Annotated in this window: 50 protein-coding genes and 1 tRNA gene (1 of these 51 only partly in view); 20 read left to right on the top strand and 31 right to left on the bottom strand. The window is 64.8% G+C overall.

Annotated features, from left to right (window positions below; translation table 11 throughout):
- Positions 1-11, top strand: partial view of a DUF1737 domain-containing protein gene (locus tag AB4Z43_RS20880; protein WP_027047555.1) — the 3' portion only. The gene continues 196 nt to the left of window position 1, outside the view; 11 of the gene's 207 nt are visible here — the last part of the coding sequence; its start codon lies beyond the left edge, outside the window; the stop codon is at positions 9-11.
- Positions 12-173: 162 nt separating this feature from the next.
- Here AB4Z43_RS20880 and AB4Z43_RS20875 read toward each other — a convergent pair whose 3' ends face one another.
- A complete protein-coding gene (locus AB4Z43_RS20875) occupies positions 174-596 on the bottom strand; it encodes a metallopeptidase family protein (protein WP_019862133.1) in 423 nt (140 codons plus the stop codon).
- Between the two features lie 181 nt (positions 597-777).
- On the opposite strand from AB4Z43_RS20875, the gene AB4Z43_RS20870 reads away from it, so the two are divergent.
- The 3 genes from AB4Z43_RS20870 to AB4Z43_RS20860 are packed head-to-tail and all read left to right on the top strand — an operon-like array spanning position 778 to position 6,573.
- The gene (locus tag AB4Z43_RS20870; RefSeq protein ID WP_441938852.1) at positions 778-1,803 is read left to right on the top strand and encodes an ImuA family protein; all 1,026 of its coding nucleotides are present in this window, start codon (positions 778-780) and stop codon (positions 1,801-1,803) included.
- Positions 1,745-3,220, top strand: a complete 1,476-nt coding sequence (locus AB4Z43_RS20865) for a DUF6504 family protein (protein WP_441938851.1) — start codon at positions 1,745-1,747, stop codon at positions 3,218-3,220. Before AB4Z43_RS20870 ends, AB4Z43_RS20865 begins: the two co-directional genes overlap by 59 nt.
- On the top strand, positions 3,217-6,573 hold the full coding sequence (locus tag AB4Z43_RS20860; protein ID WP_441938850.1) for an error-prone DNA polymerase: 3,357 nt from the start codon (positions 3,217-3,219) through the stop codon (positions 6,571-6,573). Before AB4Z43_RS20865 ends, AB4Z43_RS20860 begins: the two co-directional genes overlap by 4 nt.
- A gap of 297 nt (positions 6,574-6,870) precedes the next feature.
- Here the strand turns inward: AB4Z43_RS20860 and AB4Z43_RS20855 are convergent, their stop codons facing one another.
- The 4 genes from AB4Z43_RS20855 to AB4Z43_RS20840 form a co-directional block, all read right to left on the bottom strand.
- Positions 6,871-7,116: a Trm112 family protein gene (locus tag AB4Z43_RS20855; RefSeq protein WP_019862137.1), complete on the bottom strand. Its 246-nt coding sequence runs from the start codon at positions 7,114-7,116 to the stop codon at positions 6,871-6,873.
- Positions 7,117-7,334: 218 nt separating this feature from the next.
- Positions 7,335-8,006 (bottom strand): LON peptidase substrate-binding domain-containing protein, encoded by a 672-nt coding sequence (locus AB4Z43_RS20850; RefSeq protein WP_027047556.1) that lies wholly within the window; start codon positions 8,004-8,006, stop codon positions 7,335-7,337.
- A gap of 121 nt (positions 8,007-8,127) precedes the next feature.
- Positions 8,128-9,135, bottom strand: a complete 1,008-nt coding sequence (gene trxA, locus AB4Z43_RS20845) for a thioredoxin (protein ID WP_027047557.1) — start codon at positions 9,133-9,135, stop codon at positions 8,128-8,130.
- Between the two features lie 81 nt (positions 9,136-9,216).
- Complete coding sequence (locus AB4Z43_RS20840; protein ID WP_441938849.1) at positions 9,217-9,714, bottom strand: prolyl-tRNA synthetase associated domain-containing protein; 498 nt, start codon at positions 9,712-9,714, stop codon at positions 9,217-9,219.
- Positions 9,715-9,926: 212 nt separating this feature from the next.
- Here AB4Z43_RS20840 and AB4Z43_RS20835 point away from each other — a divergent pair.
- A tRNA-Gly gene (locus AB4Z43_RS20835) sits at positions 9,927-10,001 on the top strand.
- A 631-nt stretch (positions 10,002-10,632) separates the two neighbouring features.
- A complete protein-coding gene (locus tag AB4Z43_RS20830; RefSeq protein ID WP_441938848.1) occupies positions 10,633-11,874 on the top strand; it encodes a M24 family metallopeptidase in 1,242 nt (413 codons plus the stop codon).
- A 74-nt stretch (positions 11,875-11,948) separates the two neighbouring features.
- Here the strand turns inward: AB4Z43_RS20830 and AB4Z43_RS20825 are convergent, their stop codons facing one another.
- The 5 genes from AB4Z43_RS20825 to AB4Z43_RS20805 all read right to left on the bottom strand — a co-directional run bounded on the left by AB4Z43_RS20825 (position 11,949) and on the right by AB4Z43_RS20805 (position 17,756).
- On the bottom strand, positions 11,949-13,388 hold the full coding sequence (locus AB4Z43_RS20825; protein WP_441938847.1) for an amidase: 1,440 nt from the start codon (positions 13,386-13,388) through the stop codon (positions 11,949-11,951).
- Positions 13,389-13,576: 188 nt separating this feature from the next.
- Positions 13,577-14,665, bottom strand: coding sequence for a Gfo/Idh/MocA family protein (locus AB4Z43_RS20820; RefSeq protein WP_019862142.1), 1,089 nt, complete (start codon positions 14,663-14,665; stop codon positions 13,577-13,579).
- Positions 14,666-14,849: 184 nt separating this feature from the next.
- Positions 14,850-16,013, bottom strand: coding sequence for an ABC transporter substrate-binding protein (locus AB4Z43_RS20815; RefSeq protein WP_441938846.1), 1,164 nt, complete (start codon positions 16,011-16,013; stop codon positions 14,850-14,852).
- 70 nt (positions 16,014-16,083) lie between these two features.
- Positions 16,084-16,926, bottom strand: coding sequence for an ABC transporter permease (locus AB4Z43_RS20810; RefSeq protein ID WP_038650727.1), 843 nt, complete (start codon positions 16,924-16,926; stop codon positions 16,084-16,086).
- Positions 16,923-17,756: an ABC transporter ATP-binding protein gene (locus AB4Z43_RS20805; protein ID WP_202361248.1), complete on the bottom strand. Its 834-nt coding sequence runs from the start codon at positions 17,754-17,756 to the stop codon at positions 16,923-16,925. Before AB4Z43_RS20805 ends, AB4Z43_RS20810 begins: the two co-directional genes overlap by 4 nt.
- A 308-nt stretch (positions 17,757-18,064) precedes the next feature.
- Between AB4Z43_RS20805 and AB4Z43_RS20800 the strand changes: the two genes are divergently transcribed.
- Together AB4Z43_RS20800 and AB4Z43_RS20795 are read left to right on the top strand one after the other, a co-directional pair.
- Entirely contained in the window at positions 18,065-19,006 is a 942-nt protein-coding gene (locus AB4Z43_RS20800; RefSeq protein WP_019862147.1) for a MurR/RpiR family transcriptional regulator, read from the top strand.
- 104 nt (positions 19,007-19,110) lie between these two features.
- Positions 19,111-20,898, top strand: coding sequence for a flavin-containing monooxygenase (locus AB4Z43_RS20795; RefSeq protein WP_202361247.1), 1,788 nt, complete (start codon positions 19,111-19,113; stop codon positions 20,896-20,898).
- Positions 20,899-20,924: 26 nt separating this feature from the next.
- Here AB4Z43_RS20795 and AB4Z43_RS20790 read toward each other — a convergent pair whose 3' ends face one another.
- Both AB4Z43_RS20790 and AB4Z43_RS20785 read right to left on the bottom strand, forming a co-directional pair.
- Positions 20,925-22,160: an amidohydrolase/deacetylase family metallohydrolase gene (locus AB4Z43_RS20790; RefSeq protein WP_038650736.1), complete on the bottom strand. Its 1,236-nt coding sequence runs from the start codon at positions 22,158-22,160 to the stop codon at positions 20,925-20,927.
- 32 nt (positions 22,161-22,192) lie between these two features.
- On the bottom strand, positions 22,193-22,558 hold the full coding sequence (locus AB4Z43_RS20785) for a RidA family protein (RefSeq protein ID WP_027047560.1): 366 nt from the start codon (positions 22,556-22,558) through the stop codon (positions 22,193-22,195).
- A 220-nt stretch (positions 22,559-22,778) separates the two neighbouring features.
- Here AB4Z43_RS20785 and AB4Z43_RS20780 point away from each other — a divergent pair, with 220 nt between their 5' ends.
- Positions 22,779-23,264: a hypothetical protein gene (locus AB4Z43_RS20780; RefSeq protein WP_441938845.1), complete on the top strand. Its 486-nt coding sequence runs from the start codon at positions 22,779-22,781 to the stop codon at positions 23,262-23,264.
- Positions 23,265-23,453: 189 nt separating this feature from the next.
- Here AB4Z43_RS20780 and AB4Z43_RS20775 read toward each other — a convergent pair whose 3' ends face one another.
- Entirely contained in the window at positions 23,454-24,521 is a 1,068-nt protein-coding gene (locus tag AB4Z43_RS20775) for a peptidase C39 family protein (RefSeq protein ID WP_441938844.1), read from the bottom strand.
- A 29-nt stretch (positions 24,522-24,550) separates the two neighbouring features.
- Positions 24,551-25,186, bottom strand: a complete 636-nt coding sequence (locus tag AB4Z43_RS20770; protein WP_019862154.1) for a methyltransferase family protein — start codon at positions 25,184-25,186, stop codon at positions 24,551-24,553.
- Between the two features lie 266 nt (positions 25,187-25,452).
- On the opposite strand from AB4Z43_RS20770, the gene AB4Z43_RS20765 reads away from it, so the two are divergent.
- The 4 genes from AB4Z43_RS20765 to AB4Z43_RS20750 all read left to right on the top strand — a co-directional run bounded on the left by AB4Z43_RS20765 (position 25,453) and on the right by AB4Z43_RS20750 (position 28,947).
- Positions 25,453-25,710 carry a hypothetical protein gene (locus AB4Z43_RS20765; RefSeq protein WP_027047561.1) on the top strand — a complete coding sequence of 86 codons (258 nt, stop codon included), beginning with the start codon at positions 25,453-25,455 and terminating at the stop codon, positions 25,708-25,710.
- A gap of 26 nt (positions 25,711-25,736) precedes the next feature.
- Positions 25,737-26,528 (top strand): COG4705 family protein, encoded by a 792-nt coding sequence (locus AB4Z43_RS20760; RefSeq protein ID WP_441938843.1) that lies wholly within the window; start codon positions 25,737-25,739, stop codon positions 26,526-26,528.
- 365 nt (positions 26,529-26,893) lie between these two features.
- Positions 26,894-27,577, top strand: coding sequence for a winged helix-turn-helix domain-containing protein (locus AB4Z43_RS20755; protein WP_019862157.1), 684 nt, complete (start codon positions 26,894-26,896; stop codon positions 27,575-27,577).
- Positions 27,574-28,947 carry an ATP-binding protein gene (locus AB4Z43_RS20750; RefSeq protein WP_441938842.1) on the top strand — a complete coding sequence of 458 codons (1,374 nt, stop codon included), beginning with the start codon at positions 27,574-27,576 and terminating at the stop codon, positions 28,945-28,947. The genes AB4Z43_RS20755 and AB4Z43_RS20750 overlap by 4 nt, the downstream gene beginning before the upstream one ends.
- Before the next feature lies 1 nt (position 28,948).
- Here the strand turns inward: AB4Z43_RS20750 and AB4Z43_RS20745 are convergent, their stop codons facing one another.
- From AB4Z43_RS20745 to AB4Z43_RS20730, 4 genes are all read right to left on the bottom strand, one after another.
- Positions 28,949-30,109, bottom strand: a complete 1,161-nt coding sequence (locus tag AB4Z43_RS20745) for a glycosyltransferase family 2 protein (RefSeq protein ID WP_441938841.1) — start codon at positions 30,107-30,109, stop codon at positions 28,949-28,951.
- A complete protein-coding gene (locus AB4Z43_RS20740) occupies positions 30,106-31,632 on the bottom strand; it encodes an ArnT family glycosyltransferase (protein ID WP_441938840.1) in 1,527 nt (508 codons plus the stop codon). Before AB4Z43_RS20740 ends, AB4Z43_RS20745 begins: the two co-directional genes overlap by 4 nt.
- A gap of 101 nt (positions 31,633-31,733) precedes the next feature.
- Positions 31,734-31,880 carry a hypothetical protein gene (locus AB4Z43_RS20735; RefSeq protein WP_155249142.1) on the bottom strand — a complete coding sequence of 49 codons (147 nt, stop codon included), beginning with the start codon at positions 31,878-31,880 and terminating at the stop codon, positions 31,734-31,736.
- Positions 31,881-32,049: 169 nt separating this feature from the next.
- Positions 32,050-32,487 (bottom strand): Lrp/AsnC family transcriptional regulator, encoded by a 438-nt coding sequence (locus AB4Z43_RS20730; protein WP_441938932.1) that lies wholly within the window; start codon positions 32,485-32,487, stop codon positions 32,050-32,052.
- A gap of 170 nt (positions 32,488-32,657) precedes the next feature.
- Here AB4Z43_RS20730 and AB4Z43_RS20725 point away from each other — a divergent pair, with 170 nt between their 5' ends.
- Positions 32,658-33,761: a saccharopine dehydrogenase family protein gene (locus tag AB4Z43_RS20725; protein ID WP_019862163.1), complete on the top strand. Its 1,104-nt coding sequence runs from the start codon at positions 32,658-32,660 to the stop codon at positions 33,759-33,761.
- A gap of 158 nt (positions 33,762-33,919) precedes the next feature.
- Here the strand turns inward: AB4Z43_RS20725 and lpdA are convergent, their stop codons facing one another.
- Genes lpdA through AB4Z43_RS20705 form a run of 4 tightly spaced genes read right to left on the bottom strand, consistent with a single transcriptional unit; the run spans position 33,920 to position 38,928 of the window.
- On the bottom strand, positions 33,920-35,329 hold the full coding sequence (gene lpdA / locus AB4Z43_RS20720; protein WP_441938839.1) for a dihydrolipoyl dehydrogenase: 1,410 nt from the start codon (positions 35,327-35,329) through the stop codon (positions 33,920-33,922).
- 15 nt (positions 35,330-35,344) lie between these two features.
- Positions 35,345-36,661 (bottom strand): dihydrolipoamide acetyltransferase family protein, encoded by a 1,317-nt coding sequence (locus AB4Z43_RS20715; RefSeq protein WP_069090572.1) that lies wholly within the window; start codon positions 36,659-36,661, stop codon positions 35,345-35,347.
- 17 nt (positions 36,662-36,678) lie between these two features.
- Positions 36,679-37,692 (bottom strand): alpha-ketoacid dehydrogenase subunit beta, encoded by a 1,014-nt coding sequence (locus AB4Z43_RS20710; RefSeq protein WP_019862166.1) that lies wholly within the window; start codon positions 37,690-37,692, stop codon positions 36,679-36,681.
- Positions 37,693-37,695: 3 nt separating this feature from the next.
- Positions 37,696-38,928, bottom strand: coding sequence for a 3-methyl-2-oxobutanoate dehydrogenase (2-methylpropanoyl-transferring) subunit alpha (locus AB4Z43_RS20705; RefSeq protein ID WP_441938838.1), 1,233 nt, complete (start codon positions 38,926-38,928; stop codon positions 37,696-37,698).
- A 321-nt stretch (positions 38,929-39,249) separates the two neighbouring features.
- Here AB4Z43_RS20705 and holA point away from each other — a divergent pair, with 321 nt between their 5' ends.
- Complete coding sequence (gene holA, locus AB4Z43_RS20700) at positions 39,250-40,293, top strand: DNA polymerase III subunit delta (RefSeq protein WP_019862168.1); 1,044 nt, start codon at positions 39,250-39,252, stop codon at positions 40,291-40,293.
- A gap of 33 nt (positions 40,294-40,326) precedes the next feature.
- Here holA and AB4Z43_RS20695 read toward each other — a convergent pair whose 3' ends face one another.
- From AB4Z43_RS20695 to mnmE, 6 genes are all read right to left on the bottom strand, one after another.
- On the bottom strand, positions 40,327-40,950 hold the full coding sequence (locus AB4Z43_RS20695) for a DUF1326 domain-containing protein (RefSeq protein WP_027047564.1): 624 nt from the start codon (positions 40,948-40,950) through the stop codon (positions 40,327-40,329).
- 488 nt (positions 40,951-41,438) lie between these two features.
- On the bottom strand, positions 41,439-42,326 hold the full coding sequence (locus tag AB4Z43_RS20690) for a ParB/RepB/Spo0J family partition protein (protein WP_441938837.1): 888 nt from the start codon (positions 42,324-42,326) through the stop codon (positions 41,439-41,441).
- Between the two features lie 81 nt (positions 42,327-42,407).
- Positions 42,408-43,205 (bottom strand): ParA family protein, encoded by a 798-nt coding sequence (locus tag AB4Z43_RS20685; RefSeq protein ID WP_441938836.1) that lies wholly within the window; start codon positions 43,203-43,205, stop codon positions 42,408-42,410.
- A 55-nt stretch (positions 43,206-43,260) separates the two neighbouring features.
- On the bottom strand, positions 43,261-43,893 hold the full coding sequence (gene rsmG, locus AB4Z43_RS20680; protein ID WP_019862173.1) for a 16S rRNA (guanine(527)-N(7))-methyltransferase RsmG: 633 nt from the start codon (positions 43,891-43,893) through the stop codon (positions 43,261-43,263).
- Entirely contained in the window at positions 43,890-45,779 is a 1,890-nt protein-coding gene (mnmG, locus tag AB4Z43_RS20675) for a tRNA uridine-5-carboxymethylaminomethyl(34) synthesis enzyme MnmG (protein ID WP_441938835.1), read from the bottom strand. Before mnmG ends, rsmG begins: the two co-directional genes overlap by 4 nt.
- 455 nt (positions 45,780-46,234) lie before the next feature.
- Positions 46,235-47,566: a tRNA uridine-5-carboxymethylaminomethyl(34) synthesis GTPase MnmE gene (mnmE, locus tag AB4Z43_RS20670; protein ID WP_441938834.1), complete on the bottom strand. Its 1,332-nt coding sequence runs from the start codon at positions 47,564-47,566 to the stop codon at positions 46,235-46,237.
- Between the two features lie 57 nt (positions 47,567-47,623).
- Here mnmE and AB4Z43_RS20665 point away from each other — a divergent pair, with 57 nt between their 5' ends.
- Positions 47,624-49,642, top strand: a complete 2,019-nt coding sequence (locus AB4Z43_RS20665) for a thioredoxin domain-containing protein (RefSeq protein WP_441938833.1) — start codon at positions 47,624-47,626, stop codon at positions 49,640-49,642.
- A 293-nt stretch (positions 49,643-49,935) separates the two neighbouring features.
- Here AB4Z43_RS20665 and rho read toward each other — a convergent pair whose 3' ends face one another.
- The 3 genes from rho to hemE all read right to left on the bottom strand — a co-directional run bounded on the left by rho (position 49,936) and on the right by hemE (position 52,933).
- Positions 49,936-51,201: a transcription termination factor Rho gene (rho, locus tag AB4Z43_RS20660; protein ID WP_019862177.1), complete on the bottom strand. Its 1,266-nt coding sequence runs from the start codon at positions 51,199-51,201 to the stop codon at positions 49,936-49,938.
- 164 nt (positions 51,202-51,365) lie between these two features.
- Positions 51,366-51,902, bottom strand: coding sequence for a protoporphyrinogen oxidase HemJ (gene hemJ / locus AB4Z43_RS20655; RefSeq protein WP_202361230.1), 537 nt, complete (start codon positions 51,900-51,902; stop codon positions 51,366-51,368).
- Complete coding sequence (hemE, locus tag AB4Z43_RS20650; protein ID WP_441938832.1) at positions 51,902-52,933, bottom strand: uroporphyrinogen decarboxylase; 1,032 nt, start codon at positions 52,931-52,933, stop codon at positions 51,902-51,904. Before hemE ends, hemJ begins: the two co-directional genes overlap by 1 nt.
- A gap of 311 nt (positions 52,934-53,244) precedes the next feature.
- Here hemE and AB4Z43_RS20645 point away from each other — a divergent pair, with 311 nt between their 5' ends.
- The 4 genes from AB4Z43_RS20645 (at position 53,245) to coaE (ending at position 56,469) form a co-directional block, all read left to right on the top strand.
- On the top strand, positions 53,245-54,159 hold the full coding sequence (locus AB4Z43_RS20645) for a pyruvate, water dikinase regulatory protein (protein ID WP_394811824.1): 915 nt from the start codon (positions 53,245-53,247) through the stop codon (positions 54,157-54,159).
- 285 nt (positions 54,160-54,444) lie between these two features.
- Positions 54,445-55,044 (top strand): Maf-like protein, encoded by a 600-nt coding sequence (locus tag AB4Z43_RS20640; RefSeq protein ID WP_441938831.1) that lies wholly within the window; start codon positions 54,445-54,447, stop codon positions 55,042-55,044.
- Positions 55,037-55,879 (top strand): shikimate dehydrogenase, encoded by an 843-nt coding sequence (locus tag AB4Z43_RS20635; RefSeq protein ID WP_441938830.1) that lies wholly within the window; start codon positions 55,037-55,039, stop codon positions 55,877-55,879. Before AB4Z43_RS20640 ends, AB4Z43_RS20635 begins: the two co-directional genes overlap by 8 nt.
- Positions 55,876-56,469 carry a dephospho-CoA kinase gene (gene coaE / locus AB4Z43_RS20630; RefSeq protein WP_038650797.1) on the top strand — a complete coding sequence of 198 codons (594 nt, stop codon included), beginning with the start codon at positions 55,876-55,878 and terminating at the stop codon, positions 56,467-56,469. The genes AB4Z43_RS20635 and coaE overlap by 4 nt, the downstream gene beginning before the upstream one ends.
- Positions 56,470-56,661 lie beyond the last annotated feature (192 nt).

The following is a 56,661-nucleotide window of genomic DNA, read 5'->3' as shown; positions in this document are numbered from 1 at the left end:
GCGACTGGTAGATTTTGCAAAGCGCCGACGCAGGCTGTGTCGAGATTCAGGTCAGGCCGAGTCGAAAATGGTGGTGCCCGAGAACCGGAGCGGAGCGTACTTTTGGTACGTGAGCACCGGAAGCGCAGGGGACCGCAATTTGCAGGCCGGAATCACCTGAATATCGACACAGCCTACTCGGCTGCCTCTTCGATCTTCTCCATATCATCGTCCGACAGGCCGAAATGGTGGCCGATCTCGTGGATCAGCACATGGGTGACGATGTCGCCCAGCGTCTCCTCGTTCTCGGCCCAATAGTCGAGCATGGCGCGGCGGTAGAGCGTGATGCGGTTCGGGCCTTCGCCGGTCTGCGGGTTCCAGCGCTCGGCGATGCCGCGGCCCTCGAACAGGCCGAGCAGGTCGAACGGCGTCTCCAGCGACAGGTCGTCCATGATCTCGTCGGTCGGGAACTCGGCGATCTGGATGACGATCTCGCCGGTCAGCTTGCGAAAATCCTCCGGCAGATGGGCGTACGCCTCCAGCGCCAGGAACTCTATCTCCTCCATCGAGGGCGCGAGTTCGCCATGCCAGGTGCGGGTCTTATAGATGCGGGCCATGCTTTGTCCTTTGATCCGGCATATAGGCTTTCGCGCCGGGCGAGGCAAATGAAGTGGCCGCTACGCCCTGTCGTGCAGGGTCTGCAGGAATAAATTCCTTGTGACTCTGCTTGACTCTTCGGGTCGGCTCTGGAATCCTAGAGAACATAACAGGAACAATTGTGAGTGGACACTGACCGTCATGGCGATATCAGCCGTGGCGCGGGAGACTGTTTTTGCCCTGCGCCGCCAGATCGCGAAGATCGAGGGAACGCTGCCCGAGCGCCTGCAGGCGCCGGCTGGCGCGCCGCTTGATGCCGACGCCAGCCCCGATCTCACGATCGTCCGGCGCGGTCTTGCCGCTGCCTTGCCGGATGCCTTCCTGCCTGTCGGCGTCGACCCCCTCGATGCCGCCCTGAGCGGCGGGCTGCCGAAAGCGGCGCTCAGCGAAATCCATGGCCTGGAAACCCGCGATGCTGGAGCCGTCGCCGGCTTTGCCCTGTCGCTCGCCAGCCTGATCCTCAAGCAGGCGCAAGGCCTGCCGGTGTTGTGGATCGGCACCGCAGAAATCTTCCGCGAGGCGGGCTTTCCCTATGCCAGGGGACTGCAGGCCTCCTTCGGCATCGAACCGGAACAATTGCTGTTTTCCGAGGCGCCGAAACTCGTCGATGCGCTGTGGGTCGCCGAGGAAGCAGCGCGGATGACGGCGCTCGCCGCGGTCATCCTCGAAATCCGCGGCAATCCGCAACGGCTCGACCTGACCGCGACGCGGCGGCTGCATGCGAGGGCGCAAAGTGCCGGCCGCCCCGTATTCCTGCTGCGGCAGGCGGCCGAGCCCGAACCGACGGCGGCGCCCGTTCGCCTCATCGTCTCGCCGGCGCCGGCCGTGCCGCGCGAAACCGTCGCCGGGCCGCTCGCCGGATCGATCGGCCGCCCGGCCTTCACCATCAGCATCGGCAAGAGCCGCACGGCCCTGCCTGGACAATTCACACTGGAGTGGAACCCCGATGAACGCGTATTCGACGAAAGAAGGGGCGAAGAAGGCCGGGCAAAGAATCCTGTCCCTGTGGTTTCCCTATCTGGCGGCCGAAAGGATCCTGCGGCAGCGTCTGGGGCGGTCCTGGCGTTCCCGGCCCCAAGATCATCCGACGCCATCTCATCCGCCACTGGTGATCAGCCACCGCCACGGCAACGCGCAGCGCATCTCAGCCCTCGACGAGCGGGCTGAGGCGCTGCACCTGAAGCGCGACATGGGCATTGCCGACGCGCGTGCCATGCATCCCTCGATCGACATCGTCGAGGCCGATCCGGAGGCAGACCGGCGCCTGCTCGAAGGCCTTGCCGACTGGTGCGACCGCTACACTCCGCTGGTGGCGCTGGACGGAGCGGACGGCCTGTTTCTCGACGTCACCGGCTGCACCCATCTGTTCGGCGGCGAACGCGCCATGCTGGACGACATCCTGTCGCGCTTCCTGCATCAGGGGTTCGATGTCCGCGCCGGCCTTGCCCCGACGCCGGGCGCGGCCTGGGCGGCGGCCCGCTTTTGCGGCGACCGCATCGTCGATGGCGGCGAGGAGGAAGCGCTGCTGGCGCCCTTGCCGCTCGCCGCACTGCGCATAGCGCCGGAAACCCGCGCCAGCCTGGAAAGTGTCGGCCTGCGCACGGCGGGCGCCGTCATGGCCGCCCCGCGCGCGCCGCTTGCCCGCCGCTTCGGCGCCACCTTGCTGCTGCGCCTCGACCAGGCCCTTGGCCGTCTCGACGAGGCGGTGTCGCCGCGCCTTCCCGTGGCGCCGCTTTCGGTCGAGCGGCATCTCGCCGAACCCGTCACCCTCACCGAGGACATCGAACGCCTGGTCGGCCTGCTGGCGACGACCTTGAAGATCGATCTCGAACGCCGCGGCGAGGGCGCCCGGACGCTGGCGCTGCTGCTCTTCCGCGTCGACGGCGCCGTCAGCCGCATCGCCTTGGGCACCTCGCGGCCGATGCGCGATCCCCGGCTGATCCAGAAGCTGTTCCATGAAAGGCTGGCCGCCCTCGAGCAGGACATCGACGCCGGCTACGGCTTCGATCTGGTGCGGCTTTCGGTGCTGGCGGCCGCCGCCTTCGACATGGCGCAGGCCGATCTGACCGGCGAGGTGACCGATGACGGCGCCGACATCGCGCTGTTCGCCGACCGCATCCGCGCCAGGCTCGGCGAGGGCGCCGTGCTGCAGCCGGTCGCGGTTGAAAGCCATCTGCCGGAGCGTGCCGTCGCCATCGTCCCCTTCAGCGAAGCGCCGCGCCGGACCACGCCGCCGAAGAGACAGGACAGGGTGCAGGCGCCCAAAACCATCTTTCCGCCGGAACGGCCGATCCGGCTGTTCCGCGCGCCCGAGCCCATCGAGGTGCCGGCCACCGAAATGCCGGAGGGTCCGCCGCTGCATTTCCGCTGGCGGCGCGCGCTCTATCGCGTCACCCGCGCCGAGGGTCCCGAACGCATCGCCGCCGAATGGTGGCGCCAGGCGCCAGGCGACGCGGCGGCATCGACACGCGACTATTTCCGCATCGAGGATGCCGAAGGCCGCCGCTACTGGCTCTACCGGCAAGGGCTTTACGGCGGCTCGCAAGCCGCGCCGCGCTGGTTCATGCACGGGGTCTTCGCATGAACGCGCTGACCGTCATTCCCTATGCCGAGTTCGGCATCCAGTCGAATTTCTCCTTCCTGCGCGGCGCCTCCAAGCCGGAGGAGCTGGTGGTCGCGGCCAAGCTCATGGGTTTTTCGGCGATCGGCCTAGCCGACCGCAACACGGTGGCCGGCGTGGTGCGCGCCTGGCAGCAGGCCAAGGTCGAAAAGCTTGCCTATCACCCCGGCTGCCGGCTGGTTTTTGGCGACGGCACGCCGGACATTCTCGCCTATCCCAGGAACCGGGCAGGCTGGGGGCATCTGTGCCGCATGCTCACCCAGGCCAATCTGCGCGACGAGACCGAAAAGGGCGCCACCCTTCTCCAGCGCGGCGACCTGCTCGAATGGGGAGATCTGATGTCGCTGGCGGTCCTGCCCGATCTGGCGGCGGGCGCTGAAGACGGTCTTGCCTTGCTTGGCCAGCTCAAGGACCGCTTCGGCAGGGCCCTGCGGCTTGGCGTCTCGCCCTGTTATGCGGGCAATGACCGTTTCCGGATCGAGCAGGCAGCGGCGTTTGCCCAGAGCACCGGCATCCCGCTGATGGCGACCAACGATGTCCTCTACCACACCGCCGAACGCCGCCCGCTGCAGGACGTGCTGACCGCCATCCGCCTCAACACGCCCGTCGCCGAGGTCGGGCTGGAGCTCAGCGCCAATGCCGAACGCCATCTGAAGCCGCCGCTGGAAATGGCCCGCCTGTTCCGCAGGCATCCGCAGGCGCTGGCCGAGACGCTGCTGTTCGCGGAAGAATTGACCTTCTCGCTCAGTGATCTCCAGTACAATTACCCCGACGAGCCGACGGAATCCGGCCTCGGGCCGCAGGCCGAGCTGGAAAGGCTGGCGCGGGAGGGGGCAGCCAGGCGCTATCCCTCAGGCGTGCCTCACTCGGTGATCAAGCGCATCGAGGAAGAGCTCGCTTTGATCGAGCGCCTCAACTACGCCCGCTATTTCCTGACGGTTTACGACATCGTCAAATACGCCCGCAGCCAGGACATTCTCTGCCAGGGGCGCGGCTCGGCCGCCAATTCGATCGTCTGCTTCTGCATCGGCATCACCGAAGTCGGGCCGGACCGGATCGACACGCTGTTCGAGCGCTTCATTTCCGAAGAGAGGAACGAGCCGCCCGACATCGATGTCGACTTCGAGCATGAGAAGCGCGAGACCGTCATCCAGTACATCTACGAGAAATACAGCTCCAAGCGCACCGCGCTCGCCGCCGCCGTCATCAGCTATCGCGGCCGTTCGGCGCTGCGCGAAGTGTCGAAGGCTATGGGCCTGTCGGAGGATGTCCGGGCGTCCCTGTCCGGCTCGATCTGGGGCTGGTCGACCTCCGAGGTCGGCGAGAAGGAAGCCCGCGCCGGCGGCCTCGACCAGAGCGACCCGACATCGCGTCATGTGATGGAACGGGCCAACGAGATCATGGGGTTCCCCCGCCACCTCTCCCAGCATGTCGGCGGCTTCGTCATCACCAGGGACCGGCTCGACGAGATCGTGCCCATCGTCAAGACGGCGATGGACGAGCGCAAGATGGTCGAATGGGACAAGGACGATCTCGACGCGGTGAAGATCCTGAAAGTGGATGTGCTGGCGCTCGGCATGCTGACCTGCCTGCAGCGCGCCTTCACCCTGCTTACGGATCACTATCCAAAAGCCCGGGATCCCTATGGCCAACCCTATGTGCTCGCCACCTTGCCGCCGGAAGACAGGCGCGTCTACGACATGATCGGCCGCGCCGACACGCTCGGCGTCTTCCAGATCGAATCGCGCGCCCAGATGTCGATGCTGCCGAGGCTCAAGCCAAAGGATTTCTATGATCTTGTCATCGAGGTGGCGATCGTGCGGCCCGGCCCGATCCAGGGCGACATGGTGCACCCCTATCTGCGCCGCCGGCAAGGCAAGGAAAAACCCGAATATCAGAAGCCGGAGCTCGAGGCGATTCTCAGCAAGACGCTCGGCGTGCCGCTGTTCCAGGAACAGGCGATGAAGATCGCCATCGTCGCCGGCGGCTTCAGGCCGGGCGAGGCCGACGAACTGCGCCGCGCCATGGCCACCTTCAAGCGCACCGGCACCATCGGCAATTACCGCCAGCGCATGATCGACGGCATGGTCGGCAAGGGCTACACCAAGGACTTCGCCGAGCGCTGCTTCAAGCAGATCGAGGGTTTTGGCGAATATGGCTTTCCCGAAAGCCACGCCGCCTCCTTCGCCTTGCTCGTCTATGCCTCCTGCTGGTTCAAGACCTTCTATCCCGACGTGTTCTGCGCCGCGATCCTGAATTCGCAGCCGATGGGGTTCTACCAGCCGGCGCAGCTGGTGCGCGACGCGCGCGACCATGGCGTCGACATCCGCGAGGTCGACGTCAATTATTCCGTCTGGGACTGCACCCTGGAAAAAGCGCCGTTCGATCCGGCCCGCATCCTGCCGCGCCATGCCGATATGCGTGGTGTCATCGAGACGAACCATGCGGTGCGGCTCGGCTTCCGGCAGATCAAGGGTCTTTCCAAGGAACGCATGGAGGATTTCGCAAAGCGGCGGGGTTCAGCTTATGAAACCGTCCGTGACGTCTGGCTGCGCTCCGGCCTCGATGTCGACGAGATCGAGAGGCTGGCGCAGGCCGATGCCTTTCGTTCGATCGGCCTCGACCGCCGTGCCGCACTGTGGGAAGTGCGCGCGCTTGGCGCCAAGAGCGCGGCCGAAAAGCTGCCGCTGTTCGACCAGCCGGCACTGCGTCTGCGCGAACTGGAGCCGGAGACGAAGCTGCCGAAAATGCCGCTCGGCGAGCATGTCATCCACGACTACCGCTCGCTCGGCCTGTCGCTGAAGGCGCATCCCGTCGCCTTCCTGCGCGAGCGGCTCGACCGCGCCGGCGTCACGCCCAATGCCAACCTGCCTTCGGTACGTGACGGCAGACGGGTTTCCGTCGCCGGCCTCGTGCTGGTGCGCCAGCGCCCCGGCAAGGGCAATGCCATCTTCCTGACGCTGGAGGACGACAAGGCGGTCGCCAACGTCATCTTCTGGGAGCGGACCTTTACCCGCTTTCGGCCCATCGTCATGGGCGCGCGCTTCGTCAAGGTGACCGGGAAATTGCAGTCGGAATCCGGTGTCATCCATATCGTCGCCGAAAAGATCGAGGATCTGACGCCCTGGCTGACCGTGCTGCTGGAGAAGGTCAGCGGAGCCGGAGCGCCGGGGGCCCAACCGATGGGGTATGCCAAAGAGGTAGGCTCGGATCGCCGCAGCCGGCCCGAGATTGGGAACGCGCCGGCAAGGCAGGACCTCGCAACGCTGTCGGAAGAGGCGGAACAGGTCATGCCCAAGGGGCGCAATTTTCAGTAGGCGCGGCCCTTGTCTTCGTCATCTGAAGAGACGCCGTGATCCTTGGCGCCCCCCTCTGTCCTGCCGGACATCTCCCCCACGAGGGGGGAGATTGGCAGCTTCGATCTCGCCGCCTCTCTTAACTCGCAATGCTGAAAATTCGCGAAGGCCGAGGTGACAGCCGATCTCCCCCCTTGTGGGGGAGATGCTCGGCAGGGCAGAGGGGGGCGCTGTCCCGCCAGCCTCTCAAACTTCTACGCCCAGCTGCTTCGCGATTGCGCTGCCTTGGGAGAGCAAAACGACGGATGGCTATGCTGCTCAACCCGGCCCGCTCAGCCTCGGCGGCGGCGCCAGCACATCTTCCGCCGACAGCGTCCGCGCCTCGGAGGGCAGCATGATCGGGATGCCGTCACGCACCGGATAGGCGAGCTTGGCGACCCGCGAGATCAGTTCGCCGCGCTCCGGATCCCAGGCTAGCGGCCCCTTGGTCAGCGGGCAGGCCAAAAGCTCCAGCAGCTTGGGATCGACATCGATCTTCTTCCCGTCACGCCCATCCGCCGCCATCGGTTCCTCTTCTCAGCTTCTAGCCTAGATGTACCAAGACCCAGGTCAGGCCGAACCGGAGTCGAAGACGGGCGCGCAGCGACCAAAATGGTGGCTTCCGAGAACCGGAGCGGAGCGTACTTTTCGTACGTGAGCTCAGTTCTACTGCGACGCAGTAGAACTGAGAAGCGCAGGAAGCCTCCATTTGCAGGCCGGCATCACCTGAATATCGGCACATCTTACTGTAGGCTCGAGCCAAAGTCCTCATTCTCGCGCGCCAGCGCCATTTCGGTGATGGCGATCAGCGTTTCGGCGCGCGTCTTCAGGTCGGCGGCTTCGAGCAGCGCCTGTTTCTCGGCCGGGCCGTAGGGCGCCATCATCGACAGCGCATTGACCAGCATGGCATTTTCGGCGCGGCTGACGCTTTCCCAGTCGGCCTCGAGATCGTTCGCCTGCAGATAGGCTCGAAACGCCTTGAGCAGTGCCGGCCGGTCGATCTCGTTCGCCGCCGGATCGTCATCGAGATCGGCGAGGAAGGGCGCGGGCTTTGCCTGGCGAAACGGCGTCTTGACCGTCAGTTCATGGGCGATGCGGAAGCGGAACACACCCTGCAGCGAAATCAGGTAACGGCCGTCGCCGGTTTCGGAGAAGGCGATGATACGGCCGGCGCAGCCGACATTGCAGAGTTCCGGCTCGCCATCCTCCCGCAGCGCACCGTCCAGACGGGGCTGGATGACGCCGATCAGCCGCGAGCCGGCAACCGCTTCGTCCACCATCTGCAGATAGCGCGGCTCGAAGATGTTGAGCGGCATGCGGCCGCCCGGCAGCAAAAGCGCGCCCTCGAGGGGAAAGATCGGGATCGTCGACGGCAGATCCTTGGCCAGCCGGTAATGCGCGTTTCCCGCTTGCACCACATTCCTCCGATCGACTTCTTTCGCCCGCCGCCGGGATCGTCGGCTTGGCCGAAGTCAGCTTCCTAATCTGGCGCGGCCGCCGCCGACCACAAGCCCGTGCGACGAAACAGCCGCCGGCTCAGGAAAACAGCAGCGCCGACAATTTGCGCCGCGCCGCCAGCGTCGCCTCGTCGGTCATGCCCCAGGCTTCGAAAAACTGCAGCAATTGCGTCCTGGCGCCGTCCTCGTTCCAGCCGCGGTCGGCCTTGATGATGGCCAGCAGATTGTCGGCTGCCGCCGTGCGCTCGCCCCTGGCGTTCTGGATCATGGCCAGGTCGAAACGCGCCTGATGGTCTTTGGGGTTTTCGGCGAGGCGGCGCTCGAACTCGGCCGGATTGCCGAGTTCCGCCGCCTGCGCGGCCAGCGCCATCTTGGCGCGCAAGGCGGCGAGAACAGGCGCGTCCTTCTTGGCCTCGGGTGCCGTTGCCAGCAGCGCCTCGGCGCCTTGCGTGTCGCCGGCTTCGAACAGCAGCTCGCCCAGTCCGGCGATCGCCTCGATCGTCTCCGGCGCCTGCGCCAGGACAGCGTCAAAAATGTCGGCGGCGGTCTGCATGTCGCCGGCCTCGCGCGCTTCGGTCGCAGCCGCCAGCGCCTCGGCCACGGCCGGGGCGCCATTGCCCTTGCCGCCGACCTTGGTGATGAACTCGGCGATCTGGCTCTCCGGAATGGCCCCCATGAAGCCGTCGACCGGCTGGCCGTCCTTGAAGGCGATGACGGCCGGAATGGACTGGATGCCGAGCTGGCCGGCGATGGAGGGGTGATCGTCGATGTTCATCTTGACCAGCTTGACCTTGCCGCCGGCGGCCCGGACTGCCTTTTCCAGCTGCGGTGTCAGCTGCTTGCAGGGGCCGCACCACGGCGCCCAGAAATCGACGAGCACCGGCTGGCGGCGCGATTCCTGGATGACGTCGGCGGCGAAGGCGGCGGTCGTGGTGTCCTTGATGACATCGCCCGCGGGGGCGGCGGCTGGCGCATCGCCAAGCGAGACCTTCGCCGGCGCGGCTGCGGTTCCGCCATACTGAACGGTGGTGGCATACTGGCCGCCACTGCTGCCGAATGACCCGCCAAACGGCTTGTTGTCGCTCATCTCGTCACCCTTTCGGTCGCGCCGCCGGCCCGCGGGTCGGCGCCATGTCATTGGAAGTCGGTTTCGCCATGCATGTGGCGATCATGCCGAGACTTTCAAGATAGCAGCATCGTGCCCGGTTGCCTCGACGAATCTGATGAGATCGGCCGACGCGATCGATGTCGTCGCCTCATTGGTCAGCGGATGGGCGTTGATGACGGCATGTGCCATCAAATCCTGGTCGAGCACCAGCTTGACCCGGTTGGCCGTGTCGTTGATGACGCCGAAGACGGTGACGGCGCCCGGCGAGACGCCCAGGAGCTCCATCAGCATCTCCGGCTTGCCGAAGGAAACACGGCTGGCGGCGCCGATCAGCTGGTGGATCTGCTTGAGATCGACGACCGCGTCCTCGCCGACGGTGACCAGGAAGAAATTGTCCTTCTTGTCCTTCAGGAACAGGTTTTTCGTGTGCCCGCCGGCGATCTCGCCGCGCAGCGCCTGCGAATCGGCGACCGTGTAGAGCGGCGGATGGCGTTTTGTCGAAACGGCGACGCCGAGTTCGGCGAGAAAGGCAAAAAGTTCGGCTTCGGTCTTCGGCATCGGTCTTCTTCTTCGTCGTTTTCCCGCCTTGCCGTTTACGGCCAATGCGGTGGCCGGCACAAGGCCATCGCGCAAAGGCGCGGTGAAATCCGCGCCGCACCGGCGGTTTGCCGGCATCGTTTGGCATGTTGAAAAAAGCCTGCGATTTCCCTGTTGCAATCGCCGCGCTCTTCAGCCATATAGGCCCGGCTTGCGGCCAAGACGCCGTGTGAGCGGGTGTAGCTCAGGGGTAGAGCACAACCTTGCCAAGGTTGGGGTCGAGCGTTCGAATCGCTTCACCCGCTCCAGTTTCCTTCCAGGGAATCAAGCATCGAAAAGCCGCGGTCCGCCGCGGCTTTTTCGTTTTTGGCGGGTGGAATCTCGCCCGCCAAAGGGCCGGGCGTCACTTATGGGACTGCCGGAAGCCGGCAACGTCGTACTGAGATACGCTCTTCGGGTTCTTGGAGTTCTGCGGCTGGGTGCTGGAATCGATCAAGTAGGGATTGCGCCCGCCCGCTGTCTTGCGACGGCCGTAGGGCACGCCCCAATAATCCTAACGCGTGGCAGAGGCGGCCCATTGCCGAAGCTCGCGCCGCCCCTCATTGCCCTGCCGGGCATTTCTCCCCGTATAGTGACGGGGAGAAAGTAGCTGGCGGCGACCTCGCCGTCTTTCTTTCGACGCTTGTGGTTGGCGAAACCGTTGATGACAGCTCCCCTCTCCCCGTCACTATACGGGGAGAGGATGCCGACAGGCAGGTGAGGGGCGGCGCCAACGCCTGGAAAGAGATGGGTGGGTATCAAGTCCCACGGGTCTCCGTTGCAGTCGCCTGCAGCATCTGCCGGCCAACGCGCGATCTGTCGGCAGCCGGATCTCCCATCCGGCCCTTGATTGTCCGCGCCCGCAATGCTCCGTTGCCGCCAGGCTATCCGGAGAAACCCATGACAGGCTTTGTCGACCGCCAGCGCGCCGCGCAGTTGATGGAAGGCGCCGGCATCGGGGCGCTGGTGCTGTGCGCACCCGAGGCTTTCCATTATGCGACCGGCGCGTGGATCGGCCCGGCCGGGCTGTTCCGCCGCGCCGGTGGCGGCTTCGTTATCATCCCGGCCGAACAAGATTTGCCGATCGGTGTTGTCGTCGCCGACTTCAACGCCGTGCAGCTGCGGCTCGTCGCACCCGAAGCGGTTGTGCGGTGGCACCCGATCTGGATCGAATCCGCGCCGGTCGAGACAGCGCACGAGTTGCCCCTGGCCGAACGCATCGAGGCCGGCCTTGCCTCGCTTGGCCGGGCGCCGGACTTCTCCCGTCCCGCCACTTTCGATCTCGCCGGCTCGGTGCGCCAGCTGCAGGCCTTGCTCAAGCAATTCGGACTGGAGCGCGCAATGCTCGGCATCGACCTCGACTTCGTCCCGGCCGCCGATTTCGCGGCCATCCAGGCGCTGCTGCCGCATTCCCCGATGGTCGATGGCTCGCCGGTGCTGGACAGGCTACGGGCCGTCAAATCACAGCGCGAGATCGATCTCCTTCAGCAAGGCATCTTTCTCTCGGAAGCCGGGCTGGAGCGCTTGCAGGTGGGCGCGATGGCCGGCATGCGACAGGCCGATCTCGTCGCGCTCTACCGCAAGGGCGTCGCCGACGCGGCCGCCGGGCTGTCGCATCCGGTCGTAACAGCCGAATATGTGACGCTGGGCGGCCGCGCCAAGGGCGCCGACGCCAGGGCCGTGGCCGGCGATCCCCTGAAATGCGACATGGTCTGCACGGTCGGTGGCTACGCCTCCGACATGTCGCGCAATTTCACCTTCGGGCCGCCTTCCGCCGACCAGGCCGAGCTGCATGCCATCGCCGAGCGCGCCTTCGAGGACGGGCTGGCGGCGCTGATCCCCGGAAACACGCTCGCTCATGTGCATCGCGTCACCACCGACAGCCTGGCGCGGCAAGGCCTGCGCAGCTTCCGCCGCGGCCATTTCGGCCACAGCGTCGGCCAGTCGGTGTTTTCCGAGCAATGGCCGTTCATTGCGGCCGACAGCGATGCGGTGATCGAGGCCGGCATGGTGCTGGCCTTTGAAATCCCGCTCTACATAGACGGCCTCGCCAGCTTCAATCTCGAGGACCAGTTCCTGATCACGGCGGATGGGCCGAGGCCGATGAACCGGCTGCCAAGGCGACTGGAGACGGTTGGGTAGGGTTGGTCGTTGTCGCCGTAGGGCGCGACCGCCGATGTTTCGTTATTCGTCGCGCTCCGCCCCTGCCGCGCCGGCTAACTAACACTCACGGCTGGCCGCCGATCCCTCCACGGCATCTCCTGCTCCAACTGCGCCGATGCCGCCAGCACGGTCGCCTCGTCGCCATAGCGGCCGACCAGCTGCACGCCGATCGGCACGCTACCTTTCGACCAGCCGAGCGGCAGCGAGATCGCCGGCTGGCCTGAAATGTTGAAGGGGAAGGCAAACACCGCGTCCGTCCATTTGGCGTTGTAGCGGTCGATGTCCGTCTCCGACATGTCGTAATAGCCGAGTGGGCGCGGCAGCTGCGTCAGCGTCGGCGTGATGAAGAGGTCGTAGGCGTCGAGATCGCCGACAATGTCGCGGCCGATCTGCCTGAGCTGCTCGACATCGGAGATGTGCCTGACACCGCTGGTGGCGCGGCCGCGCGCGATGATCGCCCAGGTCACCGCTTCGACGTCGGCTGGCGTCACCGGCCGCCCGATCACCGTTTCAAGATAGTCGAAGGTCGCCGCCGTCTGCACGCAGGTCATGTTGGTGTAGGTCGCCCAGGCGCCGTTGGCGTCGAGCGGCATGTCGTGCTGCTCGACGTGATGCCCCAGCCGTTCGAGTGTAGCCACGGTCGCCAGCACCGCTGCCTTCACCTCCGGATCGATGGCCGTGCCGTTGGGCGGCGTAACGGTGAAGCCGATGCGCAACCTTTTCGGCGCCCGTGCCGACAGGCTGAGCCAGGAGGCATCGGGAACCGGCGGCGTGTAGGGATCACCCGGCAGCGCGCCAGCCACCGCATCGAGATAGGCCGCCGTGTCGCGCACGCTGCGCGAGCAGCAGAGAAAATAGGCGCCGCCATACCAATAGTCGCCGAACGGCGCGAGGCTGACGCGGCCGCGCGACGGTTTCAGGCCGACGATGCCGCAGCATGAGGCTGGAATGCGGATGGAACCGGCGCCGTCGCTGGCTTCGGCGATCGGCACCATGCGCGAAGCGACGGCCGCCGCCGCCCCGCCGCTCGAGCCGCCGGGCGTGATGCCCTCCTTCCACGGGTTCTTCGTGACGCCGTAGAGTTTCGGCTCGGTGGTGATCGACCAGCCGTTCTCCGGCGCGTTCGACTTGCCGACCAGCACCCGTCCCGCCGCTTTCATGCGGCGGACGACTTCTGTGTCGGAATCGGCGACGACATCCCTGAGGTAGAAGCAGGAATTGGTGTTCGGCGCGCCGGTCCAGGACGAAGCCAGCTCCTTGAGCAGGAACGGCACGCCGGCGAAGGGTGCCGATCTGTCGACCGTCTGCGCCTGCGCCCGCGCCATGTCGTAGAGGCGATGGATCACCGCGTTCAGCGCCGGATTGAGCCGCTCGACCAGCGTGATCGCCGCCTCGACCAGTTCGGCCGGCGAAACCTGGCCGCCGCGCACCAGCCCGACCAGATCGAGCGCATCGGAGTCCGCATAGGTTTTCAAAAGACTGTCGGTGACCATGCCTCTCTCCCAAATTTGCATGCCTCGACACCGCGCTTAAGAATGCGCGAGCTGTCGCTATCGGCTAATTGCAAATGTAAGCGCTGCCCCTCATCCGCCTGCCGGCATCTTCTCCCCGTATGGTGACGGGGAGAAGGATGAAACTGCTGCGCTGCCGGTGCCGCCTCCAGTGCCAGCAACCGGTTGCGTCAGGCCAGCTCGACCGTCCGTCCCAGCGCAATGCTCTGTTCGGCGGCGAGCACGATGCGCAGGCTGTTGACCGCCGCGTCCATCTGCTCGGTCAGATCGAGGTCCTCGCGGATGGCGCGCAGGAAGAAGGCCTGCTCGCGGTCGCACAGCTCCTGGTGGCCGGGCTCGTCCTCCATGCTGACGATCTCGTCGGGCTTGGAAAAGTTCTTGTCGCCGTCGACCTGGGCATAGTGGATCTTCAGCGCATCGGTCTTGGTGTGACGGTCGATATCGGCCGAGTTCGACACTTCGGCGTCCGAGGCAGTGCTGGCGGCCTGGCCGGCGACGATCGACACCGCGCCCTTCGGACCGACCACGTCCTTCACGAAATAGGCCGTCTCGCTCATCATCGGCCCCCAACCGGCCTCGTACCAGCCGACCGAGCCGTCATCGAAGGTGACGTGCAGATGGCCGTAATTCTGCTTGTCGGCCTCCGCCCACAATTTGGCGCCGATGCCGTGCACACGCACCGGCTTGGCGCCGGTCAGCTGGCACATGACGTCGACATAGTGCACGCCGCAATCGACGATCGGGATCAGCGAATCGATCAGGTTCTTGTGCCAGTGCCAGGCGCTGCCGCTGCTCTGCTGGTTGAGGTTGAGGCGCATCACCAGCGGCTTGCCCAGCGTCTTGCCGACCTCGATGAACTTGATCCAGGAGGGGTGGACGCGCAGGATGTAGCCGAGCACCAGCTTACGGTTCTTGGCGCGCGCCGCCGCCACGACCTTCTCGGCGTCCTCGATGTTGGTGGCGAGCGGCTTTTCCATGAACACATGGCAATTGGCCGCGATCGCCTTCAGCGCATATTCGGCATGGGTGTTCGGCCAGCTGTTGATCGAGACGGCGTCCGGCTTCGTCTCCTTCAGCGCCAGGTCGAAATCCTCGTAGAGCGGATAGCCGGCTAATTCGGCCGGTATCTTGGTGTTGCTCTTGATCGAGCGGCTCATGATGCCGACGATCTGAAAACCCTCGGAGCGGTGATAGGCGCTGGCATGCGACGCACCCATATTGCCGAGACCCACCACCAGCACTTTTACTCTGTCGGCCAAGTCAGCCTCCCGGTTCTTGATTGAATCGCACACGGCGATCGATCGCCGTTCGCATGTCCATTGGGACAATCACCTCAGGTCAGCGCCGCCGCTCGTTGCCCGGCCCCTTCCTCTCCCCCGTCGATCGAGGGAGAGGAAACGAGCCAAGACAGGGCAAGGAACGGCTTGACCTCTTTTTTGCACCCTATTTAACCGCCGAATCGAACAGATGCGCCTTGATCTTCTCGACATCGAGCGCGGCAAAGCCTTCCGACAATTTGACGCCGTCGGCATCGGCCTTGACCTTGGCCTTGTCGAAATCGTTGGCGGCCGGGATGAGGTCGTTGGTGCAGACATCCTCGGCCTTCACCGGATTGGTGATCTGGCCGATCTTGTGGATCTCGTCGAAGAAGCCCTGCCAGCTCGCCATGTCGTGCGAGCCCCAGCCGCCGCGCTTGTCCATGTCGCCGCGGAAGACGTTGATCTGCTGCAGGATCGAGGTGGTGCCGAGCTCCGGTCCGAGATTCTTGGCCAGCGTCGGGAACTGCTCGAACACCGCTTCGACCGCCGCGCGCGGATTCTGGTAGCCGAATTCGAGGCCCATCGCCCAGCCGCGCAGGTACTTTTCCAGGAACGCCTTCTTGTCGGGGTCCTCGAGGTCGGCGCTGCGCACGACAAAGGTGTTGGCCGGCAGCTTGGAGTTCTTCACGCCGAGCCAGTATTCGAAGTCGAGGCCCTTGGCGATCCATTCGGCGCGCAGCCCTTCCCACGACAGGGCTGCATCGCCCTGGCCGCCGGCCAGCGCGGTACCCCAGGTCGGCCAGCCGGCCTCGACATACTTTACTTTCTTGATGTCGACGCCTTGCGCGGCGAGCAGCGGATCGGTGATCGACTGCCAGGCGGCGGAGCCGAGCAGGATGGTCTTGCCTTCGAGCTTCTTCAAATCGTTCGATCCCTCGCCCTTGCGAAAGGCGATGCTGAACGTGTCGCGCGCGCCCATGTGGAACACCGATTTCAGCTTCATGCCGTTCTGGATGGCGAAGGAGAACACGCCGGGCGAGGGGAAGCCCATATCGGCCTGGCCGACATCGACGAATTTCACCGTCGCCGTGCCGTCCGAGGGCCCCGGCTGCATGTCGGTGTCGAGCCCGTCGAAATAGCCGGCTTTCTTGGCTGCCCAGTAGGGATAGTCGTCGAGCACTTCGAGCGTGCCGCGCGGCGAGATCCAGGTGAACTTGCCATACGCCTCGGCCCTTGCCTTGAAACCGGTGGCGCCGAGTGCGGTTGCCGTCACCAGGCCGGCGCCGGTGACCTGCAGGAAATAGCGGCGGCTGATGCGTGGCTGGTTCATCGAATTGTCTTTGGTCATGGCATTCCCCTTTTTGTTTGACGTCGGTCTGCCGCCCGCCTCCCGGGCGTCTTGCTTCAAATCCTTGTCTTCAAGCCTCCCAGCTCGCCCATTTCTTGCCGATGAGGAAGAACAGCACGTAGATCAGGATGCCGAGCGTCGACAGGATCAGCACCACGGCGAAGAACTGCGGCATCTGGATCATCGACGAATAGGTGGTCAGCCGGTTGCCGAGGCCGAAGCCGCCGCCGACCATCTCGGCGCCGACGGCGGTAAGCAGGCCGAAAATGGCGCCGATCATCAGCCCGACCAGGATCATCGGCAGCGCCATCGGCGCGCGGATCTTCCAGAAGATCTGCAAGGTGCTGGCGCCGTAGGAGCGGGCGAGCGCGATCTTGGCGCTGTCGACGCGGCGAAAGCCGGTGGCGGCGTTGATCATCACCATCGGCCCGGCGGCCAGCGCCACCGCGATGATGCGCGGCGTGTAGCCGAAGCCGAAGCGCAGGATGAGCAGCGGCACCAGCGCCAGCATCGGCGTGGTGACCAGCAGCAATATGTAGGGCGCGACGATCTTTTCGGCGAAGGGGAACTGGGTGATGACGGCGGCCAGCACCAGCCCGACGACGGCGCCGATGGCAAAGCCCGAGACCAGCTCGACGAGCGTGTAGCCGAGATGCGGCGCGATCAGCGGGAACTCGTCGAACAGCGCATAGGCGATCGAGCTCGGCGGCGGCATGATGTAGAGCGGCACATGGAACAGCCGCAGCGCGAGTTCGATGCCGCCGATGATGACCACGGCAACGGCGATGATGGCCGCCACCTCCTTGCCCGACTTGATGCCGGGGCCGCTGGCGAAGGCCGACAGATTGGTCAGGCTGACCTCCTGGCCATCGCCTGATTTGGATTTGGAGAATTCCGGGATGGCGTCGCTCACGGCCTGATCCTCACGATCTCGGCGCTGGCGCGCTCCTGTTCCGGCGCCTTCGGCCTGGCGCGCTCGCCGACAATGTCCATCTTGATCCGGTTGGTGAGGTCGAAGACTTCCTTGGTCGCCATGATCTCCAGCGAGCGCGGCCGAGCGAACGGCACGCGATACTCCTTGGCGACCTTGCCCGGCCGGGCGCTCAGCACCACCACGCGGTCCGACAGAAAGATCGCTTCCTCGATGCTGTGGGTGATGAAGACGATGGTGGTCTTGGTGTCGAGCCAGATTTCCTCGACCAGCCGGTTCATCTCTTCGCGGGTGAAACTGTCGAGTGCGCCGAACGGCTCGTCCATCAACAGCACCGAGGGCTTCAGCGCCAGCGCCCGCACGATCGCCGCGCGCTGCTGCATGCCGCCCGAAAGCTCGCGCGGGAACTTGCCGCCGAAACCGTCGAGGCCGACGCGGTTGAGCAGATGCGCGATCCAGGCGCGGTCCGGCTTTTCGCCCTTGATCTCGAAGGGAAAGCGGATGTTGGCATCGAGATTGCGCCAGGGCAGGAGGTTGGCTTCCTGGAAGACGATGCCGATATCGGGATGCGGGCCGGTGATCTTGACGCCGTCGAGCCGGATCTCGCCGCTGGTCAGGCCGTGCAGGCCCGACATCGACCACAAGAGCGTGGTCTTGCCGCAGCCGGACGGGCCGACGATCGAGACGATTTCATTGGCCCTGACATCGAGGCTGCAGCGGTCCAGCGCCAGGAGGTCGCCTGACGCCGTGTGATAGATCTTGGTCGCTGCCTGCACGCCAAGCTTCGGCGTTGTTGTCTCGCCCGCGTTCATCCGCCCCTCGGAGATTGCGTGATGATCCAGTAGGTCATCGCCTGCTAAAATCAGTCTGTAACTATCCTACTTTGCTGTCAAGCGCTCGCGGTGGTAACCGTATCATGAAAATTTCGGATTTCGCTTAATACACTGTTTCTGCTTAATTTTCCCAGCCTTGAAATACGTGTTGCTTTCCTACATACTCTGAAAAGGAAACGCGAGCCTATCGCCAGGCACGCAACGGTTGCAGCGCGGCCGGGCGCATGGAACGACGATGTGCAAACATGGTAAGAGGTCAGGTCGAAAAGACAGGGAAGACCGACTTCATGACCGAAGCTGACAGCCAGCAAGAGCCCGTTGCAAGCCACGAGCCGGAGGGACGCGACATCAGGCGCATCCCCGACATCATCTCGCTGGTCAAGGATTCCTACGCAGAGTTGAGCCCGGCAGAGCGCCGCGTCGCCGATGTCGTGCTCGACAATGTCAAATACGCCGTCGACGCCTCCAATGCGGCGATTGCCGAACGCGCCGGGGTCAGCGAACCGACCGTGACCCGCTTCTGCCGCGCCATCGGCTGCGAGGGCGTGCGCGATTTCAAGCTGAAGCTGGCGCAGAGCCTCGTCGTCGGCGCGCTCTATCTGGCCAAGCCGCCGGCCATCAGCAACGACAATGGCATGCCGTTCTGGAACGCCGTCTTCGGCGAGGCGCGCCGGGCGCTGCAGGAGGCTGAACGCCAGCTTGACCCAGGCGAGTTGCAGAAGGCGGCGGAACTCATCGCCAAGGCTCGCCAGGTCACCGTTTTCGGCCTCGGCGGCAGTTCCTCGGCGCTGGCGCAGGAGACGCAATACCGGCTGTTTCGCTACGGCATCACCGTCAGCGCCCAGTGCGATCCCTATCTGATGCGCATGACCGCCTCGACGCTGAAGCCGGGCGACCTGGTGATCGCCATTTCGGCGACCGGACGCACGCGCGAGGTGATCGAGGCCGTCGAACTCGCCAAGCACTACCGCGCCAACGCCATCGCCGTGACCGCGCCCGACACCGATCTCGCCCGCGCCTGCGATGTCCGGCTGACGGTCGCGGTGCCTGAATATCCCGACACGCTGAAGCCGACCGCTTCGCGCTTCGCCTTCCTGGCGGCGATCGACCTGTTGGCCGTAGCCTCCGCCTACAAGCTCGACGGCTCGGCGCGCGAGACGGTCCGCCGCATCAAATACAACGCCCAGATCCACCGCACCGGCAAGGAGATGGAGCCGCTCGGAGACTAGCTCCCTTCTCCCCGTTCACGGGGAGAAGGTGCCGGCAGGCGGATGAGGGGCAGCGCCGGCTTCGACGTCCCATTCAGGCAAGGCACACGCAGAAAGAGGAACACATGCTCGAAATGGCACCGACGAAACAGGCAGCCGCATGGCTGGAATCCCTGGCGCAGGCGCTCGCGGCCGGTGATGCGACCGCGGCAAGCAATTTGTTCGTCGACGACTGCTACTGGCGCGATCTTCTGAGCTTCACCTGGAACGTCACGACCATGGAAGGCCGCGAGGCCATCGTCGACATGCTCGAGGCAACGTTGGCGACGACCAAGCCCACCGCATGGCAGCTCGCCGGCGAGGCGACCTCGGACGAGGGCACCATCGAAGCCTGGTTCACCTTCGAGACCGCGGTGGCGTCAGGGCAAGGCATTGTGCGCCTGCGCGACGGCCGCTGCCGCACCTTGTTCACGGCGATGACCGACCTCAAGGGGTTCGAGGAGCGCAAGGGTTTGGCGCGGCCGCTCGGCGTGCGTCACAAGGCCGACCCCGAACGCGAGACCTGGTCGGAGGCGCGGGCGCGCGAGACGCGCGAGCTCGGCGCCACCGAGCAGCCCTATTGCCTGGTCATCGGCGGCGGGCAGGGCGGCATCATGCTGGGTGCACGGCTGCGGCAGCTCGGCGTGCCGACCATCGTCATCGAGAAGAATGCACGCCCGGGTGATTCCTGGCGCAACCGCTACCGCACGCTCGTGCTGCACGATCCGGTCTGGTACGACCATCTGCCCTACATTCCGTTCCCGGAAAACTGGCCGGTCTTCACGCCCAAGGACAAGATGGGCGACTGGCTGGAAATGTACACGCGCGTCATGGAGCTCAACTACTGGGTCGCCACAAAGTGCCTCAGCGCCTCCTATGACGAGGCGCGGAAGGAGTGGACCGTGGTGGTCGACCGTGTCGGCCGGCGGATCACGCTGAAGCCGAAACATGTCGTCTTCGCCACCGGCGCCTACGGCCCGCCGCGAAAGATCGACCTGGCCGGCGCGAGCGAATTCAAGGGCGAATTGCTGCATTCCAGCCAGTATGCCAGCGGCGACAAATTCCGCGGCAAAAAGGTCGCCGTCATCGGCGCGGCCAGCTCCGGCCATGACGTCTGCGTCGATCTCTGGGAAAGCGGCGCCGACGTCACCATGATCCAGCGCTCGCCGACCACCGTGGTCAAGTCGGATACGCTGATGGAGGTCGGCTTCGAGATCTTCTCGGAGAGCGCGCTGGCGCGCGGCATCACCACCGAAAAGGCCGACATGATCGTCGCCTCGACCCCCTTCGCGCTGGTGCCCAAGGGCCAGCGCGCGCTCTACGAGGTGATCAAGGCTCGCGACGCCGCCTTCTACGACCGCTTGCGCGCCTCCGGCTTCGCCATCGATTTCGGCGACGACGAGACCGGCCTCTTGATGAAGGCCTATCGCACCGGCTCCGGCTACTACATCGATGTCGGCGCCTCGGACCTGATCATCGACGGCAAGATCGGCATCCGCAGCGGCGTCGCCATCAAGGCGCTGACGCCGACAGGCATCCTGTTCGAGGATGGCAGCGAGCTCGAGGCCGACGCCATCATCGCCTGCACCGGCTACCAGTCGATGAACGAGAATGTCGCCGCACTCGTCTCGCGCGAAGTCGCCGACAAGGTCGGCCCCTGCTGGGGCCTCGGTTCCGGTGTCAAGGGCGACCCCGGACCCTGGCAAGGCGAGCTACGGAATATGTGGAAGCCGACGGCGCAGGAAGCGCTGTGGTTCCACGGCGGCAATCTGGCGCTGTCGCGTTTTTACTCGAAATACGTGGCGCTGCAGATCAAGGCGCGCATGGAAGGGATTGCCACGCCGGTTTACGGCAAGCCGAGCAACGCCGGGTAAGGTCGACCCCACGACGGGGAGATCGGCTAATCATGCCGGTGCCCGAAATGCCGCGCCGCCACCTCGACATGCGTATGCGCAGCATGCGCCTCGAAACGCTCGGTCTCGCTGACATCGTTCACCGCCTCGTTCGGCCACCATGTACCGCCGATGACGATGCCTTCCGACACCAGCCGCTGGTCGGCGACCAGCGCGGCCCCGACCGCGTCGACGAAGGTGAACCGGCCCGATCGCTGGCGAAGCACGGCGACATCGCCGACGGTGCCGACGGCCAGCGTGCCGAGATCCGGCCTGGCGATCGCCCGCGCCGGCGCTTGCGTCGCCGCGCGCAGCACCTCGACCAGCGGCATGCCGAGCGCCATCAGCTTCGACATGCAGACCAGAATGTCGAAGGCCGGCCCGTCGACGCAGTAGAGATGCACGTCGCTCGAGATGACATCCGGCGCCAGCCCCTCGGCCAGCATGGCGCGCGCCACGTCGAAATCGAACGAACCCATGCCATGGCCGAGATCGAAGATGACGCCGCGCTCGCGCGCCAGCCGCATGTCGGGCCGCACCGCGCCGGAGGCGAAGACCGGCGCGTTGGGGAACGGCCGGAAGCAATGGGTGAGGATATCGCCGCGGCGCAGGCGCGGCAGCACTTCCGAGCGGCCGGGCGGCGGCTCGTCAATATGCGCCATCAGCGGCAGTCCGGCTCTGTCGGCCGCCTCCAGCGCCAGATCGACCGGCGCGATGCCGCTGGTGCCGCCGGCATGCTTGCCGGAGCGGACTTTCACGCCGACGACGACATCGGCGTGCTCGCGCGCCGCGGCGACCACCTCGCGCGGCTCGCAGAGCCGCAGATCGCTGCACTCGCCGACCGACACCGACTGCGAGAAGCCGAAGATGCCGGCAAAGGAAATGTTGACATACGCCAGGATGCGCGCCCTGGAGCGCTCCATGACATGGCGGCGGAAGCCGAGGAAATTGCCGGCGCCCGCGCTGCCGGCATCGATGAAGGTGGTGGTGCCGCTTTTGGCGGCGAGCCGGTCGGCATCGACGCCGAGCGAGGTGCCGCCCCAATAGACGTGGCTGTGCAGGTCGACCAGCCCGGGCGCGACGATGCAGCCCGTCACGTCGACGACCTGCGCGGCGCGATCCGCCGGGATATCGGCATCGACCGCCGCGACCCGCCCATTGGCGATGGCGACATCGCGCAGCGCATCGATGCCGGACGCCGGATCGATCAGCCGTCCGCCCTTCAGCAGGAGGTCGAATTGCATGAGGGGAACCTCCGGTTCTTTGCTTTGTCGTCTCAAACTGGTCGATAGGCGACCGCTTCGACCTCGATCTTGATATCGATCATCAGCCGCGATTCGACCGTGGTGCGGGCCGGCGGGTTCTTCGGGAAGTGCCTGGCGTAGACCGCGTTGAAGGCGCCGAAATCGCGCGCGTCTTCCAGCCAGACGGTGGTCTTCACCACATCGTCCAGTGTGCAGCCGGCCAAGGCCAGCGCCGCCTTCACATTGGCGAGCACCTGCTCGGTCTGTTCGGTGATACCGCCCTTGACCACGATGCCGTCGCTGCCGACCGGAACCTGGCCCGAGACATAGACGAAGTCGCCGGCCCGCACGGCGGGCGACAGCGGCACATGGGATGTTCCAAAAGTCTGCTTGGGCAAGGGATCGCCTCCTCTGATGACGCGGCAGGGCACCAGGGCGGCGCCCCCTTCCGCGCAGATTTACCGCGATCGCGGCGGTCCCGATAGGGCCCTTGTTGGAAAGCAACATTCTTCGAAATCCGTGTTGCTTTATTACAGAAGCGCTTGCATCGTGCGCACCGGCCGGGCGGCCTGCGCGCCGCGACGGACAAATGCCTGTGCGAGACCGGAGAAACCGAGAATGACCTTCGACAAGAACCCGTTTCCTTCAGGCGATGCCGACCGCCATGCGCTGTGGGAGATGCTGGTGCGGCGCGACATCGACGCCTTCATCGGCCAGGACTGGTCCATGGTCGAGCACGATTTTATCACCGAAAGCTTCTTCGGCATGCATGCGCATTTCCTCGCCAATGCCGATGCCTGGCGGCTGCAGTTCCCAAGGCTGGAGGTCTACCGCGACGAGTGGCTGCGCCAGGCCAAGGAGACGGCGGCGACCAAATTCGCCGAGCCGTTGCGCGAGGCGCTGTTTCGCGTCACCAATCTGCGCGACATCGATGTCGACGGCGACCGTGCCGTGCTGCACAAGAAGTTCGACGGCTCCGTCGCCAAGGCGGATGGCAGCGTCGACCGGCTGAAATGGCAGACCCTGTATTTTTGCCGGAAGGTCGAAGGCAGCTGGAAGATCGCCGGCTTCGTCGGCTACATGCCGTATCCGCTGGGGGCCTGAGAACGCCGTAGCGGGGCGGGTTAAAGGCTGTGGTAACAGGGTACCGTCGTTCGTTGGTCGGCTTATCATAGGCGTTCGGGATTGGCCGGCCTTCCGACTTCGTCATCCACGGGCGAAGCAGCCGCGTAGCGGCGTCGCGAAGACCCGAGGATGACGAAGCAATGGAGGCCTCCGCTAATCCCCCAGCCGTTATCGCCCGACCAGCACCGCGGCGCGGTAGGCCGGATTGCCGTACCAGGCCATCCGGTCGAGTTCCGCCGCCCTAACCGGGAGGTCGACGACGTCCATCTTCTGTTCGAGCCGGGCTGGCTCGATCCAGGGATCGTTGAGGAAATAGACGCCGTCGCCATGGTCATGGACGAGCACCCAGTGCGGGCAGGTGTGGCCCATCATCGGCGCCTGGTCGATCAGCACCAGCGCCGACAGGCCGCGATCGAGCGCCTGGCCGATGTCTTCGACGGCAAAGGCGCGCCTCTCGATCGGCAATGACGCGGCTTCGGCCTCGCGCTTGAAACCTTCCTGCACGAAGCTCATCAGCCCGCGCCTTTCCTCCGAACTGGCCCGGTCGAGGAAAATCGGTTCGGCGCTGCTCATGAATATTTCGGCCCGAAGGCCCCGCCGGCGCGCCGCCAGCGCCAGGCCGTAGGGGTCGCAGCCGCCCGGACCGCTCGGGCCGATGATGGTGGTGGCCTCGCGCCAGAGTTCGACCTCCAGCGCCCGGTCCGGCCGCAAGGCCGGATCGATCCCGGCCATCGCCATGGCCAGCGCCGACGGCCCGCAGGTAAAACCCGCCGTCTGCGGCCAGGATGGCGGAACCTGCCGGCGGTTCGGTTCGCTGCCGGTCCAGCGTTGCAGGAACCCGTCGCGGCGCTGCCACTGGCCGCCGATGCGCTGCGCCGTATCCCCGTCGGCGCGCAGGCAGAGCACGTCTTGCGCAAGCGCCTCCTTCTCCAGCGCCTCCAGCAGGCGCAGGCCGTCACCCGCGATGAAATTCGGAGCAGACCAGAACAAGGCGATGCGCAGCATCGCTGCCGCCGGCCGGCGCTGCCCGACCACGATTGCCTCCGGGCGGCCCTCGCTGTAGCACGCCACGCCGGTGACCCCGGCGATCTCCCGCAGCGCCGCCAGCCGATCGCCGGCCTCGGCCGGCACCGCCGCGATCAGGTCGGCCCAGACGGCCACGTGTTCGGCCGTGAAGACCGTCACATTGGCCCCTTCGCCTTCAGCCGATACCACAGGCTCCTCGACGTGCTGCATGACCCGCAAATTAGCCGGACAATGGCCGATCAGTACAGGGTGAAGAAGGCCGGGAACAGCAGGCCCGTCTGCCGCAAGTACTCGATCAGTTCGATGGCCGGGAAGATGGCGAGGAAATAGAGCCCATCAAAGAAGGTGCGCTTGAGTGCGCGGGTCGAGAATTGCAGCTGGTCGTCGTCGCGGTAGAGCAGCGGGTTCGGCCAGAAGCGCGGCGTCGTCTTGATATAGGCGGAATAGGCCGGGCCGAACTTGCCCAGCAGATATTCGGCTTCCTTGCGCGCCGTGACGCGGAAGATGAGGAAGCTGGCGACGCCAAGCACGGCCGCCGCCACCAGCGAGCCGTAGAGCAGACCGATGCCGACCGCGCCCACCGTCGAGAAGAAATAGAGCGGGTTCTGGCTCATCGAGAACGGCCCCGTCGAAACCAGCTCCTCGTTCTTCTTGCCGCCGACATAGAGGATGCTCCACAGCCGGCCGGCAACGCAGGCGAGCACCAGGCAGAAGCCCAGGAATTCGAGCGTTTCGTGACCGTTAGAGCCCTCGCTGAGCGCCGGCTTGGTGAGAAACAGCAGCAGCACCGCCAGCACCGCCGCCACCCGAACGAAGATCAGCCGCTTTCGCTGCACGAAGGCCTGTGAAACAGGCTTGAGGGACGCGTAGGTCATTCGTGTCTTCCTGGGGCACGGATTACGGGTTCGGCCACTGGGGCGCGCCATTGATGGCGGATACAAGGCCGCCGCTTTCTATCAGCGCAGCACGCGGCGTTCGTAAAGGCCTTTTGCGCCAATCACGGCCATCCTTACGAATTTGTATGCCACGGGACAGGCTGGAGTGAAGTCGCTTCCTTATCGTTCAGATGCCGGTCCGCCAATTAGGGGTCGGCTTCAATTGCCGCGGCCCGGATCACCGGCATCAGATAGGGAATTTTTCCATGAAGAGATACGCACTTGCCGTCGCAGGTGGCGCGCTCGCCATCGCCGCCTCGATGTCCTCCGTTTTCGCAGGCCCCGCGCCTTGCGAGGAGACGCTGAAGACCCTTCGCGCAGCGGAGGCCACGGCCACGCTCAGCGCTGCCGACAAGGCCAAGGTCTCGGAGCTGGAGACCAAGGGCATCGAACGCTGCAATGCCGACGACGACAAGCGCGCCGACGACTTCTTCGCCCAGGCCATGAAGGTCATGGGCAAGTAGATCCGGCAACCATAAGGACGGCCGCCATGCTCTCTCCCAACAAAACCACTGGACCGAACCGTAACAGGGTTCCGGAGGTCACGCTCGACTTCTGGCTGATCAAGCTGATGGCGGTCACCATGGGCGAGACGGCGGCCGATTATCTCGCCGTCAATGTCGGGCTCGGGCTGACCGTCACCTCGCTGATCATGACCGGGGTGCTGATCGTCGCCCTTGGCCTGCAGTTCGCGCAGAAGCGCTACGTGCCCTGGGCCTACTGGCTGGCGGTGGTGCTGATCAGCGTCGTCGGCACGCTGATCACCGACAACCTCGTCGATACTTTCGGCGTGCGTCTGCAGACGACGACGATTGCCTTTTCGGTGGCGCTCGTGGCTACCTTCGCGGTCTGGTACGCGAGCGAAAGAACACTGTCGATCCACACCATCTTCACGACGAGGCGCGAGATCTTCTACTGGCTGGCGATCCTGTTCACCTTCTCGCTCGGCACCGCCGCCGGCGATCTCGTCGCCGAGAGTTTCGACATGGGTTATCTCACGTCGGGCCTCATGTTCGGCGGCGTCATCGCGCTGATCGCGCTTGCCTATTATCTCATTCACCTCGACGCCATCCTCGCCTTCTGGCTGGCCTATATCCTGACGCGCCCGCTCGGCGCCTCCTTCGGCGATCTTCTGTCGCAGCCGGCCGAATATGGCGGCCTCGGCTTCGGCACCACCTTCACCAGCCTGATCTTCCTGGGCTGCATCGCGGCACTCGTTCTCTACATGACGCTGAAGAGAACGGCCGACGATGCCGACGAGATCCTGCTGGAGCAGGATTAAGGACTGTGAGGATGCGCTAGCGCTGACAATTGGCAGAGAACCCCACCACTTCCTCATCCACGGGCGGAGCAAGGAGCGCAGCGACGCAGCGCAGACCCGAGGATCCATGCCGCGACTTCAAAGCGCCGCAGCGGTGCAGAATTCAGCTCCGTTGCACTCTATGACCAAGGTCACGGAATGGATCCCAGGGTCTTCGCGACGGAGTTTCGCTCCTGCTTCGCCCTAGGATGACGAAGGTGGGGAAGGCCTCGGCCAATCTCGAATGTTTATGGCGAAAGCCCCCGCCAAAGCCATCCTGCCATCCTAGGAACGGGGCCGTGCCGGTGATAGCCTGTGCCCGATATCGGCGATCAACCGGAACAGCGATGCGACTTCTTCTTGTCGAGGACGACCACAAGACGGCGGACTATATCGTCAGGGGACTGACCGAGGCCGGCCATGTCTGCGACCTCCTGCGCAACGGCCATGACGCGCTCTTTGCCGCCACCAGCGGCAGCTATGACGTGATCGTCGCCGACCGAATGATCCCCGGTCTGGACGGCCTGTCGATGATCAAGGCGGTGCGCGCGGCCGGCGTGCGCACGCCGGCGATCTTCCTCACCTCCATCGGCGGCATCGACGACCGCGTCGAGGGCCTGGAGGCCGGCGGCGACGACTATCTGGTCAAGCCCTTCGCCTTTTCCGAGCTGCTTGCCCGCATCAATGCGCTCGGACGCAGGCCGGCGGCGCAGGAGCAAAAGACGATGCTGCGGGTCGCCGACCTCGAAATGGACCTCATCATGCGGCGCGTCACGCGCCAGGGCCAGCCGATCGACCTGCAGCCGCGCGAATTCAGCCTGCTGGAGGTGCTGATGCGCGGCGAGGGCCGCGTGATCACCCGCACCATGCTTCTGGAGCGCGTCTGGGACTTTCATTTCGATCCCAAGACCAGTGTTGTCGAGACCCATATCAGCCGGCTGCGGGCCAAGGTCGACAAGCCGTTCGAGGCCCAGCTCATCCACACCATCCGCAACACCGGCTACAGCCTGCACGCGCCGCTTGCGCCATGACCGGAAGCTGGTCTCGCCTGCTGCGCAGCACGCCGTTCCGGCTCGCCCTCACTTTCGCCTTCCTGTTCATGCTGGCCTTCATCCTGTCGGGTGCCATCGTCTACCAGATGATGAGCGCCGATCTGGCCGGGCAACTCGACGACACCATCAAGGAAACCTACGCCGTCATCGCCGCGAGCTATGCCGACAATGATCCCAAGGAACTGGTCGAGACCGTCGAGAGCCACGCCACGCGCAGCCCGAAGAAGGAGCAGCTGTTTTCGCTGACCGACGCGGCCGGCAACCGGCTGGCCGGCAACTTCACCGCCGCGGGGCTTCCCGACGGCTTTTCGATGTTCGGCGCCGAAATGCCCGGCCTGCCCCAAGGTGCCGAGTACCGCGCCTATTCGGGCGCGGTCGGCAGCAACACCCTGACGGTCGCCATCAGCCTGTCCGAGACGGAGGAACTGGAGACGATCATGCTGATGAGCTTCGGCTGGGCGACCCTGATCATCACCGGGCTGGCGGTCGCCGGCGGCGCCCTGCTTGCCTCGCGTGTCCAGCTCCGTCTCGACGGCATCGCCGCCACCATGGTCGATGTCTCGCATGGCCGGCTCGATGCCCGCATTCCGCTGACCGGCACGGGCGACGACATCGACGTCGTCTCCAGCCAGGTCAACGCGGCGCTCGATCGCCTGTCGGGCCTGGTGGACGGCATGAAGCAGGTCAGCGCCAACATCGCGCACGACCTGAAAACGCCGCTCAACCGGCTGCAGATGATCCTCGACAGCGCGTCGGAAAAGAACCTGTCGGGCCAGAAAGTCGGCAGTGAACTGGCCGAGGCGCATGCCGAGAGCCTGCAGATCAACGAGACGTTCGACGCGCTGCTGCGCATTGCGCAGATCGAGGCCGGCGCGCGCAAGGCGCGGTTCACCGATGTCGACCTCGGCGAAATCCTGCAAACCATCGCCGAGATCTACACCGACGTGGCCGAGGATGACGGCAAGTCGCTGTCGTCGGTCGAGCTGCATCAGACCGCCGGCCGCATCCACGGCGACCCGGAACTGCTGACGCAGATGTTCGCCAATCTGGTCGAGAACGCGCTGCGCCATTGCCCGCCCGGCACGACGATCAAGCTGTCGGTGGCGCGCGACGGCGATCATGTCCTTGCCGGCGTCGCCGACAATGGACCCGGCATCCCCGCCGACGAACGCGAAAAGGTCTTCCAGCGGCTCTACCGGCTGGACCACAGCCGCTCGACGCCGGGCAGCGGCCTCGGGCTGAGCCTCGTCAGGGCCATCGCCGATCTGCACGGCGCCACCATCGCCCTCGAGGATTGCCGGCCCGGCCTTGCCGTAATGGTGAGTTTCCCTCTGGTCGCCGCTTCCTAGTCTACTGCCGGCGCCAGGTTATGGCGGAATTGGTGATGTAGTTCCACGCGGAGCCGACGACGGCGCCGGCAAGGCCGGCGACCCACCAGCGTGAGTGGCCGCTATAGAGAAGCGTCGACACGCCGACACCTGCCACGACGCCAAAGCTGCACAGCGCCGCGAACATGAGCAAGCCGGTCAGGAACCGCCAGCCGCGCCGGCGCTGGTCGCGATAGGTGAAGGCGTTGTTCAGCGTGTAGTTGAAGGCCATCGCCGTGAACATGGCGGCTGTCTGGGCGACGGCAAACGACAGCCCGTGCGGCAGCAATGCATGCAGAACCGCGAGATGGACGACGACACCGGCGGATCCGACCAGGCCGAAGGCAAGGAAGCGCGTCGAGATCAGGTCTCCCGACATTCTCGCGACCAGCAGGCCGGCATATTCAAGCGCGACAAGGGAATCGAGCTTGCTCTCTCCGTGCAGGCGCGGGCCGAACACGTAGGGGATTTCCTTGATCCTGATGGCGCTTGGCGAAGACGCGACAATGTCGAGCAGGACCTTGAAGCCTTGCCGCGACAGCCGGGGCGCCACCGCGTCGACGATTTCCCTGCGCAGCATGAAGAACCCGCTCATCGGATCATTGATCGGTGTTTTCAGAAGCAGGCGCGCAAGGTGCGTCGCCAGCCGGCTGGCGCCGGACCGCAGCCTGGTGAACCCGCCGCTGGCGCTGCCGTCGCCCTGGTAGCGGCTGGCAATCACCAGTTCGGCCTCGCCGCCTTGCAGGATCGCCAACATGGCGGGCAGGCATTTTTCGTCGTGCTGCAGGTCACCGTCCATGACGGCCACGATCGGCGCCGAGCTCGACAGGATGCCCTCGAGGCAGGCGCCGGCAAGACCGCGCCTGGCAATGCGCCTGATGCCGCGAACACGGTGATCGCCGGCGGCGATGTCGCGGACCGCCCGGATCGTGCCATCCTTCGAGTCGTCATCGACAAACACCACTTCCCAGTCGATGCGTGCCAGCGAATGCCGCAGCCGGGCCACCAGCAGGCCGATATTGGCGCGCTCGTTCAGGGTCGGAACCACGATCGTCAATTCCGGGCCGCCATGCCGGGCCGCGACGGGGAATACGCTGTCGGTCGCCAATGCAAGGGCGCCGTGCTGGGGGGCCGCCTGGTTCATGGCTGTCCCCGAGGCGGCTGGACATTGGCTTCCGGGAGCGGCGGCGCCGGGCGCGTCACGGGCAGGATCAGCATGTCGAAGACCGGAAAGCCGGAAAGCCGTTGCGTCATGTGCCGGGCGTCGCCGTCGACGACGAACAGGCCGCCGACACTGTCGCGATAGGCTTTCTCCTGAGCGGCCTCGTCGTCGCGGAAATTCATGGCGCCGATGAAAAAGCCCTTGGTTTGGCCGGCGAGGCGCCTGTCGTCCATGAACTGGAAGTGGCGCGGATCTCCGGGAAGCACCACGATCGGAATGTCCGGACCAAGTTCGTAGGCCAGCTTGGCGGCTTGCATCCAGTTGGTGGCAACGACATATCCGTTGGCGCGCCTGATCTCGTCGGCAACCTTGCTGTCCGACAGCGCGGACCAATCGACGAGCTGCCAGTTGACGTCGAACTTCGACGCCCTTTGGAAGAAGGGCCTGGTCAATGCCGCGGTCGTCGCCTGCACCGCGAACCCGGTGGCCAGAAGCGGAACCACGACGGCGCCGACGACGATGGACACCACGAGCAGTCTTGGCCTGCGCAACGAGAATACGACGCACCATTGACCGACGAGCGGAAAGGCAAACAGGAAGCCGCTCATCGACCAGTGCGGCAGCGAGTGCGCGCTGACCAGGGCGATCAGGTCGAAGAACACGACAGGCAGCGCCGAGAGCAGCACGAAGAGGCGATCGGCCGCCGTGCCGCTCCAGGCGCCTCGCCACAGGCACGCCATGGCGACCGCCCAGATCGGCGGCCAGACATACAGCGCCTGGCCGAGCAACGTGACCGCGAGGTTGCCGGGATGCAGCAGACGGCCGTCATTGGCGGTGCCCCGCCCGGACTGGAATGCCAGGGAAATCCAGCCATGATCCATGTTCCAGATTACGACCGGCAGCAGGCCAAGTGCCGCGATGGCTCCGGCCACCCATGGCCCTGCGGTTGCAAGCTGGGCGCGGCCGGGTTTCGTCAGCAGCAAGACCAGCAGCGCCGAGATGCAGAACAGGCCGGCCTGATATTTCGACGCCAGCGCCAACCCGAGCGCCACGCCGGTCGCGCACCAGCTCAGCAACGCAAAACGTGAGTCTGCGCCCAGGAGCATCGGCGCGGCCAGGCACGCGGCGGCAAGCAAGAAGAAATCAAGCGGCCCGTCGGGAACGACGAAATGGCCGGCGGAGATGAGAAAGAACGGGGCGACCGTATACCAGGCCACGGCCCAGAAAGCGGCGATGGCGCCGTAGGCATACCGGGTCAGTGCAAACAGCAACAGCGCCGACAGCGAGCCGAGCACGACATAGGGGAGCCTCACCACAAGCCGGCATTCGCAGCCGGAGACATCTGCCATGAACCGGGCAAGCGCGAAGCCGATCGGAGGATGATCGAAATAGGAAAGCGAATGGCTGCGCGACACCACGACCGCGTAGGCCTCGTCGATCGACAACGGAATGACCGATGCAAGCGCGATCCTGAAGGCCAGGAACACGGCGACGAGAAGTGCCATCTGGGAAGCCGGGTGTAACGGAAAAGCGCGCGCCGCGCTGGAAGCGTGCCACGTGGCTACGCCGGCGCCTTGCCAGGTCTCCTCGATCTGCATCTGGTGTCCTACCAGAACCAGAACATGTGGGACTCCGGCGCCGGGCCATTTCCCGCCATGACGACGGTCAGGCAGGCGGCAGCCAGCAGGATGATGCCGATCGTGATCCAGATCCGCTGGCCAGCCTGGGCGGGAATATTGCGCGGTACGGTCAAAGCCACCTCTCGGAACACGACAGGCTTTCGGCTCGGGATGATCTTAGCCGCAGCGGTCCAGGCGTCACACTGCCTCACCAGCCATACGGCCGCTTTGCCGGGTTCTTACAAATCAGTAAGAGGTTGAAATTGTTCACGGGTGATCCGGCGGCACAGCCGGAGCCGGCCTTCACCGATCGATGCGCGTCGACAGGATGATCGACGACGAGGTTCGCTCGACCCCGTCCATGGCGCCGATCTGGTCGAGCAGCGCGTCGAGGTCGCGGATCGACGGCGCGTCGACGATGACGATCATGTCGAAATTGCCGCTCACCGAATGCAGCGTCCTGACCGGCGGCAGCGCCTGCAGGGCGCGCACCACCTTGTCGGCGAGCTTGGGCGTCACGGTGAGCAGCACATGCGCCTTGACCAGGCCCTGCTCATAGTCGGCGGAGAGCTTGACGCCATAGCCTGATATGATGCCGCGCTGTTCCAGCCGCTCGATCCGGCTCTGCACCGTGGTGCGCGACACGCCGAGACGCCGCGCCAGTTCGGCCGTCGAAGCACGGGCGTTGGAACGCAGCAGGGAAAGCAGCGCCTGTTCGGCTTCACTGAGCATTTCGACGATCTCCTTCGGCGGATCGATGAAAGATAGGGTTCACTCTGCCAGATTTCACACTTCCTTTCGACAGGCATGCTGCGATGATTCCGCCAATTCGCGAGCAATTCCAGGAAGTGTGAAGCGGTTTCCGTCGGGACTTGCGTAAAGCAAATCGAAATTGGCAGGGGTATTTGACCATGAACAACATCGTTATCGTCGGCGCCGGCAAGATCGGCTCGACCATCGCCGGAATGCTCGCCGCGACCGGCGACTACCGCGTCACCCTCGTCGACCGCTCGGCGGCGCAGCTTGCCGCGGCCGAAGTGCCCGCCGGCGTCGAGGCGCTCGAACTCGACATCGCCGCAGCCGGCGCGCTGGAAGCAGCGCTCGCCGGCAAGTTCGCCGTGCTGAGCGCCGCCCCCTTCCATCTCACCACGCGCATCGCCGAAGCGGCGGCCAGTGTGGGCGTGCACTATCTCGACCTCACCGAGGACGTCGTCTCGACCCGCCGCGTCAAGGAACTGGCGCGTTCGGGCAAGAGCGCCTTCATCCCGCAATGCGGGCTGGCGCCGGGCTTCATCTCGATCGTCGCCAATGATCTGGCCAGCCGCTTCGACACGCTGGAAAGCGTGCGCATGCGCGTCGGCGCGCTGCCGCAGTACCCGTCCAATGCACTGAACTACAATCTGACCTGGAGCACCGACGGCGTCATCAACGAATATTGCGAGCCCTGCGAGGCGATCGTCGAGGGCGAGCTGATCGAAGTGCCGCCGCTGGAGGAGCGCGAGGAATTCTCGCTCGACGGCGTCACCTATGAGGCGTTCAACACTTCGGGCGGGCTCGGCACCTTGGCCGAGACGCTGAAGGGCAAGGTGCGCACGCTGAACTACCGCACCATCCGCTATCCCGGCCACGCCGCCATCATGAAGGCGCTGCTCAACGACCTTGGCCTGCGCCACCGCCGCGACGTGCTGAAGGACATTTTTGAAAGCGCGCTGCCGGCGACGCTGCAGGACGTGGTCATCGTCTTCGTCACCGTCTCCGGCCGCCGCAACGGCCGCCTGCTGCAGGAAACCTATGCCAACAAGATCTACTCGCAGCGCGTCGGCAACCAGGTGCGCAGCGCCATCCAGATCACCACGGCGTCCGGCATCTGCGCCGTGCTCGACATGCTGGCCGACGGCAGCCTGCCGGCGACCGGCTTCGTCAAGCAGGAAGACATCGCGCTGGATGCCTTTCTGGCCAACCGCTTCGGCCGAGCCTATGCCCAGCATGAGATGGTGAGCCGGCTGGCGAGCTGAACTCTTCACCCTCCCCTTTGTGGGGGGGGTCGGCTCGCAATCGGAGCGAAGCGGAGATTGCGGGACGGGGTGGGGGTGAGCGCCGACGATCGGAGAAGACCCCCCACCCCGCTCCGCTTCGCGGATCGACCCTCCCCACAAGGGGGAGGGTAAAACCTCTAAATATGCAGCGCGTGCCCGAGCGCCTTCAGCGCCGCTTCCTGGAACCCCTCGCCTTGCGTCGGGTGCGCATGGATGGTGCCGGCGATGTCCTCCAGCCGCGCCCCCATCTCAAGTGCCAGGCCGAACGCCGCAGCCAGTTCCGACACGCCCTGCCCGACCGCCTGGATACCGAGCACCAGATGGTTGTCGGCCCGCGCCACGACGCGGACGAAACCATCCTCGCCGAGCTTCGTCATCGCCCGTCCGTTGGCGGCAAACGGGAACAACCCGATCTTGATCTCGCCCTGAGCCTTGGCCTCCTCCGGCGACAGCCCAACCGTCACCAGTTCCGGATCGGTGAAGCAGACGGCGGGGATTGCGCGCTTGTCCCAGTTGCGCTTGTGACCGGCGACGATCTCGGCGACCATTTCGCCTTGCGCCATCGCCCGATGCGCCAGCATCGGCTCGCCGGTGACGTCGCCGATGGCGAAGATGCCGCGCATCGAGCTGCGGCACTGGTCGTCGATCCTGATGAACTTGCCTGCCCTATCGAGGTCGATCTGGTCCAGGCCCCAGCCTTCGGTCACCGGCTTGCGGCCGACCGTCACCAGGATCTTGTCGGCGGAAACCTTGGCATTCTTGCCGTCCGCCGTCTCGACCAGCAGCGCGTCGCCCTTGCCCGCCTGTCCCTGGGTCGACAGCCCCTTGGCCTTGGCCCCGGTCATGACTTCGATGCCAAGCGCCGCAAGCCGCTTCACGACAGGCCGCGTCAGCTCGGCGTCATATTGCGCAAGCACGCGCGGCAAGGCTTCGACCACGGTCACTTCGGCGCCCATCTTGGCGAAGGCCATGCCGAGCTCCAGCCCGATATAGCCGCCACCGACCACCGCAAGCTTCTTGGGCACCGCACTCAAAGCCAGCGCTTCCGTGGACGATATCACTGGCCCGCCAAAGGGAAGGAACGGCAGTTCCACCGGCGCCGAGCCGGTGGCGATGACGATCGTCTCGGCCCGGATCACCTGGCTTCCCGTCTCGGTCTCGACCTCGACGGTCTTGCCGTCGCGGAACGTCGCCCAGCCATGCACGGTCTTGACGCCGGCCTTCTTTAGCAGGCCGGCGACGCCGCTGTTGAGCCGGCTGACAATGCCATCCTTCCAGGCGACGGTTTTGCCAAGGTCGAGCACGGGCGCCGATACCGAGATGCCGAGCGGGCTCTTGCCGCCGGCCATATGCGAGACCATCTCGAACTCTTCAGCCGCATGGATCAGCGCCTTGGACGGAATGCAACCGACATTGAGGCAGGTGCCCCCGGGCTTACCGGCCTCGACGATGACCGTGTCGACGCCGAGCTGGCCGGCACGGATGGCGCAGACATAACCGCCCGGACCGGCGCCGATGACCAGCAGCTTGCAGGAGATTTCTTTCATGACGACTGCATCCCCTCAATCCACAAAGATCAGCGCCGGCGTTTCCAGCAGCGCCTTGATGCGCTGCACGAACACCGCCGCGACCCAGCCGTCGATCACCCGGTGGTCGAAGCTGGACGACAGGTTCATCATCTTGCGCGGGATGAACTGCGTGCCGTCCCACACCGGCCGCACCATCATCTTGTTGACGCCGATGATCGCCACTTCCGGGTGGTTGATGACCGGCGTCGTCGCAATGCCGCCCATGGCGCCGAGCGAGGTGATGGTGATGGTCGAGCCGGACAGCTCGTCACGCGTCGCCGTGCCTGACTTGGCCGCCTCAGCCAGCCTGTTGACCTCGGCGCCGCAATCCCAGATGTCGCGCGCCTCGGCGTGTTTGACGACAGGCACCACCAGCCCGGACGGCGTCTGCGCGGCGATGCCGATATGGATGCCGCCATGCTGGTGGATGATGCCGGCCTCGTCGTCGAACAGCGAATTGAGCTGGGGCTGGTCGGCGATCGCCTTGACCATCGCCCGCATTAGGAACGGCAGCAATGTCAGCTTCGGCCTGTCCGCCCGCTTCTCCTTGTTGAGCGCGGCGCGCAAGTCCTCGAGTGCAGTGACGTCGATCTCCTCGACATAGGTGATGTGCGGGATGCGCGATTTGGACAGCGTCATCTTCTCGGCGATCTTGCGCCGCAAGCCCACCACCTTGATGTCCTCGACGGCATCGTTGCGCGCCAGGCCCGATGCCTTGGCGACCTGCGGCCCGCGCGCCAGGAACGCCTCGATATCCTCATGGCCGATGCGCCCAGCCGGGCCGCTTCCCGTGACTTGCCTGAGATCGATGCCAGCCTCCTTCGCGCGCAGCCGCACGGCGGGCGACGCCAACGGCTTTTCACCCTCCGGGCGCGGCCCGCCGGGGACGGACCTCTGCTCGGAGCTCTTCGCAACGGCCGGAGCGGGTTTCGCCTCCAGGGCGCCGGCCTTTGGCGGGGTCTTCGCGACCGGCGCGGCGGTCTCCGGCTTCGGCGTCGGCAGCTTGGCCGGCGGCTCGGCGGCCACCGCCTCGGCCTTGGCATCGCCCTGCGGCTTTACATTGCCCTCGCCCGCCACTTTCAGCCGCACGATAGGCGAGCCGATCGCCACCGTGTCGCCGATCTCGGCGCCCAGCCACAGGATCTCGCCATCGACGGGGGAAGGGATCTCGACCGTCGCCTTGTCGGTCATGACGGCGGCAAGCACGGTGTCCTCGCGCACCATGTCGCCGACCTTGACGTGCCATTCGACGAGCTCGGCCTCGGCAACGCCTTCGCCGACATCGGGAAGCTTGATGATGTGTTCGCCCATGTCAGGCCTCCCCCACTCTAGGCTTCCAATGTTTCGATCAGCGCGCGGCCGACCCGGGCGGGACCGGGGAAATAATCCCATTCCTGCGCGTGCGGATAGGGCGTGTCCCAGCCGGCGACCCGCGCCACCGGCGCCTCCAGATGGTAGAAGCAGTTTTCCTGCACCAGCGCCGACAGCTCGGCGCCGAAGCCGGAGGTCAGCGTCGCCTCATGCACGATGACGCAGCGCCCGGTCTTCTTGACCGAGGCGACGATGGCATCGAGGTCGAGCGGCAAAAGCGTTCTCAGATCGATGATCTCGGCGTCGATGCCGGTCTCCTCGGCCGCGGCCTGCGCGACATAGACCATGGTGCCGTAGGCGAGCACGGTGACATCAGAGCCGGCCCGGCGGATCGCCGCCTTGCCGAGCGGCACGGTGTAGTGACCGTCGGCGACCTCGCCGAGCTCATGCTTCGACCAGGGCGTCACCGGCCGGTCGTGATGGCCGTCGAAGGGGCCGTTGTAGAGCCGCTTCGGCTCGAGGAAAATCACCGGATCGGGATCCTCGATCGCCGCGATCAGCAGCCCCTTGGCGTCATGCGGGTTGGACGGCACGACAGTCTTCAGCCCGGACACATGGGTGAACAAGGCTTCCGGGGACTGGCTGTGCGTCTGGCCGCCAAAAATGCCGCCGCCGGTCGGCATGCGAACCACGATCGGGCAGGTGAAATCGCCGTTTGAACGGTAGCGCAGCCGTGCCGCTTCCTGGGTTAGCTGGTCGTAGGCCGGATACATGTAGTCGGCAAACTGAATTTCCACGCAGGGCTTCAGCCCGTAGGCGGCCATGCCGATGGCCGAGCCGACAATGCCGGATTCGTTGATCGGCGCGTCGAAGCAGCGGCTCTTGCCGTATTTGGCCTGCAGGCCCTGCGTGCAGCGGAAGACGCCGCCGAAGAAGCCGACATCCTCGCCGAACACGACGACCTTGTCGTCGCGCCCCATCGACACATCCATGGCGTCGCGAATGGCCTCGATCATGGTCCGTCTCGGCATGGCTCAGACTCCCGCCTGCTGGCGCTGGCGCCGCAGATGCGGCGGCATCTCGGCATAGAGGCCCTCGAACATGTCGCGCGTCGACGGCTTGCCGCCGGCATGCAGCGTGCCGTGGCTTTCCGCCTCCTTCTGCGCCGCGATCACCGTGTCGAGGATTTCGGCCTCGGCCTGCGCGTGGCGTTCGTCCGACCAGGCGCCGAGCCCGATCAGATGGTTCTTCAGCCGCACGATCGGATCGCCGAGCGGCCAGGCGTCGGATTCGGTCTTCGGCCGGTAGGCCGACGGATCGTCCGAACTGGAATGGGCGCCGGCGCGGTAGGTGACATATTCGACCAGCGTCGGCCCGAGATTCTTCCGCGCCCGCTCGGCCGCCCATTTGGCCACCGCATGGACGGCGAGATAGTCGTTGCCGTCGACACGCAGCGACGGGATGCCGAAACCGAGGCCCCGGGCCGCGAAGGTGCCGGAGCCGCCGCGCGCTATGCCCTGGAAGGTCGAGATCGCCCACTGGTTGTTGACGACATTGAGCACCACCGGCGCCTTGTAGGTGGAGGCGAACACCAGCGCGGAGTGGAAATCGGACTCGGCCGTCGAGCCGTCGCCGATCCAGGCCGCCGCGATCTTGGAATCGTTCGAGATCGCCGAGGCCATCGCCCAGCCGACCGCCTGGATGTACTGCGTCGCCAGATTGCCGGAGATGGAGAAGAAGCCGTGCTCCTTCGACGAATACATGATCGGCAGCTGCCGGCCCTTCAGCGGGTCGGCCTCGTTGGAATAGATCTGGTTCATCATCGTGACCATCGGATAGCCGTCGGCGATGAGCAGGCCGGCCTGCCGATAGGTCGGAAAATTCATGTCGCCTGGACTAAGCGCCTTGCGGAAGGCGCAGCTCACCGCCTCTTCGCCGAGATGCTGCATGTAGAAGGAGGTCTTGCCCTGGCGCTGCGCCATCTGCATGCGGGCGTCGAAGGTCCGGAGCGTCATCATATGGCGCAGGCCTTCCAGCAGTTCTTCATTGGACAGCAGCCCGGCCCACGGGCCGACCGCCTCGCCATCGCGGTTCAGCACGCGGATGATCGAAAAGGCCATGTCGCGGATGGTGCGCGGATCGACATCGATGTCTGGGCGCGGCACCGAGCCGGCCGCGGCGATGGTCACGTTGGAGAAATCAGGGGTGCCGCCCGGCCGCACTTCCGGCTCCGGAACGTGAAACCGCAACATCCCAGCATCGGCCATGACCTTCGTCCTCCAATGTTGCCTGGCGCCGATATTTGCACATCCGCGCGTCCAGTGCGAATTCGCCGAAGGTCATCGGACCGGCCGCGCCGGCCGATCCAGCCTCCCCGGCGCCAAGATGAAGATATGTCCGCGAAATTTCTTGTCGATGTTTCACGGCGGCGCGCAATTTGGCGCAAGCTTGGGCAGGGTTTGTCGGAAGATAAGGCGATTGGGCGGCGGACCATCGCGCGGTCTTCCTTCTCCCCTTGTGGGAGAAGGAAAAGAGCGTCGGTGCCGATCGCCATTCACCCCAACCCCACATCATGCTAACCACCCACCATGGCACAGAAGAAAGCTTTCGAGGTCGATTCCTGGCTCGCGCGGCCTGACGCGCGCATCTCCATCGTCCTGCTCTACGGCCCCGATCGCGGCCTCGTCTCCGAGCGTGCTAAAGCCTTTGCCGAAAAGACCGGCCTACCGCTCGACGATCCCTTTTCCGTGGTCCGGCTCGAGGGCTCGGAGGTCGATCGCGACGAGGGCCGGCTGCTGGACGAGGCCCGCACCGTGCCGATGTTTTCCGACCGCCGGCTGCTCTGGGTGCGCAATGCCACCGGCCAGAAGGCGCTGGCCGAGGACGTCAAGGCGCTGACGTCGGAGCCCGCGCGCGATGCCATCATCCTGATCGAGGCCGGCGACCTCAAGAAGGGCGTCGGCTTGCGCGCCGTGGTCGAGGGCGCCGACAACGCCATGGCGCTGCCTTGCTACGCCGACGAGGCCCGCGACATCGACACGGTCATCGACGACGAATTGCGCAAGGCCGGCATGTCGATGACGCTGGAAGCCAGACAAGCGCTGCGCCGCAATCTCGGCGGCGACAGGCTCGCTTCGCGCGGCGAGATCGAAAAGCTCATCCTCTACGCCCATGGCCAGAAGGAGATCGGCCTGGACGATGTCAGGGCGATGTCGGGCGACGTGTCCGGCGCCTCGTTCGACGATGCCGTCGACGCGCTGCTCGAAGGCAAGATCGGCGACTTCGACACCGCCTTCACCCGCCACTGCCAGTCCGGCGGCCCGCCCTTCCTGGTGTTGTCCTCGGCGATGCGCCAGCTGCAGCAGATTCAAATCATGCGCGGCCAGATGGACTCGGCCGGGCGCAATGCCGCATCGGTCGTCGCCGGCGCCCGCCCGCCGGTTTTCTTTTCGCGGCGCAAGCTGGTGGAGAAAGCGCTGGAGCGCTGGAGCAGCGATGCGCTGAGCCGCGCACTGACCCGGCTGCAGACTGCGGTGCTGCAGACCCGCAAACGGCCCGATCTGTCGGAAGCGCTGGCGCGCCAAGCGCTGCTCGGCATTGCGGTGGAAAGCGCCAGGCTGGGGCAGCGTTAGGCGAGCGGTCCTCCCGTACTATGCGGCCAACAGCTACTCGCCGGACCAATTGATTGGGGCGTAATGTCCGTTTTGCCCGGAATTGTCCCAGCTCATGCCATGGTCGCTGAACGTACTGCTTTGCGCCCCCATCGCCATGCCGAGCCAGTCGGGATTGACAGGATGGCCGGTGGCCGCCCACATCTGCCCGTCCTCGCGCATTGTCGGCAGCGGCTCGACCGCCAGCTGCATGACGCCGGCAATCGCCACCGACCGTTTCTTGCCGTCTATGCGGTAGTCTATCGGGACCTTCTTGGCGCCGAGGTTCGTGCCGATCATGGGTGCCAACACCGCCATGGGGCCGCCCGCGGCGCCAGTGAAGATGGCACCCAGCGCCTCTGTCTGCCTGTCATCGGCCCGTTCGTCGATATAGGCCGCGGCCGTCCAATTGCCGTCTGCCATCGGACCCGGCGTGTGAGCAACCAGTGCCACACTGAGCCCATCCAATCGAACGTCGCCGTAATTGCCCGTATCGACATGAAAGACCAGGCCGACGTCGCAAACGCCTTTCGTCGGCCTCGATGTCAGCTGCGCCTTGGTGGACAGCAGGCAAGGACACACGACATCGCAGCTGCAATTTTCGAAGTAGCTTCCGGACAATTGCCAACGGACTGCCATTTGCACCTCCCATGCGTCAGGCGCGTCGGCATATTCTTTTGGCGAGGCGGTGCCATTTCACGACGACTGCAGGAATGGCAAATGGCCCTCGCCGCGACCGGCACGCCAGGGCAATTAATTTAAGCCAGGTCTAATATAAGTTACGCCGTTGCCGGGCACTGTCAAGCATAGTGCTAGACTGGAGCTGCGGTCGGCGATTGGCCGATCTCCCCCCTCGTGGGGGAGATGGCTGGCAAGCCAGAGGGGGGCGCTGGCCCGCCGACCTCTCGATCGATCGTGATGCGAGTTCTCGGCCAGCCGCAGATGACAGAGGCAGCGCTCTACGGCGCCCCCCTCTGCCCTACCGGGCATCTCCCCCAAGAGGGGGGAGATTGATCGCTTCGGCGATTTCGCCAATCACGCCGCAAACAGAAAGGGCTGACCAAACGGCCAGCCCTCTTTTTCTCTGCGTTTAGTCAAGCTTTCGCTTAATACAATTCGCCGGCTAACTACCGTTCCTGCTTCAATCTCCGGCACAGCTCATCCAGCTGCTCCAGCGAGCGATAGGACACCCTCAGCTCGCCGCCCTTGCCCTTGTGATCGATGGCCACGATCATGCCGAGCGTGTCGGTCATCAGCTTTTCCAGTGCCAGCGTGTCGGTATCCTTTTCCTGCGCGGCTTGCGGCTGCTTCGGTTTGGCCGGCGTGGGGCCGGACGGCATCTGCGCCAGCGCTTCGGCTTGGCGCACGGAAAGCCCTTCCTCGACGATGCGCTTGGCAAGGCCGGCCGGATCCTCCGCCGTCACCAGCGTGCGGGCATGGCCGGCCGACAGCGCGCCGTCGACCAGCATGTCGCGGATCACATCCGGCAGCTTCAGCAGCCTGAGCGTGTTGGCGACATGGCTGCGGCTCTTGCCGATGACATTGCCGAGATCGGCCTGGGTGTAGCCGTGATCGTCGATCAGCTGCTGGTAGCCCAGCGCTTCCTCGACGGCGTTGAGGTCGGTGCGCTGGACGTTCTCGATGATCGCCAGCTCGAGCGCGGTGCGGTCGTTGACCTCGCGGATGATGACCGGGATCTCGGTCAGCCCGGCGCGCTGCGCCGCCCGCCAGCGCCGCTCGCCGGCGATGATCTCGTAGCGGCCCGCCTGCGTCGGCGACGGCCGCGCCACCACCGGCTGCACCACGCCATGTTCGCGGATCGACTGGGCAAGATCGGTCAGTTCGGCGTCGCCAAAATGCCGGCGCGGGTTCTTCGGGTTGGGGCTCACGAACTCGATCGGCACCTTGCCGTCGGCGCTCATGCCGGGCTTTTCCGGCGCCGCCGGGCGATCGATCTCGCCGATCAGTGCCGCCAGGCCACGGCCCAGTCTTTTCCTCGAAAGGTCTTCGCTCATGTCAATTCCAGGTCTATCTTGGATAATCGTCTTTGGATCGTTTCGGTATCGAATCGGCTGTTAATTCTGCATCCGATCCAATCAAGCGGCGCGCAATTTACGCTCGCGGCGGATCACTTCCGAGGCCAGTTGCAGATAGGCCTGGCTGCCAGAGCACTTCAAATCGTAAAGGATTGCCGGCTTGCCGTAGGACGGCGCCTCCGACACCCGCACATTGCGCGGAATGATGGTCTCGTAGACCTTGTCGCCCATATGCTGGCGCACATCCTGCACCACCTGGTTGGCCAGGTTGTTGCGGCCGTCATACATGGTCAGCACGATGCCCTGGATGGTGAGGTCCGGATTGATCGACCGGCGCACCTGCTCGACGGTTTCCAGCAATTGGCTGAGACCTTCGAGCGCGAAGAACTCGCATTGCAACGGCACCAGCACCGAATCGGCCGCCGCCATCGAATTCAACGTCAGAAGGTTGAGCGACGGCGGGCAGTCGATCAGCACATAGCCGAAGCCGGCCGAACGCGCCGAGGCGGCACGCAAGGCGTTGCGCAGCCGCAGCACCCGGTCGGGCGCCGATGCGATCTCCATTTCGATGCCGAGCAGGTCGAGCGTCGACGGCACGATCGACAGGCCGGGCACGGCTGTCGGAATGGCCGCGGCTTCCAGTTCCAGCTCGCCGGTCAGCACGTCGTAGGACGAGACCGTGCGGTCCTTGCGGTCGATGCCGAGGCCGGTGCTGGCATTGCCTTGCGGGTCGAGGTCGACGATCAGCACGTTTTCGCCGATCGCGGCCAGAGCGGTGGCCAGATTGATGGCGGTGGTGGTCTTGCCGACACCGCCCTTCTGGTTGGCTACGGTGATGATTCGGGGGCCGTTCTTCATGGGTTTATGCCAGAAATTCATTTTTGGGTCGCCAAATAGCCCGACAAGTCGAAGATCAGACGGGTCGCAGGTTTGACAGTTCCAGGATCACGCCTTGGGGGTCCGTCACACTGGCATGTTCTACCAGATCGAAGGCCCATCGGTTAACGCTTTCTTGCACTTCGGCGCGATAATCCCGGCCTTTGTGGAACAGCCCGCGTGCGCCCGACATCAGCCACGGCGCCGACAGGTCGAGCAGGACCGAAAGCGAGGCCAGAGCCCGCGCCGTGACGATTTGCGGTTGCGAAACAAGCGCATGGCTGTCCTCGATCCGGCGCGCGACAACCCGCGCCGGCAGGTTGAACTGGCCGATCACGGTCTGCAGGAACGAAGCCTTTTTGCGGTTGCTCTCCACCAGATCGATGCTGGCCCCATCGCGCTCGGCGAGCAGGAAAGCCATGACCAGGCCCGGAAATCCACCGCCCGAACCGATATCGACCCAGCGCGCGGCAGTGGGCTCTATGCGCGCCAGTTGCGCGCTGTCGAGGATGTGGCGCTGCCAGACATCGCCCGCGGTCGACTGCGCCACCAGATTGATGCTGCGATTCCATTTCTGGAACATCGCTTCGAACGCCACCAGGCGATCGAATGTTTCACGTGAAACCGGGCCCGCCGCGTCCTGCAGGCTCTTCCAAGAGAAAGAGCTCACGCAACAACCCTTTGATCGCTCTGGGGCCTCTGCACACTCTCATGGTGCCGGACATGTGCGACAATGATCGCCAGCGCCGCCGGCGTCATGCCCTCCATGCGTTGCGCGTCGGCGATGGACCGCGGCCGCCGCGCCTGCATCTTCTGCTTCAATTCGTTGGACAGGCCGGGCACGCCGGCGAAATCCACCGTCTCGGGGATCAGCCGGCTCTCCTCGTGGCGGATCTGCGCGACATCGCTCTTCTGCCGGTCGAGATAGACAGAATATTTCGCTTCCGTTTCGAGACGCTCGGCGGTCTTGGCGTCGATCGCCGCAAATTTCGGCTCGACCCTGGCCAGCCAGGCAACATCCACGTCGGGATAGGCCAGCAGCTCATAAGCCGACCGGCGCACGCCGTCCCGGTTGATCTCCAGCCCATGCCGCGCCGCCTCATTCGGAGTCATCGCCACCGACCTGGCCAATTCGCGCGCCGCGTCGAGCCGCTGCATGACATCACCGTAGCGCTGCATGCGTTGCGCCGAGGCGATCCCCAGCTTTTCGGCGAGCGGCGTCAGCCGCTCATCGGCATTGTCGGCGCGCAGCGACAGCCGGAATTCGGCCCGCGAGGTGAACATGCGGTAGGGTTCGCTGATGCCGCGGCTGGTCAGATCGTCGACCATCACGCCGATATAGGCCTCGGTGCGGCTGAGCACGATCTGTTCGCCGCCCGACCCCCGTCGTGCCGCGTTGAGGCCAGCAAGCAGGCCTTGCCCGGCCGCCTCCTCATAACCGGTCGTGCCGTTGATCTGCCCAGCGAGGAAGAGGCCAGCAACGCGCTTGGTCTCCAGCGTCTGCTGCAGCTCGCGCGGATCGACGTGGTCATATTCAATGGCATAGCCAGGCTGCAGCATGACTGCACGCTCCAGCCCCGGAATGGTCTTGAGGATCTCGAGCTGCACATCCTGCGGCAGCGAGGTCGAAATCCCATTGGGATAGACGGTGTCGTCGTCGAGCCCTTCCGGCTCCAGAAAGATCTGGTGGCCGTCCCGGTCGCCGAACTTGACGATCTTGTCCTCGATCGACGGGCAATAGCGCGGGCCTACGCCTTCAATTGAGCCGGAATACATGGCGGAGCGGCCAAGATTGGCACGGATCAGCTCATGCGTGGCTGATGTCGTGCGGGTGATGCCGCACTCGATCTGCGGTGTCTCGATTCGATCGGTCATCAGCGAGAACGGCACAGGATCGTCATCCGCCGCCTGGCTTTCCAGCGACGCCCAGTCGATGGTCCTTCCGTCCAGCCGTGGCGGTGTGCCGGTCTTCAGGCGGCCGAGCTTGAAGCCGGCGCGGTCCATCGTCGCCGACAGCCCAAGGCTCGCCTGCTCATTCATCCGGCCGGCGACGATCTTCTTCTCGCCAATATGAATAAGGCCGCGCAGGAAGGTGCCTGTCGTCAGCACCACGGCGCCGCAGGCAAGCCTGCGGCCGTCGGAGAGCAGAACAGCGGCGATCCGTCCGTCGTTGATCTCGAAATCCAGCACCTCGCCCTCGACCACGTCGAGATCGTTCTGCTGCCGAATCGCTTCCTGCATGGCAACGCGATAGAGCTTTCTATCCGCCTGTGTGCGCGGGCCGCGCACCGCCGGACCCTTGCGGCGGTTGAGCAGGCGGAACTGGATGCCGGCGGCATCCGCCACCCGGCCCATCAGCCCGTCCATCGCGTCGATCTCGCGGACCAGATGGCCCTTGCCGAGCCCGCCGATCGCGGGATTGCACGACATCACGCCGATTGTGTCGAAGCGCAGCGTCACCAGCGCGGTTTTCGCGCCGGCGCGCGCGGCTGCACTGGCCGCCTCGCACCCCGCATGGCCGCCACCCACCACAACCACATCATAGTGACCGGTCATTTCGAATTTCCTGGACTCAAAAGATTGGGGGACACATGTCCCCGCAGGGGCAAGCTGTCAAGAAAACTTCGCGACAAGTTTCACGTGAAACAGAGGCGATGCCGCGCGGCGACGGTACCGCGCCAATCGGTACGGCTAATCAGTCCTGGAAGGCGCCCGCCCCTCATTGTCCTGCCGGGCATTTCTCCCCGCATAGTAACGGGGAGAAAGTAGCTGGCCGTAACACCAGCACCCTTCTTGGGACGTCGGCGATGGGCGAAACCATTCGTGCGAGCACCCCTCTCCCCGTCACTATACGGGGAGAGGATGCCGGCAGGCAGGTGAGGGGGTAGCGCCACCATCCGCCACTATCTCGCAAATTGCCCCCGCACCTGCTTCATAGGACACGGCATATTCTGGATCGCTGTGTTTCACGTGAGTCACGCAAAGCAATACGCCGCATAGTTTCACGTGAATCATTTCCCGATGCAGAACTGCGAAAAGATCACATCCAACATATCCTCGACATCGATCGCGCCGACAATTCGGCCCAACCTATCCGCCGCCAGCCGCAGCTCCTCGGCCCGCAGTTCCTGGCCGCCGGTGTGCTCATCGATCGCGCGAAGCAAATGGCGATTCGCCACACCGAGCAGTTCAACATGGCGCAGGCGGGACGGCAGGATATCGCCGACGTCGCCAGCCGCGTCCGCCGCGCAACGGCCGATTTCGGCGAGCAGCGCCTCCACACCAGTGCCATTCATAACTGAAATGACGAAGTCGTATCTGCCAGCCGCATCACCCGCCGCCTGCCCATCCAGCAGGTCGAGCTTGGTGCCGACGCGCAACAGAGGTGCCGTAGACTCGACCGCGCCGATGGCCCTGGGAGCCAAAATGTCCTCCAGCAGCAGCAAGAGATCGGCACGATCGGCCTTGGCCCGCGCCTTCTCGATGCCGATCGCCTCGACCTTGCCCGGTGCGTCGCGCAAGCCGGCCGTATCCGTCAGCCTGACGCGAAGGCCGCCGAGATCCAGCGTTACCTCGAGCAGGTCGCGGGTCGTACCGGGCTCATCCGTTACAATAGCTGCATCGCGCCTCGCCAAGGCGTTGAACAGACTCGACTTGCCGGCATTCGGCGCGCCCAGAATCACCACCTCAAAACCGTCGCGAATGATTTCGGCAGCGTGAAATCCGGCGATGTGGCGATCGATTTCACCGATCATCACCCGGACATCCGACCAGACCGTATCCGAAACGGATCCCGGCACGTCGTCTTCGTCAGCAAAATCGATCTCGGCCTCGATCATGGCCCGTGCGTGGATCAGCCGGCGGCGCCAACTCATATACAGATCGCTCTGGACACCCTCGGCATTCTGGACCGCGAAACGTCGCTGCGCCTCGGTCTCGGCATTGACCAGGTCCGCCAGCGCCTCAGTCTCGACGAGGTCGACCTTGCCGTTAAGAAAGGCGCGACGGGTGAATTCGCCGGGTTCGGCATGCCTGACGCCGTCAAAGTCGGCGATGATCTCCAACATCCGCGCCACGACGGCGCGCCCACCATGGACATGAAATTCCGCGACGTCCTCCCCAGTAAAGCTCGCCGGACCGGGAAAGAAGATGACCAACCCGCTGTCGAGGACGGTTCCATCCGGCGCTCTGAACCTGCGCAGAACCGCCGCCCGGTCCTTAACCATGCCACCGACAATCGTTTCGACTACGAATCGAGTCTGCGGACCGGAGATACGCAGCACGGCGACACCGGCCGGAAGCCGACCGCTCGACAGCGCAACGATCGAATCGCCTGAAATCATTTGCCCGCTCTGTTGAACCGCCCTAGCCTCGCGCCTTCAAACAACCCGAGTGCCCATGTGACATTGCCCGCGCAAAACCTGCTTGCCGAAGAGGCCAGCCCCTATCTGCAGCAGCACAGCGCCAATCCCGTCCATTGGCGGGCCTGGTCGCCGGCATCGCTCGAAGAAGCAAGGACGCTCGATCGCCCGATCCTGCTCTCCGTCGGCTATGCCGCCTGCCACTGGTGCCATGTCATGGCGCATGAAAGCTTCGAGAATGACGGCGTCGCCGCCGTCATGAACCGTCTGTTCGTCAATATCAAGGTCGACCGCGAGGAGCGTCCCGACATCGACCAGATCTACATGGCCGCGCTGTCCTCGATGGGCGAGCAAGGCGGCTGGCCGCTGACCATGTTCCTGACGCCGGAAGGCAAGCCATTCTGGGGCGGCACCTATTTTCCGCGCGAGGCGCGCTATGGCCGCCCGGGCTTCATCCAGGTCATGGAAGCGGTCGACAAGGCCTGGCGCGAGAAGCGCGACAGCCTGCACCAGAGCGCCGACGGGCTGACCTCCCATGTCGAGGCGCGGCTTTCCGGCACGCATGGCAAGCAGAGCCTCGACCGCGGCACGCTCACCGACTTCGCCGGCCGCATCGCCGGCATGATCGACCGCGAGCTTGGCGGCCTGCGCGGCGCGCCGAAATTCCCCAACGCGCCATTCATGCTCACCCTGTGGCTGTCCTGGCTGCGCGATGGCAACGCCGCGCATCGCGATGACGTGCTGGTCAGCCTGGAACGGATGCTGGCCGGCGGCATCTATGACCATATTGGTGGCGGGCTCAGCCGCTACTCCACCGATGCCGAATGGCTGGTGCCGCATTTCGAAAAGATGCTCTACGACAATGCGGAGCTGATCCGCTTCTGCAACTGGGCGTTTTCGGCAAGCGGCAATGATTTGTTCCGGATACGAATCGAAGAGACCGTCGATTGGCTGCTGCGCGAAATGCGCGTCGAAGGCGGCGCCTTCGCCGCCAGTCTCGATGCCGACAGCGATGGCGAGGAAGGGCTGTTCTACACCTGGAGCCGGGAAGAGATCGAAGCCGTCCTCGGCGACGATTCAGCCTTGTTTTTCAAGTACTTCACCCTCTCCAGCCCGGATGGCTGGGAAGGCAAGCCGGTCGTCCACCATTCCAGCGCCCAGCAAGCCCAAAGCGTCGCCGATCGCGAAAACCTCATTCCGCTCAAAGCGAGGCTTCTCGCCGTGCGGGAGGAACGCGTCCCGCCAGGCCTAGATGCCAAGACCCTCACGGACTGGAACGGCCTGATGATTGCGGCACTCGCCGAGGCCGGTCGCTCGCTGGGCCGGCCCGACTGGATCGAGGCCGCGGCCAAGGCCTTTGCCCATATCTCCGGCGCCAGCCGCGACGGCCGCTTGCCGCATTCCATGCTCGGCGCCAGGAAACTGTTTCCCGCTCTGTCGAGCGACTATGCCGCCATGGCCAATGCGGCGATTTCGCTGTTCGAGGCGTCTGGCGATTGGAGCTACATCGACCGGGCGAAACAGTTCATCGAGCAGCTCGACCATTGGCATGCCGACGAAGCCGGCACAGGTTACTATCTGACCGCCTCGGACAGCACCGACGTGCCGATCCGCATCAGGGGCGATGTCGACGAGGCGATTTCGTCAGCCACCAGTCAAATCATCGCGGCACTTGTGCGGCTCGCCTCCGTGACCGGCGATCTCGATCTCGGGGAAAAAGCCTGGAAGATCGCAGAGCACGCCGCCGGCCGCGCAGCGCAACAGGCCTATGGCCAGGCCGGCATCGTCAATGCCTGCACGCTTGCCATCGAGCCGTTGAAACTGGTCATCGTCGATGATCTGGAAGATCCAAAGCTCGTTCCGGTCGCGAATCGATGCCCCGACCCGCGCCGCGTCGACATCATTGCCGCGATTGGTTCGGAAACGAATCGACCCTTGCTGCCGGGCGGGATTCTGCCGCCGACCGACAGGCCGGGTGCCTGGCTTTGTACAGGGCAGGTTTGTTTGCCGGTGGTGACAGGTGCTGAGGAGTTGGACCGGTTGTTGAGCCGTCGATAGGCGGAGCCGGAGACCTAGCTGACTGCCTGCCGGCATCCTCTCCCCGTAAACGGGGCGAGGGACGCTGTTGTCGCTGCTTTCGCCAATTGTCAGCGTTCCGGAGGAAGGCGCCGGCGCTGGTTCCAGCCTCTCTCTCCCCGTTTACAGGGAGAAATGCCCGGCAGGGCAATAAGGGGCGGCGCCGACTTATGCGATTTGCCGCGAGGCCCGCCGACCTAACCCAGCAAAGAAAAACCCCATCCCAGTTTCCTGGAATGGGGCTCGATACAGGTCCGGAAGCTTCGGACCGGCCCTTACGTATTCATCGAATCGAAGAAATCCGCATTGGTCTTGGTCTGCTTCAGCTTGTCGATGAGGAACTCGATCGCGTCGGTGGTTCCCATCGGCGCCAGGATGCGGCGCAGCACGAAGATCTTCTGCAGGTCCTGACGCGGCACCAGCAGGTCTTCCTTGCGGGTACCGGACTTCAGGATGTCCATGGCCGGATAGATGCGCTTGTCGGCGACCTTGCGGTCGAGCACGATTTCCGAATTGCCGGTGCCCTTGAACTCTTCGAAGATGACTTCGTCCATGCGGCTGCCGGTATCGATCAGCGCGGTGGCGATGATGGTCAGCGAACCGCCTTCCTCGATGTTACGCGCGGCGCCGAAGAAGCGCTTCGGGCGCTGCAGCGCGTTGGCGTCGACACCGCCGGTCAGCACCTTGCCGGATGACGGCACGACGGTGTTGTAGGCGCGACCGAGGCGGGTAATGGAATCGAGCAGGATGACGACGTCGCGGCCATGTTCGACCAGGCGCTTGGCCTTTTCGATCACCATTTCGGCGACCTGGACGTGGCGCACCGCCGGTTCGTCGAAGGTCGAGGAGACGACCTCGCCCTTCACCGAGCGCTGCATGTCGGTCACTTCTTCCGGCCGCTCGTCGATCAGAAGCACGATCAGATAGCATTCCGGGTGATTGGTGGTGATGGAATGGGCGATGTTCTGCAGCAGCACCGTCTTGCCGGTGCGCGGCTGCGCGACGATCAAAGCGCGCTGGCCCTTGCCGAGCGGCGCCACCAGGTCGATGACGCGCGGCGAGATGTCCTTGGAGGTCGGAACCTCCATTTCCATCTTCAGCCGCGAGGTCGGATAGAGCGGCGTCAGATTGTCGAAGTGGATCTTGTGGCGGATCTTTTCGGGATCGTCGAAATTGATGGTGTTGACCTTGAGCAGCGCGAAATAGCGCTCGCCCTCTTTCGGGCTGCGGATCGGTCCTTCGACCGTATCGCCGGTCTTCAGCGAAAAGCGCCGGATCTGCGACGGCGAGATGTAGATGTCGTCGGGACCTGGCAGATAGTTGGCGTTGGCCGAGCGCAGGAAGCCGAACCCGTCCTGAAGCACTTCGACCACGCCGTCGCCGATAATCTCGACGTCCTGGGCGGCCAGCTTCTTCAGGATCGCGAACATCAGCTCCTGCTTGCGCATGACGCTGGCGTTCTCGACCTCGAGCGATTCGGCATAAGCGATCAGCTCTGGCGGTTTCTTGTTCTTGAATTCGGTAAGTTTCATTTCTTGCATAGACGGACTCTGGGTGAGCTTTGGGAGAAAAATATCGGCGGGATGCGACAAATGCCGGGCGCGGCCGAAAACAATGAGGGGCGGCGCATGACGGGAAGGAAGACCCGTCTTTTATCGTCGGTCGGATGAAAGAGCAAGCCGCGTTTTAAACGGCCTGATCGGCCTCAGAACGGCTTGACGACAACCAGGATCACGATGGCGATCATCAGAAATGTGGGGATCTCGTTGACGATCCGCCAGTGCCTCGCCGCTTTTTCGTTGCGATCCTCGGCGAATTTGCGCACCGCGCCGGCCAGATAGCCGTGAACGGCGGACATTAACAACACCAAACCGATCTTGGCGTGCAGCCAGCCGCCCTGGAATCCAAAGACTTTCCAGGCAAGCCAAAGGCCGAACACCCAGGTGACGATCATCGCCGGATTGATGATGCCGCGCAGCAGGCGCCGCTCCATCACCTTGAAGGTCTCCGACTGCACCGAGCCCTTCTCGGCATCGACGTGGTAGACGAACAGCCGCGGCAGATAGAGCATGCCGGCCATCCACGAAATGACGGCAACGATATGGATCGCCTTTGCCCAGGGATAGAAACTTTCGGGCGCGACGAAAAACAGAAGCGCCGTCAGCACGATCAGCACAGCGATGCTGACGACCATACGCATCATCGCCTGTCCGGTGCTGTTGGTGTTGTTCATCTCAGCCATCAGCGTGTCGCGCTCCTCACCTGCTTCACCATCGCCTCGACATGCGCGATCGGTGTCTCCGGCGTGATGCCGTGGCCGAGATTGAAGATCAGCGGCCCGTCTCCCAGCGCCTTCAGGATCGCCTCGACGCCATCAGACAGCGCCTTGCCGCCGGCCACGAGCCTCAAGGGATCGAGATTGCCCTGGACCGCACCCGAACGCTGCAGATCCTTCGCCGCCGCTAGCGGCACCGTCCAGTCGATCCCCAGCCCCGTCACACCGGTCTTCTGGCGATAGGTCCGGTAGCGCGCGCCGGCGCCCTTGGGAAATCCGATGATCGGCACATCGGGATGAACGGCGCGAACCTGGCGGACCATCTCGGCCACCGGCCAAACGCAAAACTGGTCGAACGTCGCATCGTCGAGCACGCCGGACCAGGAATCGAAAATCTGCACCACATCCGCACCGGCTTCGATCTGCCGGATCAGATAGGCCGCCGACTGGTCGGCAAGCACCGTCAGGAGATGTTGAAACGCCGCCGGCTCGCGATAGGCAAACAGCCGTGCCGGCGCCTGATCGGGCGTTCCATGGCCGGCGATCATATAGGTCGCCACCGTCCAGGGCGCGCCGCAGAAGCCGATCAGCGTGGTCTCGTCAGGCAGTTTTGCCCGCAACCGGCGAACCGTCTCGTAGACCGGTTCGAGATTCACGTGAAACACATCGCTTTCCAGAGCCATGATCTCGGCCACGGAGATCGGCGTCAAAAGCGGGCCTCTTCCCTCTTCGAAGCGAACGTCGCGGCCGAGCGCATGCGGAACGACAAGGATGTCGGAGAACAGGATCGAGGCGTCGAAGCCGAAGCGCTCTATCGGCTGCAAGGTCACTTCCACCGCAAGGTCGGGATCGTAGCAGAGATCGAGGAACGAACCTGCGCGCCTGCGTGTTTCACGATATTCCGGCAGATAGCGTCCGGCCTGACGCATCATCCAGAGCGGAGGCGGAAAGTGCGCCTTGCCCTTCAGGACGTCCAGCATGATCCGGCTTTTGGGCATTGAGCGCTTACCCTCTCCCAGCCTTCCTATAATCAAAGATTCTTATATCTAAGATTCTTCTGATTCTAAGAGTCTGTTGGTTGTGGTGGTTGTCACCTGTCCCGCTTCGCCAGCCAAAAAGCCAGCAAGCATATTGTCGCGCGCTTCCCTCTCCCGACTTAAGGGTTCTGGGGATCATCCGGAAACCATCATCGGAGTCAAAGCTTTAGCAAACCGAGGAAGAATCCCGCCCTGTGGACGGCTGAAAGGCAAAGGCGGCCGTCCCCAGACTTGTCCCCAGCCGCCCGACCAAGCTGACAGCACAGCGAATTGTGGACAAACTGCCATCTGATACAGTCGCCTCCGACCGGCGCCTCTTTCTGTCCCGCTTTATCCACATCCGCCCACAGCCCCAGGTGATCCCTGTGAACAAACCCCAGAGCTTCTTTCACCTGCACCTGATTTCCGACGCGACCGGCGAAACGCTGCTCGCCGCCGGGCGGGCGGCTTCGGCGCAATACAAGGATGCACGGGCGATCGAGCACATCTACCCGCTCATCCGTACCGAAAAGCAGGTGGCCAAGGTGTTCGAGGACATAGAGGAGGAGCCGGGCATCATCCTCTATACGGTCGTCGACCAGAAGCTGGCGCGCGGCATTGACGAGCGCTGCGCCACAATGGGCCTGCCCTGCGTGTCGGTGCTGGAGCCGGTGCTCACCGTCTTCCAGTCCTATCTCGGCACGCCGGCCGGCCGCCGTGTCGGCGCCCAGCACGTTCTCGACGCCGAATATTTCCGCCGCATCGATGCGCTGAACTTCACCATGGACCATGATGACGGCCAGCTGCCGGCGAATATGGACGATGCCGATGTCGTGCTGATCGGCATTTCGCGGACGTCGAAGACGCCGACCAGCATCTATCTCGCCAATCGCGGCATCAAGACCGCCAACATCCCGATCGTGCTCGGCGTGCCGGTGCCCGAAAGCCTGGTCAGCGCCTCCAAGCCGCTGATCGTCGGGCTGATCGCCACCGCCGAGCGCATCTCGCATGTCCGCCAGAACCGCATCCTCGGCAACAGCAGTTCCTATGTGCCGACCGACTATGTCGACCGCGCCGCCATCAACGAGGAGCTCGCCTATGCCCGCCAGATCTGCACGCGCCATGGCTGGCCGATGATCGACGTCAGCCGCCGCTCGATCGAGGAAACGGCGGCGGCGATCGTTGCCCTGCGGGGGAAGAACAGATAATTGAACGAGGAGTGCGTTTTCCGAGACTTCTTAGCGGAAACTCGGCGCCGCCCCTCACCTGCCTGCCGGCATCCTCTCCCCGTATAGCGACGGGGAGAGGGGCGCTGTCGTAGAAGGTTTCGCCAATCACCAGCGTAGCCGAAGAAGAGCGCCTGCGCTGAAGCTGCCCCTTTCTCCCCGTCTCTATACGGAGAGAAATGTCCGGCAGGACAATGAGGGGCGGCGCCAACGTTGCAGATTGAAGCTCATATCCCAACCGCGCCTGTACCTGCGCCTGAGTGAAAAATGACCGAAAAAATCATCCTCGCCTCCGGCAGTCCGTTCCGCAAGGCAATGCTTCTCAATGCCGGGCTCGATGTCGAGGCCGTGCCGGCCGATGTCGACGAGCGCGCGCTCGAGGCGCCGTTGCAGGATAGCGGCGTTTCGCCCGAGGATGTCGCCCTGGTTCTGGCCGAGGCCAAGGCCACCGAGGTCAGCGAACGCCGGCCCGGCGCGCTGGTGCTCGGCTGCGACCAGACTTTGTCTTTGGCTGACGAAGTGTTCCACAAGCCGGCCGACATGGAAGGCGCGCGCCGCCATCTCCTGGCGTTGTCGGGCAAGACCCACCAGCTCAACAGCGCCGCCGTTCTGGTGCGCGACGGCAAGGTGCTATGGCGCCATGTCGGCATCGCCGGCATGACCATGCGCAAGCTCGACCCCGGCTTCATCGGCCGCCATCTCGCCCGTGTCGGCGCCAGGGCGCTGGCCAGCGTCGGCGCCTACCAGGTCGAGGGCGAAGGCATCCAGCTCTTCGAGAAGATCGAGGGCGATCATTTTACGATTGTCGGCCTGCCGCTTTTGCCGCTGCTGGCCGAACTGCGCACGCTGGGGGCCATCGATGGCTGAGGCAACGAAGAAGGCTTTTGTCACCGGCCATCCGATCAAGCACTCGCGCTCGCCGAAGATCCACGGCCACTGGCTGGCAAAGCACGACATCGACGGCAGTTATGAGGCGATCGACGTGGCGCCGCAGGATTTTGCCGAATTCATCGCGGCTTTGCAGGCAAACGGGTTTCGCGGCGGCAATGTCACCATTCCGCACAAGGAAGCCGCTTTCGCTCTTGTCCACCGCCGCGACCAGGCGGCCGAGGAGATCGGCGCCGTCAACACGCTGTGGTTCGAGGACGGTCTCCTGTGGGGCGGCAACACCGACGGCCACGGCTTTGCCGCCAACCTCGATGATTACGCGCCGGGCTGGGCGAACACCGGCCCCGCGGTCGTGCTCGGCGCCGGCGGCGCGTCCCGCGCCGTCATCCAGGCGCTGAAGCAGCGTGGCGTCGGCGATATCAGAATCGTCAACCGCACGCTCGCCCGGGCGCAGGAATTGCGGGATCGTTTCGGCGCCGGCGTTTCGGCGCATGGCACGGCGGAGACCCACGAATTGCTGGCCGACGCCGGCCTGCTGGTCAACACCACGGCACTTGGCATGGTCGGCAATGAAGGCCTCGCCGCCGATCCGGCCTTGCTGCCGGACCACGCCATCGTCACCGACCTTGTCTATGTGCCGCTCGAAACCCCCCTGCTCGCCGCCGCGCGCGCCAGGGGGCTGAAGACGGTCGACGGCCTCGGCATGCTGCTCAACCAGGCCGTGCCCGGCTTCGAACATTGGTTCGGCATCAGGCCGCAGGTCACGGCGGAGCTTCGCGCACTCATCGTTGCCGATCTGGTGCCGAAACCATGATCGTGCTCGGCCTCACCGGCTCGATCGGCATGGGCAAGTCGACGACGGCGAAAATGTTCGCCGAGGCGGGCGTGCCGGTCCATGATTCCGACGAGGCGGTGCATCGCCTCTATTCCGGTGCGGCGGCGCCTTTGGTCGAGGCCGCTTTTCCCGGAACGGTTGTCGATGGTGTGGTCGATCGCGCAAAACTTGGCGCGCGCGTGCTTGGCGATGCCGCCGCGCTGAAGCGGCTGGAAGCGATCATCCATCCGCTGGTGCGCGCCGATGCCGACGCCTTCCTGGCCATGCATCGTAACGCCGGCGAATCGATCGCCGTGCTCGATATTCCGCTGCTCTTCGAAACCGGCGGCCGTGGCCGCGTCGACAAGGTCGTCGTCGTCACGGCGCCCACCGAAATCCAGCGCCAGCGCGTGCTGGCCCGGCCGGGCATGACGGAAGAAAAACTGGCGGCGATCCTGGCCAAGCAGGTGCCGGATGCGGAGAAGCGCAGGCTGGCGGATTTCGTCATCGACACCGGCCAAGGATTGGAGGCGGCTCGTGCCGCCGTTGCGGCCATTATCGCCGAGCTCTCCGGGGGGTCTGGTCGCTGACGCTTTCCTTCTCCCCTTGTGGGAGAAGGTGTCGCCGAAGGCGACGGATGAGGGGTGTTCCAGGGAACGCCAACGTCTCACTCCGCTGGAACACCCCTTGTATCTGCACGGAGGAGACTTTGTGCGATGGAAGCGACTGAGCCTCGAACCGGACGGCCATCCGATTCGAGGCTTGGCGAAGTCGCCCGACAC

It is taken from the genome of Mesorhizobium sp. 2RAF45 (assembly GCF_052115225.1).
GTDB classification, from domain to species: Bacteria; Pseudomonadota; Alphaproteobacteria; order Rhizobiales; family Rhizobiaceae; genus Mesorhizobium; species Mesorhizobium jarvisii.
The sequence above is the reverse complement of the archived record's forward strand: the minus strand, read 5'-3'. Positions and strand labels throughout refer to the sequence as shown.

Excerpts from the sequence above, each read along its gene's own strand:
- coaE (WP_038650797.1), top strand. The coding sequence starts at position 55,876 with ATGATCGTGCTCGGCCTCACCGGCTCGATCGGCATGGGCAAGTCGACG.
- AB4Z43_RS20860 (WP_441938850.1), top strand. The coding sequence starts at position 3,217 with ATGAACGCGCTGACCGTCATTCCCTATGCCGAGTTCGGCATCCAGTCG.
- AB4Z43_RS20815 (WP_441938846.1), bottom strand. The coding sequence starts at position 16,013 with ATGACCAAAGACAATTCGATGAACCAGCCACGCATCAGCCGCCGCTAT.
- AB4Z43_RS20685 (WP_441938836.1), bottom strand. The coding sequence starts at position 43,205 with ATGAAGAACGGCCCCCGAATCATCACCGTAGCCAACCAGAAGGGCGGT.
- hemE (WP_441938832.1), bottom strand. The coding sequence starts at position 52,933 with ATGCCCAAAAGCCGGATCATGCTGGACGTCCTGAAGGGCAAGGCGCAC.
- rho (WP_019862177.1), bottom strand. The coding sequence starts at position 51,201 with ATGCAAGAAATGAAACTTACCGAATTCAAGAACAAGAAACCGCCAGAG.
- AB4Z43_RS20750 (WP_441938842.1), top strand. The coding sequence starts at position 27,574 with ATGACCGGAAGCTGGTCTCGCCTGCTGCGCAGCACGCCGTTCCGGCTC.
- lpdA (WP_441938839.1), bottom strand. The coding sequence starts at position 35,329 with ATGAAAGAAATCTCCTGCAAGCTGCTGGTCATCGGCGCCGGTCCGGGC.
- AB4Z43_RS20740 (WP_441938840.1), bottom strand. The coding sequence starts at position 31,632 with ATGGCACTTCTCGTCGCCGTGTTCCTGGCCTTCAGGATCGCGCTTGCA.
- AB4Z43_RS20795 (WP_202361247.1), top strand. The coding sequence starts at position 19,111 with ATGCTCGAAATGGCACCGACGAAACAGGCAGCCGCATGGCTGGAATCC.
- AB4Z43_RS20825 (WP_441938847.1), bottom strand. The coding sequence starts at position 13,388 with ATGGTCACCGACAGTCTTTTGAAAACCTATGCGGACTCCGATGCGCTC.
- AB4Z43_RS20760 (WP_441938843.1), top strand. The coding sequence starts at position 25,737 with ATGCTCTCTCCCAACAAAACCACTGGACCGAACCGTAACAGGGTTCCG.
- AB4Z43_RS20755 (WP_019862157.1), top strand. The coding sequence starts at position 26,894 with ATGCGACTTCTTCTTGTCGAGGACGACCACAAGACGGCGGACTATATC.
- AB4Z43_RS20805 (WP_202361248.1), bottom strand. The coding sequence starts at position 17,756 with ATGAACGCGGGCGAGACAACAACGCCGAAGCTTGGCGTGCAGGCAGCG.
- hemJ (WP_202361230.1), bottom strand. The coding sequence starts at position 51,902 with ATGGCTGAGATGAACAACACCAACAGCACCGGACAGGCGATGATGCGT.
- mnmE (WP_441938834.1), bottom strand. The coding sequence starts at position 47,566 with ATGATTTCAGGCGATTCGATCGTTGCGCTGTCGAGCGGTCGGCTTCCG.
- AB4Z43_RS20855 (WP_019862137.1), bottom strand. The coding sequence starts at position 7,116 with ATGGCGGCGGATGGGCGTGACGGGAAGAAGATCGATGTCGATCCCAAG.
- AB4Z43_RS20790 (WP_038650736.1), bottom strand. The coding sequence starts at position 22,160 with ATGCAATTCGACCTCCTGCTGAAGGGCGGACGGCTGATCGATCCGGCG.
- AB4Z43_RS20635 (WP_441938830.1), top strand. The coding sequence starts at position 55,037 with ATGGCTGAGGCAACGAAGAAGGCTTTTGTCACCGGCCATCCGATCAAG.
- trxA (WP_027047557.1), bottom strand. The coding sequence starts at position 9,135 with ATGAGCGACAACAAGCCGTTTGGCGGGTCATTCGGCAGCAGTGGCGGC.
- AB4Z43_RS20875 (WP_019862133.1), bottom strand. The coding sequence starts at position 596 with ATGGCCCGCATCTATAAGACCCGCACCTGGCATGGCGAACTCGCGCCC.
- AB4Z43_RS20765 (WP_027047561.1), top strand. The coding sequence starts at position 25,453 with ATGAAGAGATACGCACTTGCCGTCGCAGGTGGCGCGCTCGCCATCGCC.
- AB4Z43_RS20870 (WP_441938852.1), top strand. The coding sequence starts at position 778 with ATGGCGATATCAGCCGTGGCGCGGGAGACTGTTTTTGCCCTGCGCCGC.
- AB4Z43_RS20800 (WP_019862147.1), top strand. The coding sequence starts at position 18,065 with ATGACCGAAGCTGACAGCCAGCAAGAGCCCGTTGCAAGCCACGAGCCG.
- AB4Z43_RS20705 (WP_441938838.1), bottom strand. The coding sequence starts at position 38,928 with ATGGCCGATGCTGGGATGTTGCGGTTTCACGTTCCGGAGCCGGAAGTG.
- AB4Z43_RS20840 (WP_441938849.1), bottom strand. The coding sequence starts at position 9,714 with ATGCCGAAGACCGAAGCCGAACTTTTTGCCTTTCTCGCCGAACTCGGC.
- AB4Z43_RS20830 (WP_441938848.1), top strand. The coding sequence starts at position 10,633 with ATGACAGGCTTTGTCGACCGCCAGCGCGCCGCGCAGTTGATGGAAGGC.
- AB4Z43_RS20710 (WP_019862166.1), bottom strand. The coding sequence starts at position 37,692 with ATGCCGAGACGGACCATGATCGAGGCCATTCGCGACGCCATGGATGTG.
- AB4Z43_RS20775 (WP_441938844.1), bottom strand. The coding sequence starts at position 24,521 with ATGCAGCACGTCGAGGAGCCTGTGGTATCGGCTGAAGGCGAAGGGGCC.
- holA (WP_019862168.1), top strand. The coding sequence starts at position 39,250 with ATGGCACAGAAGAAAGCTTTCGAGGTCGATTCCTGGCTCGCGCGGCCT.
- AB4Z43_RS20780 (WP_441938845.1), top strand. The coding sequence starts at position 22,779 with ATGACCTTCGACAAGAACCCGTTTCCTTCAGGCGATGCCGACCGCCAT.
- AB4Z43_RS20725 (WP_019862163.1), top strand. The coding sequence starts at position 32,658 with ATGAACAACATCGTTATCGTCGGCGCCGGCAAGATCGGCTCGACCATC.
- AB4Z43_RS20695 (WP_027047564.1), bottom strand. The coding sequence starts at position 40,950 with ATGGCAGTCCGTTGGCAATTGTCCGGAAGCTACTTCGAAAATTGCAGC.
- mnmG (WP_441938835.1), bottom strand. The coding sequence starts at position 45,779 with ATGACCGGTCACTATGATGTGGTTGTGGTGGGTGGCGGCCATGCGGGG.
- AB4Z43_RS20770 (WP_019862154.1), bottom strand. The coding sequence starts at position 25,186 with ATGACCTACGCGTCCCTCAAGCCTGTTTCACAGGCCTTCGTGCAGCGA.
- AB4Z43_RS20640 (WP_441938831.1), top strand. The coding sequence starts at position 54,445 with ATGACCGAAAAAATCATCCTCGCCTCCGGCAGTCCGTTCCGCAAGGCA.
- AB4Z43_RS20745 (WP_441938841.1), bottom strand. The coding sequence starts at position 30,109 with ATGAACCAGGCGGCCCCCCAGCACGGCGCCCTTGCATTGGCGACCGAC.
- AB4Z43_RS20715 (WP_069090572.1), bottom strand. The coding sequence starts at position 36,661 with ATGGGCGAACACATCATCAAGCTTCCCGATGTCGGCGAAGGCGTTGCC.
- AB4Z43_RS20690 (WP_441938837.1), bottom strand. The coding sequence starts at position 42,326 with ATGAGCGAAGACCTTTCGAGGAAAAGACTGGGCCGTGGCCTGGCGGCA.